At 69.6% G+C, this 48,426-nt stretch carries 46 protein-coding genes and 1 pseudogene; 30 read left to right on the top strand and 17 right to left on the bottom strand.

All coding sequences use genetic code 11. The features are described 5' to 3' along the window. Nucleotides 1-335: hypothetical protein (locus AC5L36_RS43955; RefSeq protein WP_494909886.1), on the bottom strand; the 335-nt coding region annotated here is incomplete at its 3' end. Here AC5L36_RS43955 and AC5L36_RS43950 point away from each other — a divergent pair. Further along, on the top strand, nt 334-1,566 hold the full coding sequence (locus AC5L36_RS43950) for a hypothetical protein (RefSeq protein ID WP_441224844.1): 1,233 nt from the start codon (nt 334-336) through the stop codon (nt 1,564-1,566). The two genes, AC5L36_RS43955 and AC5L36_RS43950, sit on opposite strands and share 2 nt — an antisense overlap. A gap of 71 nt (nt 1,567-1,637) precedes the next feature. On the opposite strand, the gene AC5L36_RS43945 is transcribed toward AC5L36_RS43950, so the two are convergent. Next, on the bottom strand, nt 1,638-2,378 hold the full coding sequence (locus tag AC5L36_RS43945; protein ID WP_441224842.1) for a hypothetical protein: 741 nt from the start codon (nt 2,376-2,378) through the stop codon (nt 1,638-1,640). Nucleotides 2,379-2,830: 452 nt separating this feature from the next. On the opposite strand from AC5L36_RS43945, the gene AC5L36_RS43940 reads away from it, so the two are divergent. After that, a complete protein-coding gene (locus tag AC5L36_RS43940) occupies nt 2,831-3,676 on the top strand; it encodes a hypothetical protein (RefSeq protein WP_441224840.1) in 846 nt (281 codons plus the stop codon). Nucleotides 3,677-4,017: 341 nt separating this feature from the next. Beyond that, entirely contained in the window at nt 4,018-4,707 is a 690-nt protein-coding gene (locus tag AC5L36_RS43935) for a RidA family protein (RefSeq protein WP_441224838.1), read from the top strand. A gap of 58 nt (nt 4,708-4,765) precedes the next feature. Here AC5L36_RS43935 and AC5L36_RS43930 read toward each other — a convergent pair whose 3' ends face one another. Beyond that, nucleotides 4,766-5,401: a phosphotransferase gene (locus AC5L36_RS43930; RefSeq protein ID WP_441224836.1), complete on the bottom strand. Its 636-nt coding sequence runs from the start codon at nt 5,399-5,401 to the stop codon at nt 4,766-4,768. Nucleotides 5,402-5,639: 238 nt separating this feature from the next. Here AC5L36_RS43930 and AC5L36_RS43925 point away from each other — a divergent pair. Both AC5L36_RS43925 and AC5L36_RS43920 read left to right on the top strand, forming a co-directional pair. Next, nucleotides 5,640-6,156 (top strand): annotated as a pseudogene (locus AC5L36_RS43925) (DUF305 domain-containing protein). Nucleotides 6,157-6,266: 110 nt separating this feature from the next. Next, nucleotides 6,267-8,594, top strand: a complete 2,328-nt coding sequence (locus tag AC5L36_RS43920) for a tetratricopeptide repeat protein (RefSeq protein ID WP_441224835.1) — start codon at nt 6,267-6,269, stop codon at nt 8,592-8,594. Here the strand turns inward: AC5L36_RS43920 and AC5L36_RS43915 are convergent. Continuing rightward, a complete protein-coding gene (locus tag AC5L36_RS43915; RefSeq protein WP_441224833.1) occupies nt 8,579-11,818 on the bottom strand; it encodes a S8 family peptidase in 3,240 nt (1,079 codons plus the stop codon). The genes AC5L36_RS43920 and AC5L36_RS43915 overlap by 16 nt on opposite strands. A gap of 458 nt (nt 11,819-12,276) precedes the next feature. Beyond that, nucleotides 12,277-13,167, bottom strand: coding sequence for a helix-turn-helix domain-containing protein (locus AC5L36_RS43910; protein ID WP_441224831.1), 891 nt, complete (start codon nt 13,165-13,167; stop codon nt 12,277-12,279). Nucleotides 13,168-13,268: 101 nt separating this feature from the next. Between AC5L36_RS43910 and AC5L36_RS43905 the strand changes: the two genes are divergently transcribed. Next, nucleotides 13,269-13,967: an SDR family NAD(P)-dependent oxidoreductase gene (locus AC5L36_RS43905; protein ID WP_441224829.1), complete on the top strand. Its 699-nt coding sequence runs from the start codon at nt 13,269-13,271 to the stop codon at nt 13,965-13,967. Nucleotides 13,968-14,243: 276 nt separating this feature from the next. On the opposite strand, the gene AC5L36_RS43900 is transcribed toward AC5L36_RS43905, so the two are convergent. The 3 genes from AC5L36_RS43900 to AC5L36_RS43890 all read right to left on the bottom strand — a co-directional run bounded on the left by AC5L36_RS43900 (nt 14,244) and on the right by AC5L36_RS43890 (nt 17,797). Then, nucleotides 14,244-15,125 carry a fructosamine kinase family protein gene (locus AC5L36_RS43900; RefSeq protein ID WP_441224852.1) on the bottom strand — a complete coding sequence of 294 codons (882 nt, stop codon included), beginning with the start codon at nt 15,123-15,125 and terminating at the stop codon, nt 14,244-14,246. A 257-nt stretch (nt 15,126-15,382) separates the two neighbouring features. Then, nucleotides 15,383-16,720 carry a hypothetical protein gene (locus tag AC5L36_RS43895; RefSeq protein ID WP_441224828.1) on the bottom strand — a complete coding sequence of 446 codons (1,338 nt, stop codon included), beginning with the start codon at nt 16,718-16,720 and terminating at the stop codon, nt 15,383-15,385. Between the two features lie 690 nt (nt 16,721-17,410). Beyond that, complete coding sequence (locus AC5L36_RS43890) at nt 17,411-17,797, bottom strand: hypothetical protein (RefSeq protein WP_441224826.1); 387 nt, start codon at nt 17,795-17,797, stop codon at nt 17,411-17,413. 5 nt (nt 17,798-17,802) lie between these two features. Here AC5L36_RS43890 and AC5L36_RS43885 point away from each other — a divergent pair, with 5 nt between their 5' ends. The 8 genes from AC5L36_RS43885 (at nt 17,803) to AC5L36_RS43850 (ending at nt 25,114) form a co-directional block, all read left to right on the top strand. Further along, complete coding sequence (locus AC5L36_RS43885) at nt 17,803-18,414, top strand: RNA polymerase sigma factor (protein ID WP_441224850.1); 612 nt, start codon at nt 17,803-17,805, stop codon at nt 18,412-18,414. Then, nucleotides 18,411-19,349 carry a CU044_5270 family protein gene (locus tag AC5L36_RS43880; protein ID WP_441224825.1) on the top strand — a complete coding sequence of 313 codons (939 nt, stop codon included), beginning with the start codon at nt 18,411-18,413 and terminating at the stop codon, nt 19,347-19,349. The genes AC5L36_RS43885 and AC5L36_RS43880 overlap by 4 nt, the downstream gene beginning before the upstream one ends. A 591-nt stretch (nt 19,350-19,940) precedes the next feature. Beyond that, entirely contained in the window at nt 19,941-20,918 is a 978-nt protein-coding gene (gene rsgA / locus AC5L36_RS43875) for a ribosome small subunit-dependent GTPase A (protein WP_494909881.1), read from the top strand. Next, nucleotides 20,915-21,463 (top strand): GNAT family N-acetyltransferase, encoded by a 549-nt coding sequence (locus tag AC5L36_RS43870; protein WP_441224821.1) that lies wholly within the window; start codon nt 20,915-20,917, stop codon nt 21,461-21,463. The genes rsgA and AC5L36_RS43870 overlap by 4 nt, the downstream gene beginning before the upstream one ends. A 232-nt stretch (nt 21,464-21,695) precedes the next feature. Further along, nucleotides 21,696-21,998, top strand: coding sequence for an RNA polymerase sigma factor (locus AC5L36_RS43865; protein WP_441224820.1), 303 nt, complete (start codon nt 21,696-21,698; stop codon nt 21,996-21,998). Nucleotides 21,999-22,022: 24 nt separating this feature from the next. After that, the gene (locus tag AC5L36_RS43860; RefSeq protein WP_441224848.1) at nt 22,023-22,388 is read left to right on the top strand and encodes an RNA polymerase sigma factor; all 366 of its coding nucleotides are present in this window, start codon (nt 22,023-22,025) and stop codon (nt 22,386-22,388) included. After that, complete coding sequence (locus AC5L36_RS43855; RefSeq protein WP_441224818.1) at nt 22,376-23,356, top strand: CU044_5270 family protein; 981 nt, start codon at nt 22,376-22,378, stop codon at nt 23,354-23,356. Before AC5L36_RS43860 ends, AC5L36_RS43855 begins: the two co-directional genes overlap by 13 nt. A 21-nt stretch (nt 23,357-23,377) precedes the next feature. After that, nucleotides 23,378-25,114 carry a hypothetical protein gene (locus AC5L36_RS43850; RefSeq protein WP_441224817.1) on the top strand — a complete coding sequence of 579 codons (1,737 nt, stop codon included), beginning with the start codon at nt 23,378-23,380 and terminating at the stop codon, nt 25,112-25,114. A gap of 682 nt (nt 25,115-25,796) precedes the next feature. Here the strand turns inward: AC5L36_RS43850 and AC5L36_RS43845 are convergent. Beyond that, nucleotides 25,797-26,219, bottom strand: a complete 423-nt coding sequence (locus AC5L36_RS43845; protein WP_441224815.1) for a hypothetical protein — start codon at nt 26,217-26,219, stop codon at nt 25,797-25,799. 189 nt (nt 26,220-26,408) lie between these two features. Between AC5L36_RS43845 and AC5L36_RS43840 the strand changes: the two genes are divergently transcribed. From AC5L36_RS43840 to AC5L36_RS43815, 6 genes are all read left to right on the top strand, one after another. After that, nucleotides 26,409-26,837 (top strand): hypothetical protein, encoded by a 429-nt coding sequence (locus AC5L36_RS43840; RefSeq protein ID WP_441224813.1) that lies wholly within the window; start codon nt 26,409-26,411, stop codon nt 26,835-26,837. A 27-nt stretch (nt 26,838-26,864) separates the two neighbouring features. Beyond that, complete coding sequence (locus AC5L36_RS43835; RefSeq protein ID WP_441224811.1) at nt 26,865-27,944, top strand: phosphotransferase family protein; 1,080 nt, start codon at nt 26,865-26,867, stop codon at nt 27,942-27,944. Further along, the gene (locus tag AC5L36_RS43830) at nt 27,941-28,993 is read left to right on the top strand and encodes a T3SS effector HopA1 family protein (protein WP_441224809.1); all 1,053 of its coding nucleotides are present in this window, start codon (nt 27,941-27,943) and stop codon (nt 28,991-28,993) included. Before AC5L36_RS43835 ends, AC5L36_RS43830 begins: the two co-directional genes overlap by 4 nt. A 625-nt stretch (nt 28,994-29,618) precedes the next feature. Next, the gene (locus tag AC5L36_RS43825) at nt 29,619-30,014 is read left to right on the top strand and encodes a hypothetical protein (protein ID WP_441224808.1); all 396 of its coding nucleotides are present in this window, start codon (nt 29,619-29,621) and stop codon (nt 30,012-30,014) included. A 439-nt stretch (nt 30,015-30,453) separates the two neighbouring features. Then, nucleotides 30,454-30,756 carry an amidase family protein gene (locus AC5L36_RS43820; RefSeq protein ID WP_441224806.1) on the top strand — a complete coding sequence of 101 codons (303 nt, stop codon included), beginning with the start codon at nt 30,454-30,456 and terminating at the stop codon, nt 30,754-30,756. Nucleotides 30,757-30,933: 177 nt separating this feature from the next. After that, nucleotides 30,934-31,599: a response regulator gene (locus AC5L36_RS43815; protein ID WP_441224804.1), complete on the top strand. Its 666-nt coding sequence runs from the start codon at nt 30,934-30,936 to the stop codon at nt 31,597-31,599. Between the two features lie 237 nt (nt 31,600-31,836). Here AC5L36_RS43815 and AC5L36_RS43810 read toward each other — a convergent pair whose 3' ends face one another. The 4 genes from AC5L36_RS43810 to AC5L36_RS43795 all read right to left on the bottom strand — a co-directional run bounded on the left by AC5L36_RS43810 (nt 31,837) and on the right by AC5L36_RS43795 (nt 34,599). After that, nucleotides 31,837-33,042 (bottom strand): monooxygenase, encoded by a 1,206-nt coding sequence (locus AC5L36_RS43810; RefSeq protein ID WP_441224802.1) that lies wholly within the window; start codon nt 33,040-33,042, stop codon nt 31,837-31,839. Nucleotides 33,043-33,530: 488 nt separating this feature from the next. Then, complete coding sequence (locus AC5L36_RS43805) at nt 33,531-33,764, bottom strand: hypothetical protein (protein WP_441224800.1); 234 nt, start codon at nt 33,762-33,764, stop codon at nt 33,531-33,533. Next, the gene (locus tag AC5L36_RS43800; RefSeq protein ID WP_494909876.1) at nt 33,761-34,225 is read right to left on the bottom strand and encodes a hypothetical protein; all 465 of its coding nucleotides are present in this window, start codon (nt 34,223-34,225) and stop codon (nt 33,761-33,763) included. Before AC5L36_RS43800 ends, AC5L36_RS43805 begins: the two co-directional genes overlap by 4 nt. Before the next feature lie 143 nt (nt 34,226-34,368). Beyond that, nucleotides 34,369-34,599: a ClpX C4-type zinc finger protein gene (locus tag AC5L36_RS43795; protein ID WP_441224846.1), complete on the bottom strand. Its 231-nt coding sequence runs from the start codon at nt 34,597-34,599 to the stop codon at nt 34,369-34,371. 131 nt (nt 34,600-34,730) lie between these two features. On the opposite strand from AC5L36_RS43795, the gene AC5L36_RS43790 reads away from it, so the two are divergent. From AC5L36_RS43790 to AC5L36_RS43780, 3 genes are all read left to right on the top strand, one after another. After that, nucleotides 34,731-35,438 carry a hypothetical protein gene (locus AC5L36_RS43790; RefSeq protein WP_441224855.1) on the top strand — a complete coding sequence of 236 codons (708 nt, stop codon included), beginning with the start codon at nt 34,731-34,733 and terminating at the stop codon, nt 35,436-35,438. Nucleotides 35,439-35,524: 86 nt separating this feature from the next. Further along, a complete protein-coding gene (locus AC5L36_RS43785; RefSeq protein ID WP_441224798.1) occupies nt 35,525-35,698 on the top strand; it encodes a hypothetical protein in 174 nt (57 codons plus the stop codon). A 175-nt stretch (nt 35,699-35,873) separates the two neighbouring features. Then, nucleotides 35,874-37,055, top strand: a complete 1,182-nt coding sequence (locus AC5L36_RS43780; protein WP_441224797.1) for an NAD(P)/FAD-dependent oxidoreductase — start codon at nt 35,874-35,876, stop codon at nt 37,053-37,055. A gap of 189 nt (nt 37,056-37,244) precedes the next feature. Here AC5L36_RS43780 and AC5L36_RS43775 read toward each other — a convergent pair whose 3' ends face one another. Both AC5L36_RS43775 and AC5L36_RS43770 read right to left on the bottom strand, forming a co-directional pair. Then, a complete protein-coding gene (locus AC5L36_RS43775; protein ID WP_441224795.1) occupies nt 37,245-37,694 on the bottom strand; it encodes a VOC family protein in 450 nt (149 codons plus the stop codon). A gap of 119 nt (nt 37,695-37,813) precedes the next feature. Continuing rightward, nucleotides 37,814-38,179 carry a winged helix-turn-helix transcriptional regulator gene (locus AC5L36_RS43770; RefSeq protein WP_441224793.1) on the bottom strand — a complete coding sequence of 122 codons (366 nt, stop codon included), beginning with the start codon at nt 38,177-38,179 and terminating at the stop codon, nt 37,814-37,816. A 139-nt stretch (nt 38,180-38,318) separates the two neighbouring features. Here AC5L36_RS43770 and AC5L36_RS43765 point away from each other — a divergent pair, with 139 nt between their 5' ends. From AC5L36_RS43765 to AC5L36_RS43755, 3 genes are all read left to right on the top strand, one after another. Continuing rightward, nucleotides 38,319-39,188, top strand: a complete 870-nt coding sequence (locus tag AC5L36_RS43765) for an NAD(P)-dependent oxidoreductase (RefSeq protein WP_441224791.1) — start codon at nt 38,319-38,321, stop codon at nt 39,186-39,188. Further along, on the top strand, nt 39,185-40,075 hold the full coding sequence (locus tag AC5L36_RS43760) for an NAD(P)-dependent oxidoreductase (RefSeq protein WP_441224789.1): 891 nt from the start codon (nt 39,185-39,187) through the stop codon (nt 40,073-40,075). Before AC5L36_RS43765 ends, AC5L36_RS43760 begins: the two co-directional genes overlap by 4 nt. Nucleotides 40,076-40,341: 266 nt before the next feature. Beyond that, the gene (locus AC5L36_RS43755) at nt 40,342-42,939 is read left to right on the top strand and encodes a glycoside hydrolase family 44 protein (RefSeq protein ID WP_441224787.1); all 2,598 of its coding nucleotides are present in this window, start codon (nt 40,342-40,344) and stop codon (nt 42,937-42,939) included. Nucleotides 42,940-43,000: 61 nt separating this feature from the next. Here AC5L36_RS43755 and AC5L36_RS43750 read toward each other — a convergent pair whose 3' ends face one another. Next, a complete protein-coding gene (locus AC5L36_RS43750) occupies nt 43,001-43,156 on the bottom strand; it encodes a hypothetical protein (RefSeq protein ID WP_441224785.1) in 156 nt (51 codons plus the stop codon). Nucleotides 43,157-43,316: 160 nt separating this feature from the next. Then, entirely contained in the window at nt 43,317-43,772 is a 456-nt protein-coding gene (locus AC5L36_RS43745) for an NUDIX domain-containing protein (protein ID WP_441224784.1), read from the bottom strand. A 321-nt stretch (nt 43,773-44,093) separates the two neighbouring features. On the opposite strand from AC5L36_RS43745, the gene AC5L36_RS43740 reads away from it, so the two are divergent. From AC5L36_RS43740 to AC5L36_RS43725, 4 genes are all read left to right on the top strand, one after another. Continuing rightward, nucleotides 44,094-44,597 (top strand): hypothetical protein, encoded by a 504-nt coding sequence (locus AC5L36_RS43740; protein ID WP_441224782.1) that lies wholly within the window; start codon nt 44,094-44,096, stop codon nt 44,595-44,597. A 585-nt stretch (nt 44,598-45,182) separates the two neighbouring features. Beyond that, complete coding sequence (locus AC5L36_RS43735) at nt 45,183-45,785, top strand: hypothetical protein (protein WP_441224780.1); 603 nt, start codon at nt 45,183-45,185, stop codon at nt 45,783-45,785. Between the two features lie 404 nt (nt 45,786-46,189). After that, nucleotides 46,190-46,402 carry a hypothetical protein gene (locus AC5L36_RS43730; protein WP_441224779.1) on the top strand — a complete coding sequence of 71 codons (213 nt, stop codon included), beginning with the start codon at nt 46,190-46,192 and terminating at the stop codon, nt 46,400-46,402. Nucleotides 46,403-46,893: 491 nt separating this feature from the next. Next, nucleotides 46,894-47,253, top strand: a complete 360-nt coding sequence (locus AC5L36_RS43725; RefSeq protein ID WP_441224777.1) for a cellulose binding domain-containing protein — start codon at nt 46,894-46,896, stop codon at nt 47,251-47,253. Nucleotides 47,254-48,426 lie beyond the last annotated feature (1,173 nt).

Here is a 48,426-nt window from a genome sequence, read left to right as displayed (position 1 = left end):
CTGAGCGGCGCCGGCGCCGGCTCCGCGGGCTCGGCGGGTTCCGCGCTCGTGCGGCGGCTGCTGCGGCGCCGCTCGGTACAGGCCGCGGCCGTGGGTGCGGTGGTGCTCGCTTTGGTAGCGGCGGCGCTGGCCATGCGACCGACCAGCCAGCCCACGCCGGTGGCCGAGCCGCCTCCTGGGAGCGCCACCAATCCTTCGGCTGCTCCGCCGCCCGCGCGGACGCTGCCGTCTCCGCGCGTGTCCTCGTCGCTGCCGCCCGGGGTGCTACCGCCGTCGCCGATGACGCCGCCCGCGGCGCTGCCACTGGGCACGGCCTTGCCGGGGATGGTGAGCATGGCGGCGCGGTTGGAGCCGGTCGGCACCCTGGTGCGCGGGCGGCCGGGCGTGCTCGCCCTGACGGTCGTCCACTCCGGACAGCAGGGCGGTGTGGGTGGCAGCCTGGCACTGCCGGACACCGGCCCGCTCACCGCGCGGCTGACCCTCCCTCGTGGAGTGAGCCTCCGCTCAGGACCGGCGGGCGACGGCTGGACCTGCGTTGGGACCAGCTGCCGGCGCCCGACGTTGGCCGCGGGTGGCACCACGCGCGCGTACCTGCGCGTCACCATCTCCGGCACGGCCGGCGACGATGCCCTTCAGGTGCGGCTTACCGCACCTCGCGCTGGGGCGGTGATGGCCACCGCCTCCGCTGGGGTACAGGCCAGCGGGCTCCCGGCTCTGTTCGCCGGCACGGCGCCGGCCACGCTCGAGGCCGGCGGGAACTCGCTGCTCTCCTGTGGCGGCATCTCACTCACCTGCCACGACGTCCGGGCCGGTCGGCGTATGGCCGACAACGGTGACTACAACATGACCCGGTACGCCGATCCGGCCGCACCACGCGGCTACCCGTCCGGCGCGGCGGTCAGCGGGGCAAGGATCTCCGTACCCGGCACGGTGCTCTGGGCCGGTCTCTACTGGTCCGGCACCGGCCCTGGGCCCAGCCAAGCCACCGCGCGGCTGCGGATGCCCGGATCCGACCGGTACGTCCCGGTGGCGGCCACCCGGGTGGACACCGCGTCGGGAGCCGACTTCGGGGCCGTGTACCAGGCGTCCGCCGACGTCACCTCGCTGGTGCGGCGCAGCCAAGGCGGCACGTGGTGGGTCGCGGTGGACAAGAAGGCGTTCAAAGGTGGCTACAATGCGTACGGCGGGTGGGCGCTGCTCATGGTCGCAGAGAGCCGTGGTCCACAGCGGACAGTCGCGGTCTTCGACGGCTTCACGCCACTGCCGCGCGGCCGCTCCTACACCTCTCCGCTGTGGGCTGTGCCCGGGGCCGCGAGCGTGGGGCTGGTCGCGTGGGAAGGCGACCGCGCGCTGGCCAGCGAGCGACTAACGGTCGGCGGCACGGCGGTCGGCGGCAGCAACGTAGCCGGAAGCCGGTCAGACGGCACCCCGGCGGACTGGCACACCTTCGGCACGGACGCCCGCGTGTTGCCAGCCGACCCACGCTCGGCGCTACTCGCCGCGTCGTCGACGACGGATTCATGGCTCCTCGGCCCCATCGCGCTCGTATCGGATCCCCACCTCTGATCTCCCAAGCAGCAACACCTCGGCGATACCTCAACCAACGACCTCGTCTCTGTACGTCGTCCACCGAGTCGTCAATCCTGGTCCTTTCCTGCTTGGGCGACCAGCGCGCCGGCTGCGGACAGGTCTCTGGGCAGAGGGACGAGTTGGATGCTTTTCAGGCCGGCTCGACGCAGAGTGGGGCCAGCCTCGTAGCGGACCAAGGCGACCGCCCGCTGCGGTGAGGTGCGGGCCATCGGCGCCTCAGCCGCGAAGACCGACGGCGTACGGGCGCTTGCTTCCAGAAGCAGCGTCACCGTCTCCCACTCGCTGTTGGTGGCCGGCTGCGGCGCCTCGACGACGAGCACAGCCAGCCCGTCCGGGAGCGCGTCGCGAAACAGCCCGATGAACCCGGCCCGCAGTTGCGCAGGGCTCGCGAAGTCGGCGCAGAGCATGACCCGGACTGGTGCCAGCGTTGCGGCCGCCCACGCCTGTGCCAGCGCGCGTATGGCCGGCGCTGGTGGTCGGTCTGATGAGGCCATCTGCTGGTGGAGCGTGAACACATCGGCCAGTGTCGCCCGGATGCCGTGCCCGGACTCTGCCCGCTCGCGGCCCAGTTGCGCGTACGCGGAGGTGGCCGCCCGTCCTTCGATCAGTGCCCGGGTGAGCGCGTCCACGCCCGGAACCCACCAATCCTCCAGCGCCCATCCGTTCTCGGTGGCGCCGGACCGCCATGCGCTCCGTAGCGCCTTGGCGCCCGTCTGGTATCGAATGTTCGTCCGGGCGCGTCGCTCTGCGGCCTTCGCCGAGAGCCACCGGTCGCCAGCCATCGCCATGAACCGCTCCCACGGTTAGGTGCCGAAACCTCGGACACGGGTCTCCTCATCACCAGGACAGGGCGACCGGGAGATCATGACTCCGATTCGCGAAGTTCTGTTGAACGTCCCACATGGACGGTCAAGATGCAGGTGCAAGTCGCGTCCGACTTGGGCCGATACGTGCCTCGGGTGAGCGTCGCAGGAAGTGGCTGTCCGTCACGTCCCCCTCTGCCAACGTGAAGGACGGGTCACAAGCCCGGCGCCTGGTGGGACGTTTCGCTCAGCGCAGGCGGGTCCGAGCGGGATCGGCGGTTCGAACGCCGCGTACCGGTTTGTCTGCCCCGTGTGGAGGCGCTCCTCGGCAGCACGTTCAAGCAGGCCGCGACGTGGAACCTGGAGAAATCTGTTCCGTCCGGACGCTGGCGCAGCGGCGGAGGTCAAGGCCGCGTACCAACGCAAGGTCGCCGCGCTTGCTGGCGTCATTCGTGCTGTCTCGGCTGCCCGTGTGGGAGGTCGCGCAGGCCGACACGTTCCCCGACCAGCTGAGACAGGTCCGCACGGACGATGGCGGCGCGTTGACGTCTCGGATGGGGCGCGGTGCGTTGGCGGTCGAGGTCGTCACGCAGAGCGGGCCGTTGAGCGTCGTCTCGGTGCACCTGAAGTCGAAGCTGCTCTCATTTCCTGGCCAAGCCGGCAGGACCCGGTTCAACCCGCGTGATGAGGCAGAACGTGCCCGCTACGCCGCCTACGCCTTGCACCGCCGCGCCGCGGAGGCGGTCACCGTTCGCGCTCTTGTGGACGGTCCGCTCGCTGGCGAGGGCCGGACCCGGCGGCTGGTGCTGGCCGGGGACCTCAACGACGAGGCGTCTGCCGCGACCACCCAGATCCTGCATGGCCCGCCCGGGTCCGAGTTCGACACCGTCGGGTTCGACCGAGAGGACGTCGGCGACGCGCACCGGCTGTGGAACCTGGCAGCGCGTATCCCGGACAAGGAACGCTTCAGCCGCGTTCCTGGATGGTGGTCGGATAGTGTGGCGATACGCGACGTGGGCGTGGCGAGAGTTCCGCTGTTGTGGTCCCGTGGCTACCGGTCGCGTTGGCGTGGTCTGTCTTCGCGGAGGGTACGGAGCTGTTGTTCGAGTTCGGTGACCTTCACGAAGTCCTGGAAGCGTGATCGTCGCTGCTGTTCGTCATGGCGGTGGACGGTAGCGACGAGTGCGTCTACGCCGTGGAGGGTGGCGAAACAGGCGGCGTGCATCAGCGATGCGCTGCTGGTCCGAAGATCTTCGACAAAGGGCACCCACCGGAAGTCGTGATCGGTGCTGAAGGTGGCTACCGCCGGGCCGTCGGAGGCAACGATGTCCCTGCACACCTGGCAGGCAAGGTGGTACGGGGCGACGGTCATGGCGCAGTCCACTGGTCGGTCGAGTTCCAGGACGCGGGCGTCCGCGGTGCTGGTGCTTCCGGGCAGCACGGTACGCCATCGCGGCGGACAGATCGAGAATGAGCGGCGGTGCGCGACCTGCGCATGCGAGGCAGCAACGCCCAGTGGTACCAGCGGAACTGCCGCGATCCGCTCGTCACGTGACGGCCGGTCCGATCGAGACCGGTCGGGTCGAGCAGATTGGCGATCTGATCGGGGGCCGCCGAGCCCTGCATGCCCATCCAGCTCGCCGCCCTCAGCCATGCCGGAAAGTTCGGTCTGCCCCTGGGCGCCTGGGCCGCGCGGACCGCGCTGGCGATGTTCGGGGGACATTCCGGGCGCATCGGTGTGGCCGACGACGCAGAAGCCTTCGGCAGCGACCTCGATGCCCTGTGGGCCGGTCGTGCGGCACTGGGGATTCGGTCTGGACGCCGCTGTCGCGACGGGCAGGATGGGTACCGAAGTGGGCGTGCCACACCGCGTGACGCAGGGGAGGACTGGATGGCGGACGGTTTCAACCCAAGCGGCGTCTGGGCGCCCGGCAACCGGGCGTTCTCACAGGGCGTCATCCAGGGCGACGGCGTCGTCGTCCATGTGACCGGACAGGTGGCCTGGGACGAGCACAGTGTCATCGTCGGCATGGAAGATGCCGCGGTACAGATGGAACAATCCATCGAGAACGTCCGCAGGATCCTCGCGGAAGTTGGCGGCATCCTCGACGACATCGTGTCGATGACGATCTACTTCGTGGACCGAGCGGATCTTCCTGCGATCCAACAGGTGCGGTCGCAGCACTTCACGGCCGGCACGGCGCCCACAAGCACCCTGATACAGGTGCCCGGACTCGTTGTGCCGGATCTGCTCATCGAGCTGGTGCCACTGGCCGTCGTGCCGCACAGCCGGTTCCGCCGCCCCAAGTCCTGACGCGCCCGCATGACGGCAACCGCGCCGGTTTCCCCAAAGCGACCAACATCCGGCACGCCTAAACGGTCCTCGCGCACCAGGCGGGTGGACTAGCTGCCCGACGCACGATCGTGCCGCCGAACGGGCTCGCCGGCTGCCGAATATCCGGATCACCCTCCGCGCGCGTCTGTAGAGCCGGCAGATCCCATGGGCGGTCGTCGCGCAGTGCCGCGAGCCGGCCGGCGAACGGTGCCCCGGCCTCGCGTAGCTGCTCGACCAGCTGATCCCAGCCGTGGGCGCCCACCGGTGCGGTGTACCACGGGTCCACCTGACCGCCGGCGGGGACCAACACCCAGTGGATCGCGGCCACCGCAGCGCCCACCAGGACCGGGTCCATACCCGGATCGGGCGCTTCGAGATCGACCCACTCGTACACCCGCACCTGCCGGCCGCCCACCCGGGCCAGCACGCGCCCGTCCGCGGTACGTCGCACCGCCGGCGCCGGTACGCCGGCGGTGCATGCCGCCTCCTGAAACTGGGTCGAGGCCCGCACCTGGTCCTCGCCAGACTCGTGGAACGGCACCTTCACCGCCCACCGGCCGTCCGCCGTCTCAAGCCGCCACACCTCGCCCTGCCGGCCCCGAGCGACCGGCCCGTCGGACAGCTTCCGGGCCCGGCCGAGCCCGAACCGGTCGGCCAATTCCGCAGCATCCACGACGCCCACTACAACACAACCGGCACGACCCGCGACGACGCATGCGGCTCAGACTTCATCCCGAGCGCGGAAACGCCGAACTGCGTGGCCAGCTGCGCTGATCCGGACCGACAAACCGATCGAGCGACCTCCACCAAGATCAACCCACTCATCTGCCGCACACTGCGTGCGCGGTTCAGCTGTTGAGTTCGGTGACGAGGGCGCGGAGCCAGGGTTGGGCCAGTGCGGGTTCGCGGCAATGATGATCGCCCACCACGCTCGGGCCGTGCGGGTAAATGAGACCCTGTTCAGCAAGGCCGGCGTACCGGTGCGGGTGATCGCGGTCGCCGACTACATCCGCACCGACCAGAGCAGCGAGATCACCGAAATGAACGCCTGGCGGGTCGCCCTGGGGCTCACCCGCGGTGTCACCAGACGACCCAGCCGTCACGCGGCACGGCGTAGGCCACGGCATGATGACCGAGCAGCAGATGGCTGCACTCACCGCCGCTGCCGGGCCGGCCCCGACCCGGCTCTACCTGGAGCAGATGATCGAACCCCACAACGGTGCGATCCTCATGGCCAAGGGGTACTCACCGTGGGGCGCAACGCGTATATCCGCAACCTCGCCAAGCACGTCGTCAACGAACAGGGCTCCGAGAACGACGTCATGTCCAAGCTGCTGGCAGCGCCGCCCCATCCGTGACCAAAGAGGCGGCCGCGCCGGCGGCCAGATCGGTGGAGGCTCGGCGAGTACTGCTGATGTTGCCCATTGACGATCCTGGTCCGGCACCTCAGGCTGGAGTTTCTGGGCAGATGAGCGGGAGAGCTGAGTGTCGACTGTGTGTATGCGTGGTGGCGGCCCGTCGCGACGACGGCGGCGCGGGTGAGCGGAGGGCACCGTTTCGGGCCGCTGCTGCGGCGGCACCGCGCCGATGCCGGCTTGACCATCGACGAGCTGTCGGCCGTCTCGCGGGTCAGCGTCCGTGCTATCAGCGACATGGAGCGTGGGCGCAGCCTGGTGCCACGGCAGCGTACCGTCGACGCCCTGATCGTCGCGCTCGGCCTCGCGGATGCTGCGGCGGCGGCGCTGCGTGCGGCCGCCCACGGGGGTCGTGGCGGGGCGCGTCCGGTGGCGCTCGCGCCGCCGAGAGCGGTCCGGGACTTCACCGGTCGGGAGGCCCAGCTGCGCTGGGTGAGTGACCTTGTCGCCGGCCCGCCCGGCGGGGTGGCGGTGGTGTCGGGCCCGCCCGGCACGGGCAAGACCGCGCTCGTGCTGCACGCGGCCGACCGGCACGCCGCCGCGTTTCCGGACGGTGTGCTCTTTCTCGACCTGCGTGGCCTGGACGCCGCCCCGCCCGCCCCGGCCGACCTGATGCTGCGGGTGCTCGTCGCCCTCGGGGTGAGGCAGGAGCGGGTGCAGGGCGACGCGCACGCCCGCAGCGCCCAGTACCGTGCCGCGCTGAGCTCGCGGCGCGTTCTGCTGCTGCTGGACAATGCGGCCGACGAGGCCCAGGTCCGCCCGTTGCTGCCCGGGTCCGGGACCGCGATGACCATCGTCACCAGCCGCCGCGTCCTCTCCGGCCTGGAGGCGGTGGAGCGGGTCGCGTTACCGGTCCTGACGCGGAGTGAGGCGGTCACCCTGCTGCGCCGCATCATCGGCGAGCAGCGGGCCGCGGCCGAGCCGGAGGTCGCGCTGTCCGGCCTGGCCGAAGCCTGCGGAGATCTTCCGCTGGCACTGCGGATCGCCGGCAACCGGCTGCTCAACCGTCCGGACTGGCACACCGAGTACCTGCTGCGCCGGCTCGCCGACCGGGACCGGCGGCTCGGGACGCTGGTCGCGGGCGACCTACGGATGTCGGCGCAGTTCACGCTCTCCTACCGCAGGCTGTCCGCGCCGGCCGCCGCGGCCTTCCGGAGGTTGTCCCTGGTCCCCGGTGCGGACGCGGGGCCGGAGCTGGCGGCTCAGCTCACCGGTCTCAGCGAGCCCGAGGCGGAGGCCGCGCTGGAGGAGCTGACCGAGGTCGGGCTGCTCCAGCCGGGTGCGGGCGGTCGCTACCGCTTACACGACCTGACCAAGCTGTTCGCCGGCGAGTGCCTGGTGCGGGAGGAGACCCCGCGAGAGCGCCAGCGTGCCGAAGACGGGATGGTCACCTGGCTGCTCGATACCGCGACCGCGGCGGGCCGCTGGTTCGACCCGACCTTCGCGGGCCGGGCCGCCGGCACCGCGCCACCCGGCCCGGGCGCACCCGCTTCCACCGAGGAGGCCGACCGGTGGCTGGAGCGGGAGAGCACGAACTGGCTCGGCGCGCTGCGACTGGCTTTCGCCGCCGGCTGGCACACCGAGGTGACCACAGTCGCCCATGCCATGCACTGGTATTCCGAGCGGTGGCGGCACTGGGGCTCCTGGCTCGAGGTGTTTCAGATGTCGGCGGCCTCGGCCGAGGCGCTCGGCGACCGGCGCCGCCAGGCGATCCACCTGAACTATGTGGCTTGGGCCTATACGACGTTCGCCCAGCGGCACGACCTCGCCGACGCCCCGGCGCTGGAGGCGATGCGGCTCGCCCGCGAGGTCGGTGACCTCCGGGAGCAGGGCTGGTCCTGGGTGTGCATCGGCGCCGCGGCCCGGCGGCACGGCGACGCCGCCCGGGCGCAGGAGGCGGCCCGGCAGGCGCTGCCGCTGTTCGAGGCGGTGGCGGAGTGGGACGGCTACTCCCAGGCACTCTCGCTGCTGGCCGGCAGCCTCGCCCAGGCCGGGCGGCACCGGGAAGCCATCGACGAGTACCGCCGGCTGGAGGCGCTGCTGGCCGAGCCGAGCCGCGCACCGTCCCCATTGGTCAGCGACATCACCGCCGGCCACCTGCTGTTGAACATCGGCCTCAGCCAGCTCGCGCTCGGGCGGTGGAAGCCGGCCGCGGACAGCCTCCAGGCGGCGCTGCCGCTCGTGCAGCGGTCGGGCGTCAAGCAGAGCGAGGCTCGCTGCCGGTGCGGCCTCGGCAACGCGTTGACAAGGCTGGACCGGATCGACGAGGCGCGCACCCAGCTGCGCCGGACCGTGCGGATGGCCCGGCAGGTCGGGCCCGCGGACGTGGTGGACCAGGCGCTGGCCCGGCTCGCCGAGATCGGCCCGCGCGCGGCAGCCGGCCCGGTACCCGGTGCGGGCCGGGCAGCTGCCACCCGGCCCGCACGCGCGTCCCACTACCTGACCACGTAGGCCTTGTGGACGGTGGTGGTGGCGAGGTTTCCATCCGTGTCCACCGCGGTCGCCCGCAGCGAGACGAATCCCGTCCTGGCCTTCGGATGGCGCACGGTCGAGGTGTAGGTCCCGCCGCGCTTGACCGTCGGGGCCGCCACCCAGGTGGTTCCGCCGTCGAACGACACGGAGACCGTCACCGACTTGATCCGTCCCGCGGTCGCCTGCTGGGCGACGGTCAGGGGGATGGCGATGGTGCTTCCGGCCGCGGCGTCGTTGTACAGCCCCAACTCGGGAGCGAAGCCGATCGAGGTGAGTGGCAGCTCGTTCGGCTCACCCGCCGCGGTGGTGAACGTCCAGGCCGACTCCACTCGCCGGGACAGCCGGTACGGCGCGGGCAGTTCCGCCGAGTACGTCAGCTGGTAGGTCGTCGGTTCGGCGGCCACCTCCCAGTTACCGAAGGCGCCGAACACGCCGGTGAACTCGCCCAGCAGGACGCCGTCCCGCCACAGGCCGAGGCGGTGGTTCGTCACCGGGTAGGGGTGTGCGCCGTGGCCGTCCCCGTCGGCCCAGCCCGTGAGGGTGGCCCAGATGGTGTTCTCGTAGCGGGTGACGGCAGGTGACCCGGTCACCGGGGCCATGGTGACGTTGAGGCCGGCGCCGTTCCAGCGTTCCGTGTAGGCGCGGCCCGGCCGGTAGCGGGTTTCCTCCTGCCGGAGGTCGAGCACCAACTGTCCATCTGCGACGGTCTGCTCCTGCACCGCCGAGACCCACGGCACGTGACCGGCGTAGTACTCGGTGCGCCGGGCCGGCGTCGTCACCGGCGGGAGCTGGCTGCTGTACGGATACGCGCCGGCCAGCGACGGTTCGGGGATGTTGTTGGCGCGCGACGACCGCACGGCGGTGGCGTTCCGCGCGTAGACGACGTCCACTGTGGCCAGATCCGACGGCGTCACGTGCCTGACGAAGCCCGTGACGAAGGAGCCTTCCGACCGCCAGCCCAGCTGGTAGACGTCCGGCGCGCGGCCCTCGCGGGGCTTGCCCTGGAACACCGCGTGGACCTGGGTGACAACGCCGGGCAGACCCTTGGGCCCCACGTCCGCGGTGCGCAGCGTGCCGGGATCGCCGGAGACGCCGCTGTAGGTCGGGAACCCATCGGCGGCGCGGTTGACGATCGCCGCGGCGTCATATGCGGTCGCCTGGCGGTCGGGCACCGTGATGTCGAGCGGCCGTGCCTTTCGCGCGTCGAGGACGATGTCGCGGTCCGCGGTGACGACGACCTTGTTGTTGGTAAGCAGGGTGGTGATGCCGCCCTCCTCGACGTATGCCGCGACGTGCCAGGTGCTGTTCAGGGGCGCCCGAACCGTACCGCTCGCACTGTAGGACACCGCGTCGTCGGGGGCGGACGGGTCGGGTTTGAACAGCGTCGTCATCACGGTCCGGGCCGGGCGGCCATCCCGGCCGATCACGGTGAACCGGAGGTCGGCGGCCGGCGCCTCGAGATAGACGCTGAACGGGGTCTGGAGCGTGCTGCCGCCGCCGGTGGCCTCGACGCGTCCACTGTAGAATCCGTAGGCCTGCGAGGCCGCCTCGTCCGCGACGACCGTGACGCTCGCTTCGCCACCGGCCGGCACCGTCAGCGTCGAGGCGCTGAGCGTCAGTAAGCCGGCGGGTGCGTCGCCGTCCAGCGCGAGGTCGAGGGTGAGCGGCTGGTCACCGGTGTTGCGGTAGGTCAGCTTTCGCGACGTCGGCGCCTCGGTGTGCGGCCAGCTCAGCACCCCGACACTCAGCGAGGCGGGGGAGACGGTGAGTCGCTGGTTCAGCGCCCTGCCCACATTCACCATTCCGGCGCCCTGGGCGAAGACGTCGTAGTCGGGCACCGGCACGGCGCTGGCCATCAGCGTTTCCTTTATCCGCGCGCCGTTCCAGTCAGGGTGGACCTGCGCGAGCAGGGCGGCGGAGCCGGCGACGTGCGGGCTGGCCATTGACGTGCCGGTGAGCGGCAAGTATTGCCCTTCCGGCAGGTGCGCCAGACCGCTGGGGGAGCGTGCGGCGACGATGTCGGTGCCGGGTGCCCCGATGTCGGGTTTGACGGCGTAGTCACCCACCCGCGGGCCGCGCAGCGAGCTCCAGTTGAGGCTCCCGGCCTTGTCGAAGTTGGCCACCGACAGCGCGGCGTCCGCTGTAGACGGCGAGCCGACCGGCGCCGGCTTGATGCCCAGGTTGCCCGCCGAACACACGAACAGCGTGCCGTACTCCGCGGACAGGTCGTTGATCGCCTGCTCGAGCGGGTCGACACCAGCCGCGTCGGGCCCGCCCAGGCTCATGTTGACCACCTTGGCGCCGGACTGGGCCGCCCACTGCATCGCCTCCAGGATGGCGGAGTCCGAGCAGGCGCCGCGCCCCTGGACATTCCAGCACACCTTGCCGTCGAGCAGCGTCACGCCGGGCGCCACACCCTTGTACCGCCCGCCCGAGGCGGCACCGCTGCCCGCGATGGTCGACGCCACGTGGGTACCGTGTCCGTTGAGGTCCAGCCCGGTCTCCACGTCCGGGACGAAGTTGCGCCGGGCGGTCACGCTGCCGGCGAGGTCCGGGTGGGTGTCGTCGATCCCGGTGTCGAGCACCGCTACGGTCACGCCGGTGCCGTCGAATCCGGCGCCCCAGGCCGCCGGCGCCCCGATCATAGGTACGCTGACATCCAATGTGGACTCACGTATGCCGTCGAGCCAGATCTTCCCGCCGGTCAGCGAGGCGCGGGTGGTCTGCCACGTCTTCGCGAGTTCGCCGACCGGCACCTTCGCGGCGAAGCCGTCCACCGCGGCCAGCGGTCGCACGCTGGACAGTCCGCGGACGGCGGTCGCATCCGAGATCACCAGCGGAAGGTACGGCAGCTCGTCGAAGTCGTACTCCAGCAGCGCCGTCACGTTGAACAGCCGCTCGTCCAGCCGGTCGGCCGCCAACAACGGGATCGCGTCGGAGGGTACGACGTAGTCAGCGCCGTCCCGCCGGAAGCGCGCGAAGTGCACCCCGCCGCGCGGCGTCACGGCCAGATCGTCCTTGGTGATCGAAACCCGGTCGCCGGTGAGCAGGGTGACCGTCCGGATGGGCTCCTGCCTTCCGGCTTCCGGAGCCGGCGGGGCCGGGACGGTGGACGGTTGGGCGCCAGCGGGGCCGCTGGCGATGAGCAGCGTCGCCAGCACGGCGCTGAGCGTGCCGTACGCCAGAAGACGGCGTTGTCGCATCAGGGCTCTCCAGTTCGGCGTTGATCAATCCTCCGGTTGCTCAGAGTCTGCTCATCAGCCGGTTTCGCAACCGATACCTCCGCTGTTTCGCCGGCCGCACAGACCAGGCGGCAAAATCGCGGTTCGCGCAGCTCAGCGCCGGTATCGGCGGGCAATCCTGTGATATTCGTCGCGTCCGAAGGGGCAACTTTCCGCCGGAACCGCTGCCGGTCGTTCTGCCGGTCGGCGCAGGCGGCGGGGCCGCACCTGGTCCGTCACCCGGCGCCGAGGCCGGGCATAGCGTGTCCGCCCAATCCTGCCGATCCATTGGCAAGAGCAAAGATCAACACGGTAGCGCCCTGCGGGATCGCCGATCGATCTGCGCGAGCTTCTCGGTGGCGCCCGGCTACTACGGACTGCTGTGTGTTGTATCGGGCTTCTGCGAATTCCTTGATTCCGGGTCCGCTCGAACTCCGGCGCTACGCGGAACGGTTGGCGTGTTCGCGTGACCTGCGCGCGGGGTCGGGGACGCCGGACAGGAAGGCCAGCCGCAGTTTGGTCTCGTCCTCGGTATCGGGGGCCGCGGTAAGGATCACGATCTTGAGTTCTGCGTCGCCGTCGGTCATGACGTCACAATCAACCGCGATCGGCCCTACCGTCGGGTGCTCGACGATCTTGTGGTCTTCGCGGTGTGCACCGACCGCGCCTGCGGTCCACAGTTCGGCGAAGCGGTGGTTGCCCGCGGTGAGTACCCGGATCAGGTTGGTCAAGCGGGTGTTGTTCGGGAAGCGTCCGGTGGCGCGGCGCAAGTCAGCCACGACGGCGGCCTCAACTGTGTCGCGCGCGAGCGAGGTCACCGGCCACTGCGACAGCCGTGGACCGTCGCCATCGATCGGGAAGCTGTCACGGGCGAAGTTGCGAAGCGCCCGCGGCGTTGATGACGGGTCGCCAAGAAGCGCCGCCCAGCCACGGTTCCACCAGATCAGCTGCCAATCCGCGGCGAAGACCGCGACGGCAGCGTCACCGAGTCGGTGGAGAACGCGGTGGATGCCGGGCGGGATGTGGTCGGAGATCTCCCCGTCGGTGGGAGGGACAAGCCGGGCCAGCCGAAACAGATGATCGCGTTCTGCGATGCGAAGTTGCAGGGCACGAGCGAGTGCGGCGACCACCTGTGCCGAGGGGGTGGTGAACCGTCCCTGCTCCAGGCGTACGACGTAGTCGACCGAGATCCCGGCGAGCTCGGCAAGCTCCTCCCGGCGCAGGCCCTTCGCTCGGCGCGCGCGCCCGCTTGGCAGCCCCACGGCTGCTGGGGAGACGCGGTCGCGCCAAGCGCGCAGAGTCGCACCAAGCTCCGTGGCGTGAGTGGCCATACGACGATTGTCTCGCGCGGCCAGCTGCCGAGGGTGGTAACCGTTTTCCTACCGTCGCGCCTTCCCTGGCACACGTCGCGGCGCGGGCGAACGATGGGCGCATGACGATCACCTTTATCACCGGGGCCAACAAGGGCCTGGGCTACGAGACCGCCCGTCGCCTCATCGAACATGGCCACACCGTGCTAGTCGGCGCTCGCGATGCGAAAGCCGGCGCTGCGGCGGCCAAGAAACTCGGCGCCCGCTTCGTCCAGATCGACGTCACCGACGACGAGTCGGTCGCGGCGGCGGCAGCCGACGTCGAGCAGCACGAACGTGCCATAGACGTGTTGATCAACAACGCTGGCGTTCACGGCCCGCACGGTGACCCGAGCGGCTTGACGGGCGCCGACATCATGACCGTGCTGGACGTCAATCTCGTCGGCGTGGTGCGAACCACCACGGCGTTCCTCCCGCTCCTACGACGCTCGGCCGACCCGGTCATCATCAACGTCAGCAGCTCGATGGGATCTCTCGCCGCCACGCACGATCCGTCGCGACCCGAGTCCCGGGTGATCGCCCCCGCCTACACCTCCTCCAAAGCGGCGCTCACCATGCTGACGACCCAGTACGCCAAGGCGCTGACCGACATCCGCATCAACGGGGCCGACCCGGGTTACACAGCGACCGATCTCAACGGCAACACCGGCCCGCAAACCGTCACCGAAGGCACCGACGTCGTCGTCGACCTTGCCACCGAAGGACCGGGACACCACTCCGGGCGTTTCGTCGACCGTGCCGGTGAGATCAAGTGGTCTTGAACCGCTAATCGCCGGTGGGCGCGTCTGCGGGCAGCGCCCCCTGTCGGCCGACGTGACCCCTCGACGCCGCCCGGACACTCTCCAGCGGATGACTGAAGAGATCGTTCGCAATCGCACGTCTTGGCCATGCGTCAACGGACGCCTGACCGACATCCGCATCTGCCGCGATCCGAGCGCCCACCTACGGCCGGCGGGGCGCGCGGTCGTAGCCGATGTGAGTGAGGGTGACCTAGCGAATGCCCTGAGGCAAGCCGCGATCAACCGTCGGGCCTCTGGTCAGGTTCGTGTCCGGAATGGGGCAAGGGTGGCACGGATCTGGCCGCCCGCGCCCCAGTCGTCGTCGAACTGGGCCAGCACCGCGAGGTGTTGTCGCAGTTGGACAATCGGCATGCGGGCCCGCCAGTCGCTATCGAGGCAGGTCAGTTCTGCATAGACCTCGAAGAACGGTTGCGCCTCGGGCGGGGGCGAGGTGGACCACACATGGGCGAGGTCGACCTCGGCCCACATGTAGGACACCGCCGGGTCGATCAGCGCGGGCTGCCCGTCCGAAGTGGCCAGGACGTTCTGTGCCCACAGGTCGCCGTGCGTCAGGCATGCCGGCCGGTCCGGCAGCAGGTCGGGCAGCCGGTGACACAGCCGCTCCAGCGCCGCCCGGTCTGCGTGGTCGAGTGCCGCCTCAACGCGGGGCTCCCCGAGCCATCGAAGCAGCCGGTGCTGGGCGAAGAACGCAAAGCCGTCGTCGTTCCAAGGGTTGGTCTGCCGGCGGCGGCCCAGCCAGTTGTCGCGGTGCCATCCGAAGCGAGGATGGATCGTGCTCATGTGCAGGCGAGCGAGCGCGTGCGCGAACTGCTCCCAGAAGGCTTCGCTGCGCGGCCTCGGCCGCAGCACCGACAACACAAGCAGTTCTCGGCCCGCCAGGATCACCTCGGGTGTCGCCATGCCGCCGAGCTCGCGCAGGGCGGCCAGCCCTTCGGCCTCCGCGACGAAGGCGTCGTCGGCCGGCGAGTCGGTGAAGGCCTTGACGAACACCGGCGGCGCGTCCCGGCGGGTGGCTATGCCCGCGAGCGCCGCGAGTCCACCCGTCGCCGGCTCCACTGTGATGACATCGCGCATCCCAGCCCGGAGCAAGCACTCCAGCAGGAACGTTGCCGAGCGCATCACGACAGGCTCCTCCTTGTCCGGGTGCTTGTTCGCAAGATCTTATGTAACCAACAGTTGGATACCTCTGAAGACCGACCTCCGGGTTGAAGGTCCGACGACCCAACAAGCCGCCGATCGTGCGCTGCGCCCATCGCCAGGACCCTTGATCGGGTGCACGCTCATGCCGCGATCCGCTTGCTACGGAGCGTCATGGGAGCGGCTCACTGGATCGTGCGGGTCGGCCGGGCCGGCGGCCTGAGCGGTCGTGGCGATCGCTAGTCGTTCAGGATGGCCGGCGTCCGTGGGCTTTCCTCGCGGAGTGTGGGTGTCTCGAAGTTCTCCAGTTCGATCGCGGTCTGCTCGCGCATCAGCTCGGCCGCCTCGGCGTCGGTCTGGGCATACGTCGCTGCCGTGAACACGAGCGCGTCACCGGTCTCCATCAGGATGTCGCGGGTGCTGCGCAGCGCGTACTCGCACCGCTCGCACAGGCGGTTGAGATAGTAGGAGTTCAGCGGCCCGAGCGGCGACGGCGTGCCGAACGCGATGTCGCGCCGGTCGGCGACCGCCAACAGCTGAAGCCTCGCTTCCTCGTACCGGTAGGCCGCGGCCGGCAGGTGGGCCCACCCCGCCATGTGCAGCTTGGTGAGGTCGACGGACAGCTCGCCGCTCGACTGGCCCGGGGGCGGTGCCAGTCGCACGTCCGGCCGCTCCAGGATCATCCCGCCGCCCTCGCCGTCCTCCCGGACGTAGATGTTCGGCCCCTCCACCTGGTCGAGGTCATCGTTGATCGCGTTCCGGATCCGCTCGGTCTGGGTGTCCACCAGTTCGTTCAGCCTGGTGATCGCCTCGCGCGTGGTGCGGAGGATCTGGAAGACGAACTCGCCCTCGACCTGCCGTTCCGGGTTGTCGCCGGCTCCGCGAGCGCCCTCCTCGGCGATACCGGAGACGAAGAGCGAGGCGACGGTGATCGCCGCGCCGACGTGCGGCTCGGCCTGGGCCACCGACGCGATGACGCCGAGGATCGTGAAGAAACCGCTGGCGTCGCCCGGTGGATCCTCCCGGTTGAGCGCCGCGATGGCGTCGTTCGCGATGGCCTTGATGTCGTCCTGCGTATGTGCCAGCAGCTTGCGGTACGCGTGCACGACCCGGCCGATCTCCTGGACGTACGCCAACTGGTAGTCGACGGACGTCTCCCACCCCCGTAGGTAGTACATGCGGAACATGTCACCGGCCTGGCCGACCCAGCCGCTCAGCTCGCTCTTCACGAACGGCAGGTCCTCGTTCCTCGCCTTCCGCAGCGTGCGGCGGAAGACGTCCTCGTCCAGCGTGGTCAGCATCTCGTCGAAGGAGGCCAGGCTGCCCTCCATGAAGGGCTCGAAGCTGGCCTCGACATCCGCGAGCAACGCCTCGAGGTCGTCACCGGACATGTGCACCTGGTCCTCCAGCCCCACCGGCCCGTCCCCGTCGCCGACGACCGGCCAGGTGCTGGTGTCGACGATCGGGTCGAACCCTTCGAGCAGGCCCGTGCCGCGGTCGGCCTCCCGGGCGTTCGCCTCACGCGCTGTCTGTTTGAGCGCCTCGACCTTTTCCCGCAGCTCTTGCCGGAACGCCATCGCGAAACCTCCGTAGGTCCTCAGCGCTGAGCACATTGGACGGCTGGCAGGGGGAAGCCCTTCCCCTCGGCTGCGCCATCGTAGGGTCGGCGGGATGCCCGTGAGTCCGTCACTTGACAAACATTTAGGCTGGCCACTCTCGCGCTACGCGGTCGGGCGTACCACGATGACGAGGACTGTGCACAGGAGGTGGACGACCGTGCGGGTGCTGCTCGTGGAGGACGATGTCCGGTTCGCCGGCGCGCTGACCGCAGCCCTGCGCCGCAGCGGGTACGAGGTGGAGCATGCCCCCTCCGCGGCGGCCCGCCTACGCGACCTACGAGGAGCGCCGGCTCGCCGACATACGACGGTTCGCCGAAGCCCTCGCCCCCGGCCTGCGGCCGGAAGGGGCAACAGGAGTGGTACGACAGCCGTGACGGTGGCGAGTTGCCAGAGGTGTACCTCACCGGGGTCGAAGGCGTAGTTGAGGACAATCAGCGCAGCGGCCGCCGACGCCGCAACTTCCATTCCGTAGTCACGGACCTTGAGCCATTCCGCGCAAGCGGCTGACTACTGAACGCGGTCATGTGGTGCGAGCGTGGTCGACGTGGAGGATGACGAGCGCTGCGGCGATCCCGGCCAGCGACTGGGCGCGGTGAGGCCGCCCGCTGCCGGGTCGGTACGGTCGCGGTGATGGTCGGTGCGACGTCGTTAGGTGTGGAGACGCCTGGCGCAGGAAATGCCGTGGTACATCTCCGCCGCGGTGCGGTTCCAGGTCTGGTGGTCCATCAGCGGTAACGCGTACGCCGCGGCGACGAAACCGAACAGCGCAGGCTCGCCCGGGCCGGCTCCGAGCGACACGGCGGCGAGTGTCGCGGCCAGGGGCCGGTCCGGGCGCGATTCCGCGCCACAGCAGGGCTCCACAAGCGACGGTCGCAGCGCCGGCCGCCAGTGCGCGGTCTCACTGTGGAGACGGTAGTCGTCGTCTTTGACGAGGGCTCGAACCGGATCCGCTTGTTCGGTCAAGGAGAGGTAGAGGAACGTTTCCCACTGCGAGAGGAGCGACCGTTGTCCGAGCTTGGTGACGAGGCGTGACAACGTCGATGGCGACGGACGGTCCGGCCCAGGAGGCGCTGCCGGACGGACTGCTGATCGAGCGTTCGCGCGTCGACCCCGAGGCGTTCGCCGCCGTCTTCGACCGCCATGCGGCTGAGATCTACCGGTACCTGTCACGTCGGGCCGGCGCCTCGGCCGCCGACGACCTGACCGCCGAGACGTTCCTGGTCGCCTTCCGTGAGCGGGCGCGGTACGACGGGAGCCGCCCGGATGCGCGTCCGTGGCTCTACGGCATCGCGACCAACATGTTGCGCGGCCACCACCGCGCCGAGGTCAGACGCTTTCGGGCGCTGGCCAAGGGCGAGGCCGATCCGATCGTGCAGCACGACGCCGACGGTGTGCTGGATCGGGTGGCCGCCGGGCAGGCTGGCCGGCGACTGGCGGCCGCGCTCGCCCGGTTGTCGGCCGGTGAGCGGGACGCGCTGCTGCTGTTCGCCTGGCAGGACCTCGGGTACGCGGAGATCGCCGCGGCCCTCGGCATCCCGATCGGCACGGTCCGTTCCCGGCTCAGCAGCGCCCGCAAGCGCCTGCGCACGTCGCTCGCCGATCTCGACCCGGCCCATTTTCCTGACCTGTACACAGAAACGGACCCCTCATGAGTGAGATCGACCTCCTGCGCCGCATGCGCGGCGACCAGCCGGCCGCCGCCGCCGCCCTCGCCCGGGCGCGCGCCCGGCTGGTGTCCGAGACCCGCGGTGGTCCCGTCGCCATGACCCGGGCCGTCCGGCCGCGGCCGCGTCTCGGCTGGCGACTCGCCGCCACGGGCGTGCTGTCGCTGGTACTGGCCTCGGGCGTGGCGGTGGCCGTGGCTACCGCCCCGTCGGGCGACCAGCCGCCGACCGGCGGCGCGGCCCCGGACGCCGCCACGGTCCTGCGCTCGGCCGCTCTCGCCGCACAGCAGGAGCCGACGCTGACGGCCAGGCCGGACCAGTTCGTGTACATCGAGACCGTCTACAAGGGACCACGGCCGACCAACAGCGGCACCGAACGGGTGTGGCGGTCCGTCAACGGCACACGCGACGGGCTCAGGCGCTGGGAGCAGAGCGGCGCCCCGAAGACGGAGGAGCCCATCGAGGGGTGCGTGGCCGCGCAACGGCCGGGCTGCACCCGGTACCCCGGATTCAAGGACGACCTGCCCACCGATCCGGACGCGATGTGGCAGCACCTGGTCAAGCGGGCCGCCGCCGACCCGGTCGCGGACGAGTTCACGATCGCCTTCTGGACGATCCGGCAGTCGTACGTGCCGCCCGCGTCGCGGTCCGCGCTTTTCGCGGCCATGGCTCGGATCCCCGGGATCAGCGTGGTCGAGGGCGTGAAGGACGCAGCCGGCCGATCCGGCCTGGCCGTCGAAACGGGCGGCCACGGTTTGATCTTCGACCCGAGGACCTACGCCTACCTCGGCAACCGCCACTTCACGGCTGCTCCGCGCAGCATAGCGACGGCATCGCCCCCGGCGACCCCTGACGGGAAGATGGAAGGCTCCGCCTGCCTGAAAATCGCGATCGTCGACCGACCGGGCGACCTGCCCAAGTGAATGATCGAGGCGTCCTTCACGTTGCTATGACGACTTGAAGGACGCCTTGATCACGGTAAGTGCTCTCTCGTAAATGACTCCCACGTCCACGTACATGATCTTCTGGTTGTGGTACTGCCTTCGGGCGGACATCAGCCTGCGCCAGCCGTTTCGACCCGGCGTGTCACCCCACCTGCCGACAGTCGGCTACACAGCGTTACCCGTCGTTATGCGGAATGGCTCAGTGACCAAGTCGACCAAGTCGACAATCGCTCGATCATCCCCGTGGTAAGGTTCGGGTGACGTTGATGCGACATCGGATGGGAGAAAGGGGGGCGAGGTTGATGACCGCGAAGGCGGCTGCTGCTGTGTGCAGCGCCCGGATCAATCTTGTGCCCCGGGCCTCGGCCTGACCCAGCCTGTTTCTTTCGCTCGACGGGACGTTCGATCCCGCCCGGGTAGCGCCGGTGTCTGTCGGGGCCCCTCTCCGAAGGGTTTCCTCCGTTGTCATCGTCATCTTCTGTGCCGACCCCATCCCTGAACGCGCCGCGTTCGTACGGCTGGGACGAGGCATACGAGCATGCTTTCGCCGAGCACCAGGCCGCCGGTCTGGTGCCCGCCCGCGTCGTACTCGTCGACCGTGGCCAGGCCACGGTCGTCACCGCCACCGGCTCGGTACGCGCCACCTGGTCGGCACACGCAGGACTGTCACCATCGCCGTGTACCGGGGACTGGGTCGCCATCACCAACACCACGCAGCCGGAGTTGGTCGCGGTGTTGCCGCGCCGGACCGCCATTGTGCGGTCCACGGCGTCGCGCACCTCTCACGCCCAGGTTCTGGCCGCGAACGTCGACACGGCCGCCATCGTGGTATCCATCGCCAATCCCATCTCCGCCGGTCGGATCGAGCGCATGCTCGCGCTTGCCTGGGACAGCGGGGCGATCCCGGTCATCGTCCTGACCAAAGCCGACCTCGCCGAGCGGAGCCCCGCCGACGTACGTGAGGAGGTCGCCGCGCTGGCCCTCGGCGTCGATGTCCTGGTCACCAGCGTGGCCACTGGCGAGGGCCTGGACATCCTCGCCGCGCTGCTGACCGGGACGATCGTGCTGCTCGGGCCGTCCGGCGTGGGCAAGTCCTCGCTCGGCAACGCCCTGCTCGGCACCGAACTGCTGGCTACCGGAGCGGTCCGCGCAGGCGACGGCAAGGGCCGGCACACCACCGTTCACCGTGAACTAGTCCCATTGCCGAACGGCGGCGTGCTCATCGATACCCCGGGCCTGCGCGCGGTTGGTTTGCACGACAGCGAAGACGGCATCCAGCAGGTTTTCGCGGAGATCGAGGAACTCGCCCGTCAATGCCGGTTCACCGACTGCCAGCATGCGAACGAACCTGGTTGCGCGGTACGTGCGGCGATAGATGCGGGAACCCTGTCGCCGCGCCGGCTGGACAGCTATCGCAAACTCCAGCGCGAGTCTGCCTGGGCGGCCTCGCGGGACGACGCACGCCTGCGCGCGGAGCGGGAGAAGCACCGCAAGGCGATCACCCAGCACCTCCGCGCAACCTACGGCTTCCGGGAGCAGCAGTCATGACCGCCCGTCATCCTGAATCGCCGAAACCGTCCACTCGCATCTGGCACACCCGCCTGGAAGACGGGCCGGACGACCGCGCCGCGATTCGCCGGATCAACCTGTCCGCGTTCCCTGGCCCGCTGGAGGCCGACCTGGTCGACGCGCTGCGTGCGGACCGGCAGGCGTGGCTGCCGTGGTCCTCGTGGCTCGCCGAGGACACCGACGGCACCGTCGTCGGCTTCTCCCTGCTGACTCGATGTCACGTCGACGACGTACCGGCTCTCGCCCTCGGTCCGTGCGCGGTGCTGGCCGAACGCCAAGGCGGAGGCGCCGGATCGGCGACAATTCGCGCCGCTCTCGACGCGGCGCGGGCGGCGGGGGAGAACCTCGTCCTCGTCCTCGGTCACGCGCCGTACTACCCCCGGTTCGGCTTCATACCCGCGTCCGGGTACGGAATCCGGCCGCCGTTCGAAGTGCCCGACGAAAACATGATGGCGCTGGTATTCGACCCCGGTCGCCCTGTCCCGAGTGGAACCATCCGCTACGCGGCGGCCTTCGGCGTCTGATCCCTAGCGGTTCCGTCAGGTGCGGGGCGGATCGACCGCCCCGCACCTCCATGTTCCGGACCGCAGCTCAATCCGGAGTATCACCGTGGCCCTGCCTACAGCGCCGCAAATGACGGGCAGGCCCGGAGACCTGGCGGTGTCCGCCTTTGGTCCAGGCCAGACGTAGTCATCGGTGTGTGCCAGGTCATACCGCTGCGGTGAAGGATGCGACCGCCCGCGGAGAAGTATGGGCGTGAGGATCACATCAGACGCGGCGGGGCGCGTTGATGCCGAGACGGTACGGCGCTCGCTCGGCACGCCCGACGAGTTCGCCGCGTTGTTCGAGCGGCACTTCGCCGACGTGCATCGATACGCGGTGCGACGCCTCGGCGAGACGGCCGCCGACGACATCGCCGCCGAGGTCTTCCTGATCGCCTTCCGCCGCCGCGACCGGTACACGGCCGACCGCGGCCCGGTCCGCGCCTGGCTGTTCGGGATCGCGTCGAACCTCATCGGCCGGCACCGCCGCGCCGAGTTGCGGTCGCTGCGCACCTGAGCCCGGGTCGGTGCCGACCCGGTCATCCCCACGCACACGGCGCCGGCCGACCAGGGCGGCTACGGGCTCGAACCTCGACTGGCCAGCGTCCTGGCCTCGCTCTCGGCCGCCGACCGCGAGGTGCTGCTGCTGGTGGCGTGGGTGGAGCTGACCTATGAGGAGGTCGCCGCCGCGCTGGCCATCCCACCGGGCACCGTCGCGTCCCGCCTCAACCGCGCTCGCCGCCGGATCCGCGCCGCGCTCCGCGATCCCGATGACAACCGCCCCACACCTCCCCACCACCCACCTGCCAACGCCCACGACAGCCTCGCCCCGCCACACCTGCAACCACCCGCGACAGCAACGCACCCACCCGCCAACACGCAAGAGGGACTGAGATGGACGAGATAAAGGTGGTCGCGAGCCTGCGCCCGCAGCCCACCGGGCCGAGCCCGACCGCGGTGGCCACGGCCCGCGCTCGCCTTGACCACGAGATTCGGCTGGGCGACGGCGCGCCCAGGCAGAACCGGCTCGGCGGCGCCGACCGGCCCCGGTTCGCCTGGCGGCGGCTCACCTGGGCCGCCGCCATGTCGCTCGTCGCCGTGGCCGGCCTCACCGCGGTGGCGGTCCGGGAAGAGCCTCCTGCCGGGCCCGTCGCGGTGACGGGGCTGCTCGACGCCGCGGCCAAGGGTGCGGCCGCCCGGCCGTTCACCGCGCCGCGCGCCGACCAGTACGCGTACCGGGACCAGATCGTGATCGACACCGACGCCAGCGGCGACCACCGGGAACAGCACCGTTCGTGGCAATCGGTCGGCAATCCGGCGACCGACGTCGTAACGTGCAGCCGGAAGGTCACCGAACCGCTCGCTGAGTTCGACTGCGACCAGCCGGCGCACGCCTCCGCGCCGCCCACCGCCGTCGGTGGCGCGGACATCGACTCGTACCACTATCTGATGTCGCTCTCCCGCGACCCGGACAAGCTGCTCGCCACCCTGCGCGGGACCATCCCCGCCGGTTCGCCCGACGCTGTGCCGGTGACGCTCGCCGGCATGCTGACCGATGTGCTGGCCAGCCCGCTGGCGCCGCCGGATCTGCGCGCTGCCACCGTGCGGGCGGTGGCCCGGCTGCCCGGCGTCCAGACCGAGCAGTCCGTCGCGGATGCGGCCGGCCGTATCGGCACCGCAGTCTCCTGGACCAACGACGGCATGCGCTATGAGCTGGTCTTCAAGGCGGACGGTAGCGAGTACCTCGGCTACCGCATGGTTCTGATCCAGGCCGGCCGCTACCTGGACCTCGCCGGGGTGGCCGCCGGGACCGTCGTGCACAGCCGGGCGCTGCTCGGCAGCGGCATCGTCGACCGCGCCCGCCAGCTCCCCTGAAATCCCTCCGGAAGGAATCCGATGGCAATCCGCCGAATCCGCGCGATCTGCGCGGCGACCGCCGGCATCGCGCTCGTCACGGGCGGTGTCTTGGTGGCCACCACCGCTGGCGCCCAGACCACCCCGGGCACGAGCGTCGCGGCCGGCCCCGACCCCCGGCATTTCCGGCTCGGGCAGGCCGCGCCGAAGGCAACGGCCCGCAAGCTCGCCGCCGGCTCCGCCACCCTGGCCGTGTCGGTCCGGGACCGCGCCGGGGCGGCGCCCGACAGCGACCACGCCGGCTACGCTCTCGCCTTCGACCTCGCCACCGGCGAGTTGACCGTGGTGCCGCTCACCGACGGCGCCGGCACGGCCGAGGTGACTGCCAGCGCGTACCTGGTGCAGGCGTTCGTGGTGACCACCGGCGCCGACGGGATCAGCTCGCTGAGCATGCCGATGCGCGCCCGGGTCGACGTCGCCGGGGATACCGACGTCGCGCTCGACGCCCGCGGCACCGCGCGGGTCGATGTCTCCGTCGACCGGACAGGCGCGGCGCTGCGCGGCGGCACGGTGCAGGTCACCCAGGCATCGCCGGGCGGGCCTATCTGGTACGCGGCCGACTTCGACTACCCGGGCGGCCTGTTCGTCCAACCCACCGCGAACGCCGCCGGGCTGGCCCTCGACGTCTACGGCGCCCTGACTGACCGGGGTGCGGAGCAGAGCCCGTACCTCTACAACGTCATGTTCCACGAGTCCGGCGGCATCCCGGCGCATCCGCGCTACGCGGCCCGCACCGCGGATCTCGCGCCGGTGGACGTGCGGCTGGCAGGCTCGGGCGACGCCGGCTGCGCCCGGCTGGTCACCAACGGCTACGACCCCGACCTGCCGATCGGGCTCGGCCGGTCGATCCGCGTCGACGCCACGCCGGGCGACCATCCAAACGCCGTCTATGTCACCCCGGCCGCGGACGTCGTCTGGCAGCTCAGCGCCGACGTCGGACCGGCGGACTGCTCCGGCGGCGACTACTTCACGGTCGGTGGGCAGCGGTTCTCGACGGCCGTCCGGCGCACCGTCGCCCTCGGCCGGGCACCGCTCGGCCCGGGGGTCGCCGCGCCGCGGGAGGTGCCCGGCGCCTCATCGGCCGCCTTCCGCCAGGGCGACACGCTGTACGTCCAGGTCCCGATGTACACCGACGCCGGTCTGGGACGGGACGGCGGCACCGCGGGGCCGGCCGGGGACTACCCGGCGACAACCGGCGAGACGGTCCTGTCCACAGTGGCCGGCAAGCCGCTCGGCACCAGCGACCGCACCGGCTTCGGCCAGTTCACGGTCAGCCCAGAGAGCACCCGGTACGTCCTCACCACGTCGTCGACCCGGAACGCGAGCTGGACCAACCTCTCCACTTCGCAGCGGACCTCCTGGAGCTTCACATCGCGGGCCGCCGGCGGGGTGACCGACCTGCCGCTGCTCGCCGTCCGCTACGACATCGAACTCGACGACCTCAACCGGGCACCGGCCGGCCTCACCGGTTTCACCGTGTACGCCGAGCGCAACGGCACCACCGGCCGGGTGCGTCTCGCGTCGCTGACCGTCGACGCATCGTTCGACGACGGCGCCACCTGGCGGCCCGTGCGGCTGGTGCGGCTCGGCGACCGGTGGGTGGCAACGCTGCGGCATCCGCCCGGCCCCGGGTACGTGTCGCTGCGCGCATCCGCCACCGACGGGGCCGGCGACACGGTCGAGCAGAGCACGATCAGGGCGTACGCCCGACGACGCTGAAGCTCCGAAAACCATCGGAGGCATGGTCACATTCAATTGATCTCTGGCCGACGCGGCCGTCGATGCCCGGTGCATCGGCTGGCGCGTCGGCCAGTCCGTCATCCACTCCAGGAAGCCGTTGCCGGGCCTGGCCGCGCGACTCGTCGCTCACCGGGGAACGCTGGTCCTGGGGCGGGCGGCGACGTGGCTGACCGCATGGGATGGCGGTCCGGTGCCGTATCTGTCCAGTTCGGACTCGGCGAGGTGGTTCCGTGGGTATCGTCGTGATTGCTCGGGGTACGCGTCCAGGGCGCTCGGGTTGGCTGGTCCTGGGCTGAACCGGCGGGCTTGGCGGCGCGGTCCACGCCGATCGAGGGGAGCGAGCTGCGTGCCGGCGACCTGTTGGTTAATTCGGCGCCGCCTGGTGCAGGCCATGTGGTCACCTTCGATCGATGGACCGACGCGACGATGAGCAGGTACGTCGGGTACGAGCAGTCCGGCAGCGGCGGTACCCATCATCGGGCTATCCCGTACCCGTACTTCGGTGGCTACCAGATGAGGCCGTACCGGTTCGCAAACTGATTTGGAGTTACCGCATCGCTGTCTTACACCGGCCGTCGATGGAAATCGATCGACCTGCTGGGCGCCGCCGGCTCGACCCGGATTAGGTCCTGCTGCGCCTGAACCGACCGGCTGCGGGCCCTCAGGCGGTGATCGTCTGGATGGCGGAAAGCTCTTCGGTCACCTGACTTACCGTCACCCTGGCCCGGAAGTTGTCCGGGTTTGGGCGGATCGCGGTGAACGGTGGTCTACCGGTCACCGTGATCCCAGGATCTTCGTCGAGTGTATCCCGCGGGAAAGTGCGGGATTCATTGATGTCTACGCCCGCGGTGGTTCCGTTGACCACCATGTGGTCTCTTTCCAGCAGAAGAAGGAGGCTATGCCTGAAGGTGTAAAGGACGTTCGGTCCGAGCAGGAACTGTCTCTCGTCGTCCACGATCTCAATCTTCACTTCGTACGGCGTGCCCTCCTCGTCGCGCTCGAACTTCAGATGGCAAGCGACGGAGATGGTGACGGGATCGCCATCCTGAGACAGGACGCAAGTCAGGTTCTCGATTTTGGGCATCGGGCCGTCCTTTCGCCGCAATCGGTCCTGTCAAGCTAACCGGAGTGGGTTGGGGGTGTGCGGGTTCCGGCATATTGACCTTGAGGGCGGGCTGCGGTGATACAACTACGTTGAGCGGTCTGAGGGATCGTTCGTCTTTCCCGATCCGAAGGGGTGCTTGGCATGCCCGTACAGAAGCAGACCAGGCTGGTGCCGGACCCGCTCGTGGAGGCGCTCGCACCGGATCCTGCGGCGCCACCACTCGATGCGGTCGTGTTGCGCGGTTTCCTCGGCCCCTCGACGAAGAAGTCCGAATGGCGGCTGTACCTCAATCGCACGCTCAACAGCTACGTCATCATCCCGGAAACGAGGATCCTGCACAGCCAGCGGCTACCCGATGGGGACGGCACCCTGGTGTGGGTCCCTCGGGACCTTGAGCTCAAGGCCGTCGGGCCTGAGCCGAGCAAGTCGTCGGCGAGCTTCCTCGGCGGGTCGATCGCCGCCGGACACCTCGCCTCGGCAACGCTGAACCCCTTGCTGATGCGTAGCGTCATCGGGGAGTGGGACGTGCCGAGCATCACGTCCGGCGGCTTTGTGTACTGCGATCTCAACGGCGGCCACGGTCATCCCGAGCGGTGAGGCGGCGACCCGACCGGTCCACCGCAGATGTTGACCCTGGCCGGCGTTCCCGGCTACCTGCTGGACTGCGGGCTGCTCGACGAACAGTCCATGGTGGACGTTGATTTGGTCGTGCGTGAGCTGTCGGGCCGCAACCGTGCTTTCGGCGCGTACCGCCGAGACGCCTGCGGTCACCTGCTCAAGCAGGACTCCGATCTTGAGACGGGAACCGTGGCGCACGAGGCGAGGGTCTACCGGTTGCTCGCCGGGGAGCCCCGCCTGCGTGGGCATCTGCCCCGCTTCCACGGATATGATGCGGCCGAACGGGTTCTGCTGGCGGAGTTCCTGCCCGACGCCGTAGATCTGAACGTCTACCATGCGCGCCGGCGAAAGCCGTCGGCGTTCGTTGCCGCCTCGATCGGCCGGCTACTGGCCTGGCTACACCGGATGCCGATGGCTCGATGGGATGGGTTGGACCCCCCGATGCACGGCCCGATGTTCCTCTCGCCGCACCGCCCCAGCCTGGAGTTCTACCGGACCGCCAGCCGTGGGATGCTCGAGCTCGTCCGGATCGTCCAAGCCACACCGGGATTCGCAGAGCGCCTCGACGAGGTCGCCGCGGCCTGGTCCCGCACCGCACCCATCCACCGTGACATCCGCTGGAGCAACCTCCTGCTGACCGGGGACCGGGGCGGACGGCCCAGACTCGTGGTGGTGGACTGGGAACTGGCAGGGCCCGGCGATTCGCGCTGGGACATCGGCTCCGCGCTGGCCGCCTACCTGACGCTGTGGATCGGGTCGATTCCGGTTTCGGCGGCCGATGATCCGGTGAGTCTGCCAGGTCTGGCCGCACGCCCGCTTGAGGGCGTCCAACGGGCCATCCGGGTGTGCTGGCGCACGTACGCGGCCGGGATAGGCCTGGCCGATGGCGTGGCGGACCGCATGCTGGCGGCGACGGTGCCATTCGTCGCCGCGCGCCTGGTACACACGGCTCTGGAGTCGGCCCAATCGTCCGCGCAGCCGGACATAACTCAGGTTCTTCAGCTACAGGTGGCGAGCAACATGTTGGAACGGCCCAGGGACGCCGTGGTGTACCTGCTGGGATTAGAGCCAGGCGGCGGCGGGTGAACGACCATCGCGCACGGCTTGCCGAGGCCCTCGACGCGTTGTGGATAAACAACACTTCGTATACCTGGTTCGGGAGGCGGCACGCCGTACTGCCCGCCAGAGCGGCGGCCATGGATCGGGCCACGGTGCTCCGGTACCTGACGGATGCGCTGCGGCAACGGCTCTACGTCGATTTCTACTGCACCGGTATGGCGGTCCCGGACCCGCCGGCACGCCCCGCGGACACGGAGCTGCGGGACACACCGTCCTATCGCGACAGCCTGTCCGCCGCCAACCTCGGCACCGGCAGCGCAGAGGGGCAGTGGCGGGTGGTCGGCGTCGACGGACAACACACCGTCGTCGACCGGCACGGCTTGCAGCTGTGGGTCACCGCCGACGAGCTGGTCGCCGGGCATGGCGCCGGACCTGGTGACGAGGTCTCCATCCGGCTGCCCAACGCTCTGCCGCACCGATCGCCCGGCTTCTATCTTGCCCTTGGGGATGCGGCTTTTCCCGAGATGGGCGCGGGCAATCCCCTGATTCGGATCTATTGGAACCTCACGCCCGAAGGCGCGCCAGTTGCCCTGCGGGTGGTGACCTCGACGCTCAACGAGGCACTAATCCCGTTCCAATTCAAGGTGGTCAACGACCCGGCACGCTTCGGTCGCCGTGACTCCGGCGTGCTCTACCTTTTGGGGCGCCACTATCGTCAGGCCGGCGCGCTTCTCTCCGCCCGGTTCGAGCTGTTGCGCGAGACGCTCGTGCCCGGCGGGCCGGCCTTCACCAAAGAGTTGGCGCCCGGTCTGGCCCTGGCGGAGGACCCGGGCGAGGGTGGCAGCTTCGGCTTGCATCGCTGCGGCCTGGTGGCACGCGCCCTGGTCCAAGCTCATCACGACCAAACACATGACGAGCAAGGGCATCATAGGCGGCTCGGGCGCCACTGGCGCGGTTTCGCCGAGTCGCGGATGGCAGCCGTCGCCGAACGGTTGCACGCTCACGGGATCGACCTCGACCGAGCTCATCTGAACCCCGGCTCCAGCGATGTCTACCCGGTATTGGCGGCGCTATGATCCGCGTCGCTTGACAGCTGTTCCTCGAACCGACCCGTCAACATGGTCAGCGAAACCTGGAACTGGGACGCCGCCGACTCTCGGGTGTCACGCGTACTTCACCTCGCCGCCGATCACGACCATCCGCACGCCCCTCGACCTCGGCGGCGAGGAGGCGGTGCACCATATTCTCGACGCCCTCGGCGACGACGACGTCCCCGAGCCGCGACCCGTCCGCGCGGAGTTCGTGCAGCGGGAGTCGACGGCGGCACCCGCCCGCTGACGACCTACTCACCCACGACGCCGCCGGTGACCGCTGGAGTTTCTTGCGGGGGAGCCCGTGGGGAGACTCCTTTACTCGGCCGATCTACGCTTGTGACGACCACTCCGGCTTCTTCATAGCTGTCGCATGCTCGCCGATTTCGCCCGTTCGTACGCACTGTCATGCCGCAGACCACGCGCCCGGCCCGCAGCCGTGCGTGTCGATGACGGTGCAGTTGATTGAGGCGACGATACGGACGGGTCGGCGGCTTCCCGGTTCATGTGGTCTTGTCGTCGCCGCGGGTTCGGGCTTGAAGGGTGGGCGGGATGGTGCGCGGCCCGGGCTAGGTTTCGCCGAGCTGGCGTATTCGCGTACCGTGTCGGCGTGTCTGACGAGGACGGTGTGATCGGTGACGAGCCGCTCGTTGACGGGATGATTCTGTCCGTGCGGCTGCGGCGCGACTTCACCGTGACCGACGCTGGTCGTCTGCTCGTAGCTGCTCGCCGCCTCTACTGCGAGCTGAATCCGGACGTGAGTGCGGATGAAGCCCGCGCGTTGGTGACCTGTGCCGCGGACGCGCTGTTCGTCATCCTTGAGCATGCCGGTCTACTTGGCGACGCGACCGACGATCGGCTTGCCGGTCACGCCGTCGACGGGCTTGCTGTTGAAGGCTGGCGCGCCGAGGCCGTAATAAACGAACCATTCCCCCTGTCGCCAGACCTGAGGGGCAACTGTCTACGTGGTGACGTGTTCGCAATCCCGAACCGCTACAAGGACTGACCCTCGGCGCAGACGCGCCCGCATACCCGACAGCTCGGACACGGTGTTCTGCCGGTCGCCGGCCGGTCAAGATCCGGTGCGCTCTTCTGCCGCCGATCGGGCGGTACCGGGACTGGTCGACCGGCCGCAAGGGTCGTGTCGTGTGGGCTGGTGCCGTGCCGGGTCTTGGGGCCGATCAGCTCAGCAGCACGGCATCGTCGAGCATGAGCGGAGACCACGTCGCTGCGCCGGTTGTGCCGTGGTTGGGGTCGATGGCTTTGATCACGCGCGTGGCGCGCAGGGCACTCCGTTCAGGGCGAAGCGGTCCGGCATGGCGTACTGAGGTCGACCGGCAGTGACTTGGACGGCATCGGGCTCTGGTCCGCCCGACGGCTCACCGAGGCCCTGCTCGACCGCCGGATTTCCAGCCGGGAACTGCTCGACCTGTACCCGCACCGGATTGAGGCGGCTGAACCCCCCGATCAACGCGGTCGTCACCATCGACGCGGAGCGGGCGCGACGCGATGCGGCCGCGGCCGACGAGGCGCTGATGCGGGGCACGCCACTGGGCCCGCTGCACGGCCTGCCGATGACCACAGAGGACACCCTGGAAGTCGCGGGCATGCGCACCACGTCGGGCGCCGAGGAACTCGCCGACCACCGTCGACCTGAGCCTGGCGGCCGACTACTGCCAGGTCCACATCGTCGTGCACGACAGCGGCCCGCCCGACGACGTACCCGCGCCGGCGGCCAACCGGCCTGAGTGCCGTTTTAACAGTCGTCTCAGGTTCGCTCGGTATGACGTAGGCATCGCCGGGCGACGCGGGTCTCGGCCTCGTCGGCATGGCCGAACCCGCGGCGCTCTACGGCGGTATGGTCAGCGCCGGCCCGCACCGGACGGCGGCTGGACCGTCCACGCGACCCTGAAAGGCAGCCATTCATGATCACTGTGCTCGTGGTGGACGCCCAGCCGCTGCGGCGCTTCGGGTTTCGCATGCTGCTGGAGAGCACCGCCGACACCGAGATCGTCGGCGAGGCCGAGAACGGCGCCGAGGCCGTTCGGCGGATCACCGAGCTGCATCCCGACGTGGTGCTGATGGACATCCGCATGCCGGGCGTCGACGGGATCGAGGCCACCCGGCGCATTGTCGCCGCCGGTGGGCGTTCGCGGATCCTGGTGCTGACGACGTTCGACGTGGACCGGTACGCGCTCGCCGCGCTGCGGGCCGGGGCGAGCGGTTTCCTGCTCAAGGACACCCGCCCGGAGGAGCTGCTCGCCGGCATCCGGGCCGTCGCCGCCGGGGACGCGGTGATCGCGCCGGCGCTGACTCGGCGGCTGCTCGACGCGTTCGCCGACCGGCTCGACGATGACCTCTGCGAGCCCGTGCGGGAGGATCCCCGGCTGGACTCCCTGACCGACCGCGAGCGCGAGATCCTCGTCGCCATCGGCCACGGCCTCACCAACGGCGAGATCGCGCAACGGTTCACGCTGTCGGAGTCGACGGTGAAGACTCACGTCGGGCGGGTCCTGGCCAAGATCGGCGCACGAGACCGGATCCAGGCCGTCATCCTCGCCTACGACCTGCGACTCACCCGGCCGATTTAGCGCTTCATTTCGCGCGTCCGTCGGGGGCGCGACCGTAGTTCCCAGCCGCACCGCTCCGGGCCGATCCGCTCGGCGTGATCGACCGCTCCGCTGCCGGGTCCGCGTGCAGCCGCCCATGTCACCGCCCGTCCGACCGCCACGACGCCGCGCGGGTGTGAGTTCAGTGCGGACGTGTGTGAGCTCAGAGCTGTTTTCGGCTTGTTGACCTCGGTGAGCTCACACACGTTCGACGCGTCGTCAGGACGTGCGGGGGGAGACCGTCATGATGCCAATGCACATCTCGTCGCTGGTGCCGTCGCCCCACACCACGTAGCGCGGCGGCAGCTTGCTCAGCTGCGGCAGCCGTTTGCGCAGCCCCGCGTCGTGCGTACACGTCACCCGCAGCGTGTCCCCCGGACCGATCTCCACCGGCGACGGCAGCTTCACCAGCCGCTGGTTGTCGAAGTCGAACTGCGGCACGTCCAGCACGACCTTGGCGTTCGGCGTGCCCGGGTTGAGTTCTACCTTGATGGCCCGCCCGAGCAGGTGCATGTGGCCGAAACCGGCGAACAGCGTCACCGGCGCCTCCACCTTGTGGTCGCAGGTCTGGGTGTCACCGGGCTTCGGCGCGCTCTGGCCGCACTCCTCCAGCTGCTCGTCCGCCATGTCGCCGACCTCCGGCCCGAACCGCTTCGTCACGTCCGCGATCGAGGCCGCCCGGTCACAGAGCGGACCCGACTCGTCGGCGGCACAGGGCAGGTCGATCGGCGCGTCGAGCGACCACGTGACGAGTTCCCGGGTCTGCGGCGTGCCGTCCGTCAGCCGCAGCCGCACCGCCGAACGGTCCGACCCGGCCGGCTTGCCGTCGGTCGCGAGCAGGTTGTAGTGCATCTGGAGGACGAGCAGGCTGCCCGGCTCCAGCTTGAAGCCGGCGTCCTGGGTGAGCAGCGTCTCCGTGGCACCCGGCGCCCAGGTGTCCACCCACGCCGCGTCCCCCTCTTCTACCTCGGCGCCGTCCACGCCGGTCCCGCCGAAACACTGCCAGCCGAGGCCGGGAGTCTTCGCGTCCTGCTCGCGCACCGCGGCAGCGCCGCCCGGCGGCACCGCGTACACGATGGCGTGGTGCGCGATGGCGACGTTCTCCGGCATGACCTGGGTCCCGGTCAGGAACGCCGCCTTGGTCAGGCCCGGATCGATCACCTGGCACCGGTACTCGTCCGTGCCGCCGCCCTCCGGCGGCGCGGGCGTGTAGGCCTCGGCCATCTTCAGGTCGACGAACCGCTCGCCGGCGCGCAGCGGCTGCGGTGGAGAAAGCGACCCGCCCGCGTGCGCGCTGTGCGAGCCGGCCGCGGCGGGCCCCGCACTTTTGTCGGCGTCCGACCCGCAGGCGGCGACAGCGAACGCCGTCGCCAGCGCCATGGTGGCCGCCCCGAACCTCCGCAGTGGACTGTCAGGTTTCGTCATAGCCTGAACGCTAGGCCCGATTCCATCCTGTTTCGTCGTACCGCGGTCGTCATCCTCGGGAGGGAGGTGGTACCACGGCACTACTCTCCGAAGCGCCGTTCGACACCGCACGAGAATCAAGGGCCAGGGTCACGTGTCGACTCAACCATCGCAACTAACCTCGATCGACACACTCTCATGCCGCAGACAATGCGCGGAGGTTCGAAGTCGGCGCATGGGCCCTGTACTGGGAGAACGCGGTTCCTATTCTGCCACGTATGGCCCATACGAAATGCGGGGTAGGCGCGGTCCGAAGCGCGGAGGCGGACGCGGGCTGGACGCTGTCCAGACGCGCGGCTCGCAAGGGCCGTGCAAACCGGCTCTGAAAGGGCGTTCAACGGCACTGACCTGCTCGCAACGGCATACCGAGATTCGGGTAACGAGCTGTTCGGCGCTGGACGGATGGTGCGGTCGAGCGGCATCAGTCACCGGCGACTCCCCGGGTAGCTTCAATCGAAGCGGAACTCGCCGTCATCCCGTACGAAGATCTCCGCGTCCACCCAGCGCTGTTCGGTGTCCGACACCGTGCGGAGGTACTGGCACGAGTATCCGGTCTTCCCCTTGTCGGCCAGCCAGATCTCCGGGAGCTTGTCGCACCGCACCTCGCGCGACATGTCGCGGTAGTGCAGCCAGGCGTCGTTGTACAGCCGCTTTGCGGTCAGTATGCGCTTACGGGGAGTCACGTGTAGTGGATCACACGATCGCCCGGCTGGTAGTCGTGCTCGATGACCACGTTCCAATCCACCCGCAGGCCGCGGAAGACAACGGTGCACCAGGTGCTCGCCATGGGCGCCAGCTTGATCTTGCCACCGGCACAGGTGGCTGTGGTGATCTTCCCCGGGACATCTCCCATGTGGAGTGTCTTCTCCTGCAGTTCGGGCAGCACCTGTTCGGTGAACGAGACGCCCGGGCCCGACTTGCCCGGCACGGCCGCTTCGATCTGATCCTGGGTCAGCAGACCGGCCTGCGGTCCGGTGATCTTCACAGGACGCTCCCGGCCCTCCACGACCGGAGAGGGCGGCGGGCCGGCGGTGGCGGGACTCGTCGCCGCGCCCGCGTCCGGGGTGCCCGGGTCGCAGGCGCCGCCGGCGGCTACGACCACCACGCCGACCAACACGCGCAGGAACGCGGACGGGATCGCCATGGCACCGATCGTATCCACCGTTTCGATGCGTAACGTCCTGCAACCGCGACCACGGCGGCGCCGGGCCCCGGCCTTTCCAGCCGCTCTTCCTCGTTCACCGCCGCGGCGGCCGTCCCCGAGGGTGGACTTGTCGGCCGGGGCCCTCAAGCTGCGGAATGCTGGCGTTCGAGGATCTCGTGGGCCAGCGCGACGCATGCGCCGCAGATGGCCACACCAGGACCTTTGACGAGTTGGCCGCCGGCCGGGCTTGGTCGGCCGCAGAACGAACAGTCCGGCTGGGCTGGTGGGCGGCGTTTCCACCAGCGGGCCGGCCGGGGTCGGGTTGACCGTGATGTAGCGGTGCAGTTCGCCTTTGATCGCGGCGATGTTGACACCGAGGTCGTTGAGCACGCGGCGGGCGCGGCTGCCGGGGTCCCGCGCGAGTGCGCGTTGGCACGGAGTCCGCGTTGATAAGTTGCCTCGATGGGCGTGACCTGGCTCCTGGTGCTGGTGGCAGGATGTCGTGGTGCATCCAGAGCTGTCGGGTGATCGCTCGTGGTTATTCGACCTCGTGTGTGAGGACGAGCATCGGCGTGCGGCTGTGTTGACGCGGCACCGGGAGTCGCTGGAGGCGGCCGGTGCGGCGCTGCACCGGTTGAATGCGGCGCGGGCGCGGGCCGGCTCCTGGGCGCCGGAGCAGGCGCACCTGTCAGCGGAGATGGACCAGGCGCGTGCGGCGATGGGCTGGAATCTTGACCAAACCCTGTGCGGGCCGGTCGCCGCGTTCACCGGCCTGCATCCGAGCGGCTCGGTCGCCCACGTGGTGTATGCGCCGTTCGCGGTGCTGTTTCTGCGGTGGGAGGCGCGGTACCCCGTCGAGTGGCGAGAGCCGGGCTCGTGGTGGCATTCGCCCTGGACGACCAAGGCCGCGGTCCTGGAGCGGTTCGCCGCCGAGGGTGTCCCCGACGAAGTGCTAACGGACCTGACCGGCCTGGTCGCGGCCGCGGTCCGGCGCCCGTACCGATGCAAGGACTGGCATTACGCCGGCCTCGTCAGGCATATCCCCGATGCTCTGCTGCGCGGGACGCTTGCACCTATGGTCGATGCCGTCGACCCGCTTACGCGGTTGCGCGTTCAGTTCCTGGTGGACCTTCTTGACGATCCCGGGCAGCGTGTGACTCGGAGGACTTGGCGAAGGTGGCTTGCCACGGGTCGGAACAATGGCCTTTCCTGAGCCGCAACCGTCACAACCGGGCTGCGCGGCTTGGGCGGACAGTATCCGGATCTGCCGCGACCCGCGCGGCTGCTGCCCTGGTCGACGTGGACCGGCGGACACGGATCTTGAACTGCTGGTGCCTGGGCGGGCAACGTGAGGAAGACCGGCACGTCTACGAGGTATTTCCTCCGCGCCAGGGCCGGTACGTGGGGCTTGTGACCCGGACCGGCGAAGGCGAGGGCTACGTCAGGTTCGTCAACCAGCCCGAGGGCCGCTAGGCCGATCGAGAGGTCTGGCTTACCGTGAACTCGTCGACAAGATCGGCTTCGTGCACCGAGGAATCGTGCGCGGGACCGAGTGTCACGGTTTCAGGTGTGGCGGGGGTGTGAAGGTACCGGGCGGGTTGTGTGCCGGTCGTGGCGCGGCCGGGCGTCGCCTCCTACCGTCGCGGGTGTGCGGACCGTTGACGTACTGGTCGTGGGTGCCGGCCTGGCTGGGTTGCACACCGGCCGCCTGCTGGCGGCGCAGGGCTTGGATGTGCTGGTGGTCGACCGCCGTAGGTCGCTGTCGGCCGGCATCCGTACGACGGGGATCTTCGTGCGCCGCACCTTCGACGACTTCGACCTGCCGGACCACCTGCTCGGCCCCGGTGTCCGGGACATGCTGTTGTATCCGCCGTCCCGGCGGGCGCCGATCCGGCTCACCAGCGACCGGGACGAGTACCGGGTGGCCGACATGGCGGCCGTCTACCAGCACGCGCACCGCGCGGCGCAGTCGGCCGGGGCGCGGGTCCTGCTCGGAGTGCGGTACACCGGCGGGTCGGCGGGCCTGGTGCGGTTCGCGGACGCGGAGCCGGTGACCGCGCGGTTCGTCGTCGGCGCGGACGGCGCCCGCTCCCGCGTGGCCCGCGAGCTCGGCCTCGACGTCAACCGGCGCTTCCTCGTCGGTGCCGAGATCGTCCACCCGATCGCGCCGGGCACGACCCTCCCGGCGTTCCACTGTGTACTCGACCCCCGGTTCGCCCCCGGGTACCTGGGCTGGGTCATCGACGACGGCCGGCACGCGCACGTCGGCGTCGCCGGATATCCGCACGCGATGCGCACCGGCATCCGCCACCTGCTGGACGCGTTCACAGTGGACGCTCCCGGCCGGGCGGCGCCGAGCGGCCCGATCGAGCGCCGGGCGGGTCCGATCCCGATCGGCGGTGTGCTGCGGCGGCTGGCGTGCCCCGCCGGGCTGCTCGTCGGCGACGCGGCGGGCGCGGTGTCGCCGCTGACGGCCGGCGGGTTGGACCCCTGCCTGCGCATGTCCGAGCTGGCCGCGGCGGTGGCCGCCGCCTACCTGCGCACCGGCGACCAGCGAGTGTTGGACCGGTACTCGGGGGACGCGCTGCGGGCCCGATTTCGCGGCCGGCTGCTGTTGCGCCGCGCCTTCGCCGGCATCCGATCCCCCGCCGCGGCGGAAGCGGCGGTGGCCCTGCTGCGCGGCCGTGCCGGTCGTGCGATGGCGGCGCGGATCCTGTTTGGCGACCGCTCGTTTCCCACGGTCGACCCACGGCTCAGCGACGGTCCAGTTCGTGCAGTGCCCGGTCGCTCATCGCGCAACGGACTCGGCACCCCGCCCTCCCTGTCGTAGTCGAGTGGGTAGACCTCTATCTCGTGCTCCGATTTCAGTCGGTCGTTCGGTAGTGGTACGCGCATTTCGGGTTCCCGGTGACCCATATGGTGACGTTGTGTGCTGGCTACCGGCCGACGCTGCACGCCTAGGTCCATCCGTCGTACCCTCGGCCGCGTCTGGGCAAGAGCCGGCGACGTGGTTGTGTGTTCATGGGTTGACGGTGACGCCGCCCCATTCTTCCGGCGCCACGTCGCGCATGGTCTGCGTGAACTGCCAGCGGTGCCCGCCGAGATCCTCGACCGTGCACTCGCGTTCGCCGTACTCGTACTCGGTCGGTTCCTGCAAGACCGTGGCGCCGTGCGCCTGCGCGCGTTCGAGATAGGCGTTCACATCAGGCACGCGGACCTTGATGACATGGGTGACGATGCCCGGCTGCGGGGGCTGTTGCTCGCGGCGCGCATCGGTGACGATCACCGCACCGTCGTCGCCGATACGCAGTTGCGACCGGTGGTCCTCGCCGATGCGGACGCGCTCGACGAAGCCGAATGCCTCGGTGAGCCAGGCGACGGCGGCTCGGACGTCGGGATACACGAGTACCGGGATGACGGTTGCGGACGGGATCGACCGGTTGGCAATCATCAGGCCATCGTTGCGCACACCTTCCAGGGTGTTGGGATTGCCTCGCCCGGTGATTGCGGGGCGTGGAGGGTGCGGCGGCGGTGGTCAGCGAGGGCGCGTAGACGTGCCCCAGGTGCTCACTGGGCTCGAGGCGATTTCTACGACGCCTGGTCGATGAGCTCGCCGCCCGCGGCAAGGCGCATGGAACGCTTCGTCCCCCACTCGCCCAGCGGGCGCAGGGCCTCGTTGAGCGACTTACCGTCTTTGGTCAGCGAATACTCGACCCGGGGCGGGACCTCGCGGTAGACCTCGCGGTGGATCAGCCCGTCCTCCTCCATCTCGCGAAGGTGTTGGATGAGCATCTTCTCGCTGACGCCCGGCAGCCCGCGCCTGAGCTCGCCGAAGCGGCGGGTGCCGTAGTTGTTTAGCTCCCATAGGATCAGCGACTTCCACTTTCCGGAAACCACGTCCATCGCGGCGTCGATCCCGCAGATGTACGGCCCGCGCCTGATGCTTGACGTCATCGGACCTCCCAGGTCAAGCCCATCCTTACCAGAAGGTAAGTATTGAACAAATTAGTAGGTACTTGTCAACACGAATGTACGCGCCAGAGGATGGCGATCGGCGCGCCACCACTTCACGGGCGAGGCGAAGGAGTATCCAATGACCACCAGCACCACGTTCCTGGGACTGGGAGCGATGGGCAGTGCGCTCGCTGCGGCAGCTCTCGACGCCGGACGGCCCACCGTCGTGTGGAACCGCACCCGGCGCCGCGCAGCGGCCCTCGGCGAGCGCGGCGCCACTGTCGCTGGCGGCGTCGAGGAGGCGGTCGCCGGCGACGGCGTGATCGTCGCCTGCCTGTTGGACCACCGGTCGGTACACGGCGTGCTCGATCCGGTCGCCGGCAACCTGTCCGGACGTACCGTGATCAACCTGACCACCACTACGCCCAACGAGTCGCGGGAGCTCGCCGCGTGGGCCGCCGAGCGGGGCATCACCTTCCTCGATGGCGCGATCCTGGCCGTGCCGGAGATGATCGGCGGCGCCGGTTCGGTGATCTTCTACAGCGGCTCGGCGATCGCCTTCGAGCAGCACCGGGCGCTGCTCGACCGCTGGGGTGAGAGCACGTACCTGGGGCCGGATGCCGGCATGGCCTCGCTCTACGACATGGCGATGCTCACCGGCATGTACACGATGTTCGCCGGCTTCATGCACGGCGCGGCGATGGTCGGCACCGCGGGCGTGCCGGCGACCGAGTTCGCCGAGCGGCAGGCGGCCTTCCTGGCCGCCATGACCGGTGGGCTCGCCGGTTTGGCCGCCATCATCGACGCCAAGGACTACACCGGCGAGGGCCAGCAGAGCCTGCGGTTCACCGAGACAGCGCTCGCCGCGCTGATGCGGGCCAGCAACGACGCGGGCGTCGACGCCGAGGTGCTGAAGCCCGTACACGACATCGTCCGCCGGCAGATCGCCGCGGGGTTCGGCGAGGAGGGCACCGCCCGCATGTTCGAGGAACTGAGGAGCACCCGATGAGCGCCACCAACGACCGCGAACCGGTCACGGTCATCGGCCTCGGCCCGATGGGGCGAGCGATGGCCGCCGCCATGATGCGGGCCGGGCACCCGGTCACGGTGTGGAACCGCACGCCGGGTCGCGCTGACGGCCTCGTCGCCCAAGGAGCCACACGGGCGGCCTCGCCCGCGGCCGCCGTCGCCGGCGGCGAGCTGATCGTCCTCAGCCTCACCGACTACCCGGCGATGTACGACATCCTCGGCCCGGTCGCGGGTCTCCTCGCCGGCAAGACACTGGTGAACCTCAGCTCCGACACGCCCGACGCATCCCGCGAGGCAGCGCAGTGGGCCGCCAAACACGGCGCGGCGTTCGTCACGGGTGGGGTGATGGTGCCCGCTCCCGCGGTCGGCGGGCCGGGTGCGTACGTCTTCTACAGCGGACCCCAGGACGTCTTCGCCCTGCACGAGCCGGCGCTGAAGGTGATCGGCGAGCCCAAGTACCTCGGTGCCGATCCCGGGCTGGCCCAGCTCTTCTACCAGGCTCATCTCGACGTCTTCCTCACCGCCCTGTCCAGCCTCCTGCACGCCACGGCGCTCGTTACGGCGGCCGGCGTGCCGGCGGCCGAGTTCCTCCCCGGCGCACTGGACACCCTCACCGGCATCCCGACGATGATCGGCGACGGGCTGGAGCTGGCCCGCGAGCTGGAGGCCGGCGAACACCCAGGCGACCTCAGCACGGCACTGATGATGGGCGCGACCGCCGACCACATCCTGCGGACCAGTACGCAGGCCGGCGTCGACATCGAGCTGCCCACAGCGGTCAAGTCACACTACGACCGGGCAATCGCCGCCGGCCACGGCACCAGAAACTGGACCGCTCTCTACGAGGTGATCAAGGCCGGCGGGTAGGTAGCTCAAAAGCCCAGCGCCCGCCCCGCCGACCACCGGGAGGCGCAGCTCGCTCTCGCTCGGCGCCAGGGCCAGCCGCCGCACCATCGCCCTGGACCGCGCGACCGTCCGCCTCCTGCGTGCGCACACCGGCGTATGCAGCAGGCCGAACGCGTCGCGGTCATTGACCGTCATATATGAACTGGGTACTGTTCGGACGCCGGGCCCGGTCACCTCGTGGAGCGCCCCTAGCGCACCATGCGTTCATTTCATCGTGAGGATCTGGCATGCCCCGTCGAACCCCACCGGTCCGTACCCTGGTCGCCCTCGCGGCCGTACCCCTGCTGGCGGCCGGCGCCGTTGCCCTGCCGGCGACCCCCGCGGCGGCCGCCGCCGGCCCCAGCCTGACCATCGACCTCGCCGCGCCCCGCCACCCGATCAGCCCGGAGATCTACGGCATCAACGGTGCCGGCGAGGCGCTCGCCGAGGAGCTGCGGCTGCCCGTCCGGCGTTGGGGCGGCAACGCGACGACCCGGTACGACTTCGCCACCGATACCACGAACCGCGGCGCGGACTGGTTCTTCGAGAACGTGCCCGGCTCGGCGGACCCGGCCGACCTGCCGAACGGCTCGGAGACCGACGTCTTCGTGGAGCAGGACCGGCGCACCGGCACCGACACGATCTTGACCGTGCCGCTGATCGGCTGGAAGCCGAAGGCCCGCGACTACAGCTGCGGGTTCAGCATTGCCAAGTACGGGCCGCAGCGGCGCAACGACGCCGAATGGCGGCCGGACTGCGGCGACGGTGTGAAGCCGGACGGCACGTTCGTGACGGGGAACGACCCGCGCGACACCAGCGTCGAGGCCGGCGCCGACTACGTGACCGACTGGCTGGAGCACCTGACCGGCAAGTACGGCACGGCCGACGGGGGCGGCGTGCGCTTCTACAACCTTGACAACGAGCCGGACATCTGGCACTCGACGCACCGCGACGTGCACCCGGCCGGCACATCGTACGACGAGATTCGCGACCGCACGGTCGAGATCGCCGGCGCCGTCAAGGCCGCCGACCCCGCCGCACAGACCCTCGGCCCGGTCGGCTGGGGCTGGAACTCGCTGTTCATGTCCGGCCATGACCAGGAGACCTGCAACCGGCTCGGCGGCACCTGTTGGAGCAACCCGCCGGACCGGGCGGCGCACGGCGGCGAGCCGTTCGGCGAGTGGTACCTTGCCCAGCTGCGGGCGTACGAGCAGGAGCACGGCGTGCGGCTACTCGACTACTTCGACAACCACTGGTACCCGCAGGGCTCCGGGGTCGCGTTCGGCAACGGGAGCGACCCCGCGACCAACGCGCTGCGGCTGCGCTCCACCCGCAACCTGTGGGACCCGGCGTACGTCGACGAGAGCTGGATCAACGACACCACCCGACTCGTCCCGCGGATGAAGGAGATGGTGGCGGAGAACTACCCCGGCACGAAGACGGCCATCACCGAGTACAACTGGGGCGCGCTGGACCACATCAACGGCGCGCTCGCCCAGGCCGACGTGCTCGGCATCTTCGGCCGCGAGGGGCTGGACCTGGCCACCCTGTGGGCCGGCCCGGACGCCGACGACCCCGGCGCGTACGCGTTCCGCATGTTCCGCGACTACGACGGCCAGGGTGGTCAGTTCGGCAACACCAGCGTGAAGGCGGTCAGCGGCGATCAGGACAAGCTCTCCGTGTACGCCGCCCAGACGCCCGGCCAGCCGCTCACCGTCGTCGTCGTCAACAAGACCGGCGAGGACCTGAACAGCGCGATCCGGCTCGCCGCCGGCGACCTCAACAGCGCGGTCACCGCGTACCAGTACTCGGCCGCCGACCTCGACACCATCACAAGCACGACGTTCCAGACGATGCCCAGGCCGCCGTGCGTGGACTGCGGCGCGGTCGACCCGACGCTGGCGGGCCGGTTCCCGGCGAACTCCATCACCACGTTCGTGGCCGACGTGGCCCGCGACACCGAGCCGCCGACCACGCCGGGTCCGGCGGAGGTGCGCGACGTCAACTCGACCGGGTTCACCATCGACTGGCCGATGTCGAGTGACAACGTCGGGGTCGACGAGTACGAGATCAGCCTGTGGAACGGCAAGGTGGAGGTCGGCACGGTCACCAGCGTGTCCTCGATCTACCGGTTCACCGGGCTGACGCGCGGCGAGCCGTACCACTTCTTCATCCGGGCCAAGGACCCAGCCGGCAATTACTCGGGGGAACGATCCGGCGGGCCGGTGAAGCTGCCGTTCAGCGACGACGCGCCGCCGACCGCGCCGGGCACGCCGGTGGCATCGGCGCTGACCCCGACCAGCGTCACCCTCACCTGGCCGGCGGGCACCGACGACGTCGGGGTGGCCCGGTACGAGGTGGTGATGGTCGTCGGCGATGTGGTCAGCCGCGCGGGCAACACGAACGGCGCGACCACGTTGACGGTCACTGGCCTGACCCCGCGCCGGACGTACGGGTTCGCCGTGCGCGCCCTCGACACGGCCGGGCAGAGCGGCCCGCTGTCCCCGTTCGTCGACGTGACGACGCCGCCGGCCGAGTCGGCGCCGTGCATGGCCGCGTACCGGGTGGTCTCGCAGTGGCCGGGCGGCTTCCACGCCGAGGTGACGGTGCGCAACATGGGCACCACCATGATGAACGCGTGGACCGTGTCCTGGACGTACACGGCCGGCCAGCGGGTCGACCGCGTGTGGAACGGGACGTTGACGACCGGCGCGGCGGGCGCGGTCAGCGTCCACAACGTGGTCTGGAACGGCGCGATCCCGCCCGGCCGGTCCACAGTGTTCGGGATGACCGGCACCTGGCAGGGCACCAACCCAGCGCCGGCGCCAACCTGCGCCAGCCCATGACAGTGCTCACCTGAGCAGAGCGTCCTCGTACCCGGCAGACCGGGTACGAGGACGCCCTCCTTCACCCAGCCGGCTCAGTCCGCCGGTTCGAAGCGGGCCATGAATGCCGCACCGCCGGCGGCTCGGCCACGATCCGGTAGCCGAGCAGGTCCGCCACGTACTCGCAGACCTCGATGACATAGTCGAGGTGGTTCTGCGTGTACGTGCGGCGCTGCACCGCGAGCGCTCGCGCTCTCAGGCCAGCTCGGCCTCCGAGACGTCGTTCTCGCCGGCGTGGTCGTCTTTAGCCGCGCTTGGTTGAGAATGCAGGCAGCCGTTGTCGGCCTTCTCGCCGGGCCGCTCCTCCAAGGCGCCGTAGCGGTCGTGGTGGTCAGTCTTCAGCGACGCGATGGCGCGATGACCCCGATGGGACCGGCCCTGGTCACCGGCCGGTCAGGCTCAGGCAGGGAACGAAGCAATGCCGGCAGGGCGCCAAACACGAGGGGGAGGCCGCCCAGCTCGCTGATCCCGACCCATGCGATGTCGTCATGCTCCTCAGGTGCACGGTTGGTGGGAGAGCCGACCCAGTCTCTGATTTGCCAGACGCCCACGTGGACGGCGTCCTCGCCACTGCCGGCATGCAGGTCGCCCAACCGTGACGAGGACTCCGCCACAATGTGAACCCCTAGCTCCTCGTGCATCTCACGCGCGAGGGTCTGTAGTTCCGACTCACCCGCTTCGACGTGCCCCCCGGGCAGATCCCAGAGATCCGGGTATGCCCGGCGGTTCGGGCTGCGGTGTACCAGCAGGACCGCGCCGCTCTCCACGAGTGCGCCGCAGACGACGACATGCATGACGGGATTAGAGCACAGGGATAGGACGAGCTCGCTCCGGCCAGAGGGCACGCGCAGACATCCGGCTCTGCCGCTGGTCGGGTGTGCGCGCGGGTTCACCTGTGGCAGTCGCCTCGTCCGACGCCCCGACGGCGCCACGTACCTCGGTGCGGACCAACCGGCTGTCGAACCTTCAGCTGCCTCGGCAACTGAGAGAGTCGGCGCCTTACCGGTAAATCGTTTATGACAGTCGCGGCGCAGATCCCGGACGCCAACGCCTGGACTCCACTTATAAGTAAGAGTGTCCCTGGCAGCACACCGGCGCGTCCATTGCACCGGCTGATGGACACCGGCCGCATCGACCAGAACCATCGCGCATCGGTGAACATCTGCACCGCAGTTTGGGGTGCTGGGTACGCCGAAGGCGGACTGCAATGTGATGAGTATCCGTTCAAATCGACGTACGAAGGCTCGCACACCTCCACAGTTGGCGCCGGCGACGTAAGTGCCGGGCCCTGTGGGGCGCCTGGCCCAGCCGCACCGGTGGTCAGCGAGTCACCACCTGAAGACGCGGCAGCCTGGACAAGTGTCACCGGGCTGCACCTGGAATGTCCAACCGGCGAGCTACAGATGGGCGACGTCACCGGAAAAGCGGTCCTCGCGACAATGCCGACCGGAGCGGGCCAGTACACAATGGACGTCCACCACAAGGGTAGGGACGAAGCCTCGAGCCGGCTGCTGGAGTTGCAGCATGCCCGCCAAGGAGACCCCGTCACCCTCGACGAGCTTGAGCCCTTAGCCGCGATCGAGCAGTACCACCTCGTGATCCGCCCAGCTCCCGCCTGAGCCGAACCACGGGTCGCAATGACGAACACACTGCGCGTCGCCACCCGGCAAAGCACCCGAGCCCACCACCAGCACCCGACCCGCCGGACCGCCAGCGACGCACCATGACGCCCTCAGCCGCTGGCCAGGGCGCGGACGAGCCGGACATGAGTCAAGGCCCACACCGCCGCGAGGACCAGCCCGAACGCACCGACCATCGGGTACGGCCAATCCTGCGCCGTCTGCCGCGATCGGCGCGGCCCTTAAGCGCAACTTCGGTGCACGCTCATGCCGCTATCCGCTCGTCACCGACGGCGAGGGCGGGCGCTGCTCCGGATCTTGTTGGGGCTTCCCTGCTCTGGAAGGATTGGTGGCATGAAAGCGGTCGACGGCATGGTCGGCTACGTCCGCCACCGTGGAGGATCTCCCGTCCAGTCGGGGCTGTAGCCCGATCGCTGTACCGATATGGTGAAGTGGGCTCGATGGTTCGGAGTTCGGCGGCGCTCTTCGATGATGCTCGGGACGGATCCTACCCAGGCGAGAGTGAGGTTGCTCCCGGTGCAAAGCGCAGAAGGTCGTCAGGCGCCTGGGGTATCCGGGAAGATCGTGACTCGGCGAGTCACGCCGGCCGGCTTCATCCTCGCCCTTCTGCTGTTTCTTTTCCTGCCCTTCGCGGCCGCGTCGTGTGACGTACCCGCAGATAGCAGCACGGCGGCGGGCACGATTGAGATGTCCCTGACCGGGGCGGATCTCATCGCATCCCGTGAACGGCTCGACACGACCGGGGGGCTTGCCCTCACCCCCGCTCAGCAGTCACGCGCGACAGCGGGGTTCCATATGACGACGGTTGTGCAGATCCTTGCGATCCTCGCAGCGGCGGCGATGGTCGTGGGTGCGGCGACCGCATTAGCCCGGACCGTCCGCGTGCGCGCTGTCGCGGCTCTTGTCGCGGCCGGCGGCGCCATCGTTGTGCTGGCCGTTACCGAGTACCTGACCGTTGAGCGGCTCACCGAATTGGCCGAATACGTTCTGCTCCTTGGCACCTACTTGCCTCAGGTTGAGGGCAAGGACCTGGATGGGCGAATCGGTGAGGTGGTCCACATCGGGCTGGGTTTCTGGCTAGCGGTAGCCCTCCTCGTGTTGATCATCGCGGTCAACGTCGTCGTGCTGGTGGGCAGCCGCCGTCGTTCGCCAGCAGGCCTCAGTTAGGGCAGGTCGGCCAAGATCCGCCGACTTTCAGGTGTCGGCGGAGAGGGTGCTACGGAGCTGGCGTACGGCGCTGGAGCTACGGCACTATCCGGTATCGGCGGGGCTGCCGACGCTGGCAGTGTTCGCAGAGGTGAGCGGGACGCAGCCCGGGGCAGGAGTTCCTGTTCCGGTCAGATGGGCTCGTGGTTGCCGAGGCGAACGCGGTTCTTGGGTCGCCGCGGATGACCAGCCGGTCGGCTGGCACCCGAGACAGGTATCGCCGTGGGTTAGGTACATGGTTGGGTATCTGGACGCGGTGCGTCGGTCGTGGTCGCAGGCCAGCGAGGCCGACCACCGCCCGTGTCTGTGGTGCGTCTTCGCCGAGCGCCGCCGACAGCACCGCGTGCAGCCGGCCGACGTCGTCCATGGTCAATGCCGCGATGGTGGTTTCTCAGCAGCGCGATGCTGCCGGTCACGGCATCACGGCTGAAGGTTTCGAAGTCCTCGCGTATCGGATAAGCCCGGTCACCGACGTCCAGCTCCTGCACGGACTCGACGAACCGGACGAAGACACCGCCGTGATCGGTGAACGTGTTCGCGATGATGCGGTAGCCCGGCGCGAGCAGCGAGTCGTGTAGCCCTTCCGCGGTGAGCAGCGCCTCGAGTCGGGCGGCGTGCGCCTGCTCCTTTGTGGCCAGCCAAAGGCCCTCCACCTTTCCGACCGCGTCACGTACCCGGCACGCGGTCGACGTCCGCGCAGATCCTTCGGACAAGGGTATCTTGAGCAGCCAGCGACGTGGCCGGCCACCGCAAACACGGCCACGTCGCCCCAACAACGCACGGATCTGCCGATGACAGTGTGTCGAGATTTGCGATTGCCATTCGGTCGATTTGTCGACATCTCGCTCGAAAAGCAACCGCCTGGCGCACTGGACGCGCCGCTTTCCCGCTGGATGGTCTGGGCCGGACGAGCCTCGCGTCAGGTCCGGTCCAGTTCTGCCTAGCTCCCGCGAAGCGAACACGAAGCCGCTCGGACATTGACGAAGGTCTGTTCCGTAGTGGATTGTTTGCTCATACGTATCTATGTATGGGGGACAAGATGGGTTACCGGACAAGACTCCTCGCATTCGTGGCTGGGCTGCTCGCCGCGCTCGCGTTCGCCGCGCCAGCCGCCGCTCAGACCACCACCACTTCGCCCGCGCCGCACTGCGAGGTCGAGCTCCTCAGCGTGGTCGTGTGGAGCAGCGGTCATGCGGCGACGATCCGCATCAAGAACGTCTCCGACGTGCCGGTCACCGCGCATGTGGCGATTCAGATCCCGCCGCCCGGCGTCATCGTCCAGGTGTGGAACGCCACCGCCACCGTCAGCGGCACCACCACGTGGCTCCGGCCGTCGGTACCGGTCCTGCCGCCTGGCCGAGAGATCTACATCCCGTACGTCGCGACGGGCCAGTACGTTCCGCCGAACGTCTTCTGCCAGCCGGCCTAGCGCGTCGCGAGGTCGCCCGCGGCCACCGGGCGCAGGGCATCCGGCGCAAATTGTGCAGCGCCAGTCGCAATATCTGGCTCACTCATTCGCCGCGAGTAGTGGAGGTTCGAGATTCGGGCTGGCCGCCGCCCCGACGCGTCAGGGCGGCGGCCCAATCGCAGTTGGCCGAATTTGTCGAGTTGGTGATCCTGAGCGACAGGTTCGGATCACCGAGACTGTGAGGACCAGACGGTATGTACCGTGGGCGGTGGTGTGGGCTCTACCCTCATGCCATGTCGCTGGTTGATCCTTCACGCTTGCATCGGGCGGGCTACGCGACCGGGTGCCTGCTTGGTCTGGTGATCGTTGCCGCAGCGTGCGTGAGTCGGACCGGCGACATCCCTTATCCGCCGCAGGCCTCGCCGGAGGCTCGGTCATCCGCTGTGCTGTCGACGGCGTCAGGGCGACCCGCAGCCACGGCAACGCCCGCGGTCACACGAACGGCGGCGGTATCGCCGGCTTTGCCGACGTTGGTCACGCGGTCGACGGCGCCGCCCCAGCGCCCAGCGGTCATTCGTTCGGTTCGAGCCGTACCGGCCACTATCGATCCCCTCGCCTGTATACCTCCCAGCCCGCCAGAGCAGCCTCTGGTGGTAGTGCGGGTTGACCGCGCCGGCCGTGCTCCGGGCTCGGTTGCCGTGCGCCTGATGTACGGCGTCGGCGGCAGCCCTGGCTACGAGGGCGAAGCTTGGATGAAGTACGACGCCGGCCGTCAGGCCTACGTGTACACGCTGCCGCCCGTGACCCGGGAGAAGGTCGGGGACCGGGCGGCGGGAATTTCCCTCCACGCCGCTCTGCGGTTTGATTCACCCACTCGGATGCCGCCGCCGACCAATGCTTTCATCCCATTCCCGAGTTACTGCCTGACCGCCCCTTGACATATGGCAGCCCTGAACCCGACACATCGCCACACCAACGCCCTGATTTGCCGAGAACAGTGCGTCTCAGTGAAAAAATGTTATGTGGTGGCGGGTCCGAGTCTATGGAGCAGAGTTGATGCTGTTTAGCAGGCGGCGGATGTCTTTGCGGGACTGGATTCGTACGAACGTCAGGTGGCGCCAGAGGGGGTCGTTGGCCATGGCTAGGTATCGATCCCGGTAGACCGAGTGCCGGTGCCAGGCCCATAGGATGACG

Source organism: Phytohabitans sp. LZ39, assembly GCF_059359075.1.
This window is presented reverse-complemented; position numbering and strand designations above follow the sequence as displayed.

Bases quoted from the DNA above. Each gene is read 5' to 3' on its own strand.
- AC5L36_RS43950 (WP_441224844.1), top strand. From the start codon at position 334: ATGGCGGCGCGGTTGGAGCCGGTCGGCACCCTGGTGCGCGGGCGGCCG.
- AC5L36_RS43945 (WP_441224842.1), bottom strand. From the start codon at position 2,378: ATGGCGATGGCTGGCGACCGGTGGCTCTCGGCGAAGGCCGCAGAGCGA.
- AC5L36_RS43935 (WP_441224838.1), top strand. From the start codon at position 4,018: ATGCCCATCCAGCTCGCCGCCCTCAGCCATGCCGGAAAGTTCGGTCTG.
- AC5L36_RS43915 (WP_441224833.1), bottom strand. From the start codon at position 11,818: ATGCGACAACGCCGTCTTCTGGCGTACGGCACGCTCAGCGCCGTGCTG.
- AC5L36_RS43910 (WP_441224831.1), bottom strand. From the start codon at position 13,167: ATGGCCACTCACGCCACGGAGCTTGGTGCGACTCTGCGCGCTTGGCGC.
- AC5L36_RS43905 (WP_441224829.1), top strand. From the start codon at position 13,269: ATGACGATCACCTTTATCACCGGGGCCAACAAGGGCCTGGGCTACGAG.
- AC5L36_RS43900 (WP_441224852.1), bottom strand. From the start codon at position 15,125: ATGCGCTCGGCAACGTTCCTGCTGGAGTGCTTGCTCCGGGCTGGGATG.
- AC5L36_RS43895 (WP_441224828.1), bottom strand. From the start codon at position 16,720: ATGGCGTTCCGGCAAGAGCTGCGGGAAAAGGTCGAGGCGCTCAAACAG.
- AC5L36_RS43885 (WP_441224850.1), top strand. From the start codon at position 17,803: ATGGCGACGGACGGTCCGGCCCAGGAGGCGCTGCCGGACGGACTGCTG.
- AC5L36_RS43880 (WP_441224825.1), top strand. From the start codon at position 18,411: ATGAGTGAGATCGACCTCCTGCGCCGCATGCGCGGCGACCAGCCGGCC.
- AC5L36_RS43870 (WP_441224821.1), top strand. From the start codon at position 20,915: ATGACCGCCCGTCATCCTGAATCGCCGAAACCGTCCACTCGCATCTGG.
- AC5L36_RS43855 (WP_441224818.1), top strand. From the start codon at position 22,376: ATGGACGAGATAAAGGTGGTCGCGAGCCTGCGCCCGCAGCCCACCGGG.
- AC5L36_RS43850 (WP_441224817.1), top strand. From the start codon at position 23,378: ATGGCAATCCGCCGAATCCGCGCGATCTGCGCGGCGACCGCCGGCATC.
- AC5L36_RS43845 (WP_441224815.1), bottom strand. From the start codon at position 26,219: ATGCCCAAAATCGAGAACCTGACTTGCGTCCTGTCTCAGGATGGCGAT.
- AC5L36_RS43835 (WP_441224811.1), top strand. From the start codon at position 26,865: ATGTTGACCCTGGCCGGCGTTCCCGGCTACCTGCTGGACTGCGGGCTG.
- AC5L36_RS43815 (WP_441224804.1), top strand. From the start codon at position 30,934: ATGATCACTGTGCTCGTGGTGGACGCCCAGCCGCTGCGGCGCTTCGGG.
- AC5L36_RS43810 (WP_441224802.1), bottom strand. From the start codon at position 33,042: ATGACGAAACCTGACAGTCCACTGCGGAGGTTCGGGGCGGCCACCATG.
- AC5L36_RS43800 (WP_494909876.1), bottom strand. From the start codon at position 34,225: ATGGCGATCCCGTCCGCGTTCCTGCGCGTGTTGGTCGGCGTGGTGGTC.
- AC5L36_RS43770 (WP_441224793.1), bottom strand. From the start codon at position 38,179: ATGACGTCAAGCATCAGGCGCGGGCCGTACATCTGCGGGATCGACGCC.
- AC5L36_RS43765 (WP_441224791.1), top strand. From the start codon at position 38,319: ATGACCACCAGCACCACGTTCCTGGGACTGGGAGCGATGGGCAGTGCG.
- AC5L36_RS43760 (WP_441224789.1), top strand. From the start codon at position 39,185: ATGAGCGCCACCAACGACCGCGAACCGGTCACGGTCATCGGCCTCGGC.
- AC5L36_RS43755 (WP_441224787.1), top strand. From the start codon at position 40,342: ATGCCCCGTCGAACCCCACCGGTCCGTACCCTGGTCGCCCTCGCGGCC.
- AC5L36_RS43745 (WP_441224784.1), bottom strand. From the start codon at position 43,772: ATGCATGTCGTCGTCTGCGGCGCACTCGTGGAGAGCGGCGCGGTCCTG.
- AC5L36_RS43740 (WP_441224782.1), top strand. From the start codon at position 44,094: ATGGACACCGGCCGCATCGACCAGAACCATCGCGCATCGGTGAACATC.
- AC5L36_RS43730 (WP_441224779.1), top strand. From the start codon at position 46,190: ATGGTCAATGCCGCGATGGTGGTTTCTCAGCAGCGCGATGCTGCCGGT.